The organism is Streptomyces monticola, from assembly GCF_042665355.1.
In the GTDB taxonomy this organism is placed as follows: domain Bacteria; phylum Actinomycetota; class Actinomycetes; order Streptomycetales; family Streptomycetaceae; genus Streptomyces; species Streptomyces monticola.
The window spans coordinates 113,524-170,227 of record NZ_JBHTCF010000016.1; the positions used below are offsets into that span (position 1 = coordinate 113,524).

51 protein-coding genes and 1 pseudogene (2 of these 52 running past the window's edge) are annotated in these 56,704 nt (G+C 70.6%); 29 read left to right on the forward strand and 23 right to left on the reverse strand.

From position 1 onward, the window contains the following. Together ACFQVC_RS30625 and ACFQVC_RS30630 are read right to left on the reverse strand one after the other, a co-directional pair. Positions 1-1,709 carry the 5' portion of a phosphoribosyltransferase gene (locus tag ACFQVC_RS30625; RefSeq protein ID WP_381836659.1) on the reverse strand. The gene continues 1,042 nt to the left of window position 1, outside the view, so the window shows 1,709 of its 2,751 coding nt (coding positions 1-1,709); it begins with the start codon at positions 1,707-1,709; the stop codon falls past the left edge of the window. A 100-nt stretch (positions 1,710-1,809) separates the two neighbouring features. Then, positions 1,810-3,000, reverse strand: a complete 1,191-nt coding sequence (locus tag ACFQVC_RS30630) for an HpcH/HpaI aldolase/citrate lyase family protein (RefSeq protein WP_381836661.1) — start codon at positions 2,998-3,000, stop codon at positions 1,810-1,812. A 184-nt stretch (positions 3,001-3,184) separates the two neighbouring features. Here ACFQVC_RS30630 and ACFQVC_RS30635 point away from each other — a divergent pair, with 184 nt between their 5' ends. After that, entirely contained in the window at positions 3,185-4,030 is an 846-nt protein-coding gene (locus ACFQVC_RS30635) for a TerD family protein (RefSeq protein WP_381836663.1), read from the forward strand. A gap of 27 nt (positions 4,031-4,057) precedes the next feature. Here the strand turns inward: ACFQVC_RS30635 and ACFQVC_RS30640 are convergent, their stop codons facing one another. From ACFQVC_RS30640 to ACFQVC_RS30665, 6 genes are all read right to left on the reverse strand, one after another. Continuing rightward, on the reverse strand, positions 4,058-4,804 hold the full coding sequence (locus ACFQVC_RS30640) for a TerD family protein (RefSeq protein WP_381836665.1): 747 nt from the start codon (positions 4,802-4,804) through the stop codon (positions 4,058-4,060). A gap of 116 nt (positions 4,805-4,920) precedes the next feature. Then, positions 4,921-6,072 (reverse strand): DUF475 domain-containing protein, encoded by a 1,152-nt coding sequence (locus ACFQVC_RS30645; RefSeq protein WP_381836667.1) that lies wholly within the window; start codon positions 6,070-6,072, stop codon positions 4,921-4,923. 74 nt (positions 6,073-6,146) lie between these two features. Next, entirely contained in the window at positions 6,147-6,722 is a 576-nt protein-coding gene (locus tag ACFQVC_RS30650) for a TerD family protein (RefSeq protein ID WP_381836669.1), read from the reverse strand. A 96-nt stretch (positions 6,723-6,818) separates the two neighbouring features. Continuing rightward, the gene (locus ACFQVC_RS30655; RefSeq protein ID WP_381836671.1) at positions 6,819-7,394 is read right to left on the reverse strand and encodes a TerD family protein; all 576 of its coding nucleotides are present in this window, start codon (positions 7,392-7,394) and stop codon (positions 6,819-6,821) included. Between the two features lie 154 nt (positions 7,395-7,548). After that, a complete protein-coding gene (locus ACFQVC_RS30660) occupies positions 7,549-8,016 on the reverse strand; it encodes a peroxiredoxin (RefSeq protein WP_381836673.1) in 468 nt (155 codons plus the stop codon). Between the two features lie 112 nt (positions 8,017-8,128). After that, on the reverse strand, positions 8,129-8,560 hold the full coding sequence (locus tag ACFQVC_RS30665) for a DUF3052 domain-containing protein (protein WP_381836675.1): 432 nt from the start codon (positions 8,558-8,560) through the stop codon (positions 8,129-8,131). A 536-nt stretch (positions 8,561-9,096) separates the two neighbouring features. On the opposite strand from ACFQVC_RS30665, the gene aceE reads away from it, so the two are divergent. After that, complete coding sequence (aceE, locus tag ACFQVC_RS30670; RefSeq protein ID WP_381836677.1) at positions 9,097-11,829, forward strand: pyruvate dehydrogenase (acetyl-transferring), homodimeric type; 2,733 nt, start codon at positions 9,097-9,099, stop codon at positions 11,827-11,829. A gap of 103 nt (positions 11,830-11,932) precedes the next feature. Next, positions 11,933-12,733, forward strand: a complete 801-nt coding sequence (locus ACFQVC_RS30675; RefSeq protein ID WP_381836679.1) for a potassium channel family protein — start codon at positions 11,933-11,935, stop codon at positions 12,731-12,733. Here ACFQVC_RS30675 and ACFQVC_RS30680 read toward each other — a convergent pair. From ACFQVC_RS30680 to ACFQVC_RS30690, 3 genes are all read right to left on the reverse strand, one after another. After that, positions 12,730-13,041 (reverse strand): small hydrophobic protein, encoded by a 312-nt coding sequence (locus ACFQVC_RS30680; protein WP_381836681.1) that lies wholly within the window; start codon positions 13,039-13,041, stop codon positions 12,730-12,732. The genes ACFQVC_RS30675 and ACFQVC_RS30680 overlap by 4 nt on opposite strands. Before the next feature lie 240 nt (positions 13,042-13,281). Next, positions 13,282-13,674: a peptidase inhibitor family I36 protein gene (locus tag ACFQVC_RS30685; RefSeq protein WP_381836683.1), complete on the reverse strand. Its 393-nt coding sequence runs from the start codon at positions 13,672-13,674 to the stop codon at positions 13,282-13,284. Positions 13,675-13,854: 180 nt separating this feature from the next. Beyond that, complete coding sequence (locus tag ACFQVC_RS30690; protein ID WP_381836685.1) at positions 13,855-15,474, reverse strand: MFS transporter; 1,620 nt, start codon at positions 15,472-15,474, stop codon at positions 13,855-13,857. 127 nt (positions 15,475-15,601) lie between these two features. On the opposite strand from ACFQVC_RS30690, the gene ACFQVC_RS30695 reads away from it, so the two are divergent. The 7 genes from ACFQVC_RS30695 (at position 15,602) to ACFQVC_RS30725 (ending at position 23,612) form a co-directional block, all read left to right on the forward strand. Beyond that, positions 15,602-16,342, forward strand: coding sequence for a TetR/AcrR family transcriptional regulator (locus ACFQVC_RS30695; RefSeq protein ID WP_381836687.1), 741 nt, complete (start codon positions 15,602-15,604; stop codon positions 16,340-16,342). Between the two features lie 151 nt (positions 16,343-16,493). Beyond that, a complete protein-coding gene (locus tag ACFQVC_RS30700; protein ID WP_381836689.1) occupies positions 16,494-17,705 on the forward strand; it encodes an alpha/beta hydrolase in 1,212 nt (403 codons plus the stop codon). 77 nt (positions 17,706-17,782) lie between these two features. Next, a complete protein-coding gene (locus ACFQVC_RS30705; RefSeq protein ID WP_381836839.1) occupies positions 17,783-18,652 on the forward strand; it encodes a DUF4429 domain-containing protein in 870 nt (289 codons plus the stop codon). 244 nt (positions 18,653-18,896) lie between these two features. Further along, entirely contained in the window at positions 18,897-20,204 is a 1,308-nt protein-coding gene (locus ACFQVC_RS30710) for a sensor histidine kinase (RefSeq protein WP_381836841.1), read from the forward strand. Further along, positions 20,201-20,881 carry a response regulator gene (locus tag ACFQVC_RS30715; protein WP_381836691.1) on the forward strand — a complete coding sequence of 227 codons (681 nt, stop codon included), beginning with the start codon at positions 20,201-20,203 and terminating at the stop codon, positions 20,879-20,881. The genes ACFQVC_RS30710 and ACFQVC_RS30715 overlap by 4 nt, the downstream gene beginning before the upstream one ends. 139 nt (positions 20,882-21,020) lie before the next feature. After that, on the forward strand, positions 21,021-22,181 hold the full coding sequence (locus ACFQVC_RS30720) for an alpha/beta hydrolase (protein ID WP_381836693.1): 1,161 nt from the start codon (positions 21,021-21,023) through the stop codon (positions 22,179-22,181). A 72-nt stretch (positions 22,182-22,253) separates the two neighbouring features. Then, positions 22,254-23,612, forward strand: a complete 1,359-nt coding sequence (locus tag ACFQVC_RS30725) for an acyltransferase family protein (RefSeq protein WP_381836695.1) — start codon at positions 22,254-22,256, stop codon at positions 23,610-23,612. A 157-nt stretch (positions 23,613-23,769) separates the two neighbouring features. On the opposite strand, the gene ACFQVC_RS30730 is transcribed toward ACFQVC_RS30725, so the two are convergent. Beyond that, the gene (locus tag ACFQVC_RS30730; protein ID WP_381836697.1) at positions 23,770-24,786 is read right to left on the reverse strand and encodes an aldo/keto reductase; all 1,017 of its coding nucleotides are present in this window, start codon (positions 24,784-24,786) and stop codon (positions 23,770-23,772) included. Positions 24,787-24,792: 6 nt separating this feature from the next. Next, positions 24,793-25,335, reverse strand: a complete 543-nt coding sequence (locus ACFQVC_RS30735) for a MerR family transcriptional regulator (protein WP_381836699.1) — start codon at positions 25,333-25,335, stop codon at positions 24,793-24,795. Positions 25,336-25,446: 111 nt separating this feature from the next. Between ACFQVC_RS30735 and ACFQVC_RS30740 the strand changes: the two genes are divergently transcribed. Together ACFQVC_RS30740 and ACFQVC_RS30745 are read left to right on the forward strand one after the other, a co-directional pair. Next, positions 25,447-25,914 carry a GNAT family N-acetyltransferase gene (locus ACFQVC_RS30740; protein WP_381836701.1) on the forward strand — a complete coding sequence of 156 codons (468 nt, stop codon included), beginning with the start codon at positions 25,447-25,449 and terminating at the stop codon, positions 25,912-25,914. 10 nt (positions 25,915-25,924) lie between these two features. Beyond that, complete coding sequence (locus ACFQVC_RS30745; protein WP_381836703.1) at positions 25,925-26,740, forward strand: serine hydrolase domain-containing protein; 816 nt, start codon at positions 25,925-25,927, stop codon at positions 26,738-26,740. Position 26,741: 1 nt separating this feature from the next. Here the strand turns inward: ACFQVC_RS30745 and ACFQVC_RS30750 are convergent, their stop codons facing one another. Next, a complete protein-coding gene (locus ACFQVC_RS30750; RefSeq protein WP_381836705.1) occupies positions 26,742-27,419 on the reverse strand; it encodes a pirin family protein in 678 nt (225 codons plus the stop codon). 57 nt (positions 27,420-27,476) lie between these two features. Between ACFQVC_RS30750 and fasR the strand changes: the two genes are divergently transcribed. The 5 genes from fasR (at position 27,477) to fabF (ending at position 32,386) form a co-directional block, all read left to right on the forward strand. After that, positions 27,477-28,685, forward strand: a complete 1,209-nt coding sequence (gene fasR, locus ACFQVC_RS30755; RefSeq protein ID WP_381836707.1) for a fatty acid biosynthesis transcriptional regulator FasR — start codon at positions 27,477-27,479, stop codon at positions 28,683-28,685. A gap of 89 nt (positions 28,686-28,774) precedes the next feature. Then, entirely contained in the window at positions 28,775-29,689 is a 915-nt protein-coding gene (locus ACFQVC_RS30760; RefSeq protein ID WP_381836843.1) for an ACP S-malonyltransferase, read from the forward strand. 17 nt (positions 29,690-29,706) lie between these two features. After that, positions 29,707-30,738 (forward strand): ketoacyl-ACP synthase III, encoded by a 1,032-nt coding sequence (locus ACFQVC_RS30765; RefSeq protein ID WP_381836709.1) that lies wholly within the window; start codon positions 29,707-29,709, stop codon positions 30,736-30,738. A gap of 63 nt (positions 30,739-30,801) precedes the next feature. After that, positions 30,802-31,050 carry an acyl carrier protein gene (locus ACFQVC_RS30770; protein ID WP_381836711.1) on the forward strand — a complete coding sequence of 83 codons (249 nt, stop codon included), beginning with the start codon at positions 30,802-30,804 and terminating at the stop codon, positions 31,048-31,050. Positions 31,051-31,123: 73 nt separating this feature from the next. Next, positions 31,124-32,386 (forward strand): beta-ketoacyl-ACP synthase II, encoded by a 1,263-nt coding sequence (gene fabF, locus ACFQVC_RS30775; RefSeq protein ID WP_381836713.1) that lies wholly within the window; start codon positions 31,124-31,126, stop codon positions 32,384-32,386. 114 nt (positions 32,387-32,500) lie between these two features. Here fabF and ACFQVC_RS30780 read toward each other — a convergent pair whose 3' ends face one another. Next, positions 32,501-32,995: a DUF3145 domain-containing protein gene (locus ACFQVC_RS30780; RefSeq protein WP_381836715.1), complete on the reverse strand. Its 495-nt coding sequence runs from the start codon at positions 32,993-32,995 to the stop codon at positions 32,501-32,503. Between the two features lie 274 nt (positions 32,996-33,269). Between ACFQVC_RS30780 and ACFQVC_RS30785 the strand changes: the two genes are divergently transcribed. Next, entirely contained in the window at positions 33,270-34,196 is a 927-nt protein-coding gene (locus ACFQVC_RS30785; protein WP_381836717.1) for an SGNH/GDSL hydrolase family protein, read from the forward strand. A gap of 132 nt (positions 34,197-34,328) precedes the next feature. Here the strand turns inward: ACFQVC_RS30785 and ACFQVC_RS30790 are convergent, their stop codons facing one another. After that, entirely contained in the window at positions 34,329-36,788 is a 2,460-nt protein-coding gene (locus tag ACFQVC_RS30790; RefSeq protein ID WP_381836719.1) for a glycoside hydrolase family 3 protein, read from the reverse strand. A 141-nt stretch (positions 36,789-36,929) separates the two neighbouring features. Between ACFQVC_RS30790 and ACFQVC_RS30795 the strand changes: the two genes are divergently transcribed. Continuing rightward, positions 36,930-37,499, forward strand: a complete 570-nt coding sequence (locus ACFQVC_RS30795; protein WP_381836721.1) for a TetR/AcrR family transcriptional regulator — start codon at positions 36,930-36,932, stop codon at positions 37,497-37,499. A gap of 69 nt (positions 37,500-37,568) precedes the next feature. On the opposite strand, the gene ACFQVC_RS30800 is transcribed toward ACFQVC_RS30795, so the two are convergent. Further along, on the reverse strand, positions 37,569-38,012 hold the full coding sequence (locus tag ACFQVC_RS30800) for a RidA family protein (RefSeq protein WP_381836723.1): 444 nt from the start codon (positions 38,010-38,012) through the stop codon (positions 37,569-37,571). On the opposite strand from ACFQVC_RS30800, the pseudogene ACFQVC_RS30805 reads away from it, so the two are divergent. The 3 genes and pseudogenes from ACFQVC_RS30805 to ACFQVC_RS30815 form a co-directional block, all read left to right on the forward strand. Then, positions 37,993-38,124, forward strand: a pseudogene (locus ACFQVC_RS30805) (LysR substrate-binding domain-containing protein); the annotation flags it as partial. The gene ACFQVC_RS30800 and the pseudogene ACFQVC_RS30805 sit on opposite strands and share 20 nt — an antisense overlap. Positions 38,125-38,179: 55 nt before the next feature. Continuing rightward, on the forward strand, positions 38,180-38,581 hold the full coding sequence (locus tag ACFQVC_RS30810) for a LysR substrate-binding domain-containing protein (RefSeq protein ID WP_381836725.1): 402 nt from the start codon (positions 38,180-38,182) through the stop codon (positions 38,579-38,581). A 47-nt stretch (positions 38,582-38,628) separates the two neighbouring features. After that, positions 38,629-39,873, forward strand: a complete 1,245-nt coding sequence (locus ACFQVC_RS30815; RefSeq protein WP_381836727.1) for a pyroglutamyl-peptidase I — start codon at positions 38,629-38,631, stop codon at positions 39,871-39,873. Here the strand turns inward: ACFQVC_RS30815 and ACFQVC_RS30820 are convergent. Further along, entirely contained in the window at positions 39,870-40,742 is an 873-nt protein-coding gene (locus tag ACFQVC_RS30820) for an EI24 domain-containing protein (RefSeq protein WP_381836845.1), read from the reverse strand. The two genes, ACFQVC_RS30815 and ACFQVC_RS30820, sit on opposite strands and share 4 nt — an antisense overlap. Before the next feature lie 202 nt (positions 40,743-40,944). On the opposite strand from ACFQVC_RS30820, the gene ACFQVC_RS30825 reads away from it, so the two are divergent. Then, positions 40,945-43,434: a M14 family zinc carboxypeptidase gene (locus tag ACFQVC_RS30825; protein WP_381836847.1), complete on the forward strand. Its 2,490-nt coding sequence runs from the start codon at positions 40,945-40,947 to the stop codon at positions 43,432-43,434. Between the two features lie 125 nt (positions 43,435-43,559). On the opposite strand, the gene ACFQVC_RS30830 is transcribed toward ACFQVC_RS30825, so the two are convergent. Both ACFQVC_RS30830 and ACFQVC_RS30835 read right to left on the reverse strand, forming a co-directional pair. Continuing rightward, complete coding sequence (locus ACFQVC_RS30830; RefSeq protein WP_381836729.1) at positions 43,560-43,985, reverse strand: organic hydroperoxide resistance protein; 426 nt, start codon at positions 43,983-43,985, stop codon at positions 43,560-43,562. A 70-nt stretch (positions 43,986-44,055) separates the two neighbouring features. Further along, positions 44,056-45,075, reverse strand: a complete 1,020-nt coding sequence (locus ACFQVC_RS30835) for an NADP-dependent oxidoreductase (RefSeq protein ID WP_381836731.1) — start codon at positions 45,073-45,075, stop codon at positions 44,056-44,058. 112 nt (positions 45,076-45,187) lie between these two features. On the opposite strand from ACFQVC_RS30835, the gene ACFQVC_RS30840 reads away from it, so the two are divergent. After that, complete coding sequence (locus ACFQVC_RS30840; RefSeq protein ID WP_381836733.1) at positions 45,188-45,628, forward strand: MarR family winged helix-turn-helix transcriptional regulator; 441 nt, start codon at positions 45,188-45,190, stop codon at positions 45,626-45,628. Positions 45,629-45,662: 34 nt separating this feature from the next. On the opposite strand, the gene ACFQVC_RS30845 is transcribed toward ACFQVC_RS30840, so the two are convergent. The 3 genes from ACFQVC_RS30845 to ACFQVC_RS30855 all read right to left on the reverse strand — a co-directional run bounded on the left by ACFQVC_RS30845 (position 45,663) and on the right by ACFQVC_RS30855 (position 47,790). Beyond that, positions 45,663-46,328, reverse strand: coding sequence for an SCO2400 family protein (locus tag ACFQVC_RS30845; protein ID WP_417851990.1), 666 nt, complete (start codon positions 46,326-46,328; stop codon positions 45,663-45,665). Positions 46,329-46,429: 101 nt separating this feature from the next. Continuing rightward, positions 46,430-47,632, reverse strand: coding sequence for a PucR-like N-terminal domain-containing protein (locus tag ACFQVC_RS30850; RefSeq protein ID WP_381836737.1), 1,203 nt, complete (start codon positions 47,630-47,632; stop codon positions 46,430-46,432). Between the two features lie 5 nt (positions 47,633-47,637). Beyond that, positions 47,638-47,790, reverse strand: coding sequence for a hypothetical protein (locus ACFQVC_RS30855; RefSeq protein ID WP_381836739.1), 153 nt, complete (start codon positions 47,788-47,790; stop codon positions 47,638-47,640). A 248-nt stretch (positions 47,791-48,038) separates the two neighbouring features. Here ACFQVC_RS30855 and pgfA point away from each other — a divergent pair, with 248 nt between their 5' ends. The 5 genes from pgfA to ACFQVC_RS30880 all read left to right on the forward strand — a co-directional run. Continuing rightward, positions 48,039-48,998: a cell envelope lipid trafficking protein PgfA gene (pgfA, locus tag ACFQVC_RS30860; RefSeq protein WP_381836741.1), complete on the forward strand. Its 960-nt coding sequence runs from the start codon at positions 48,039-48,041 to the stop codon at positions 48,996-48,998. A 338-nt stretch (positions 48,999-49,336) separates the two neighbouring features. Then, positions 49,337-50,488 carry a glycosyltransferase family 4 protein gene (locus ACFQVC_RS30865; protein WP_381836743.1) on the forward strand — a complete coding sequence of 384 codons (1,152 nt, stop codon included), beginning with the start codon at positions 49,337-49,339 and terminating at the stop codon, positions 50,486-50,488. 171 nt (positions 50,489-50,659) lie between these two features. After that, positions 50,660-51,331, forward strand: coding sequence for a class I SAM-dependent methyltransferase (locus ACFQVC_RS30870; RefSeq protein WP_381836745.1), 672 nt, complete (start codon positions 50,660-50,662; stop codon positions 51,329-51,331). Next, complete coding sequence (locus ACFQVC_RS30875) at positions 51,328-55,740, forward strand: alpha-(1->3)-arabinofuranosyltransferase domain-containing protein (RefSeq protein WP_381836849.1); 4,413 nt, start codon at positions 51,328-51,330, stop codon at positions 55,738-55,740. The genes ACFQVC_RS30870 and ACFQVC_RS30875 overlap by 4 nt, the downstream gene beginning before the upstream one ends. Then, a protein-coding gene (locus ACFQVC_RS30880) for a condensation protein (RefSeq protein ID WP_381836747.1) crosses the window boundary here: on the forward strand, positions 55,737-56,704 show its 5' portion. The gene runs 340 nt beyond the window's last position; 968 of the gene's 1,308 nt are visible here — the first part of the coding sequence; its start codon is at positions 55,737-55,739; its stop codon lies beyond the right edge, outside the window. Before ACFQVC_RS30875 ends, ACFQVC_RS30880 begins: the two co-directional genes overlap by 4 nt.

Here is a 56,704-nt window from a genome sequence, read left to right on the forward strand (position 1 = left end):
TGGATCGCCTCCTCGCGCTCCTCCGTCGGAGCCTCGAGGCGGACCTCCGAAAGGTCCTGGAGCAGCCAGCCCACCTCGTCCGACGCGTAGGAGGAGAAGGAGGGGCCACGGAGGGGCTCGGGCAGCATGCGGGACCTTTCGGGCCTTTCGGGGGCGCCCTGCGCAGGGATGTCCTGCGACGGGACGGTGCCCGGAGAGGGGACGCCGGGCGAGGGGACGTACGACGGGACCACGGCGAGCAGCACACGCCCGGCGTGGGCGGTCAGCTGTTCCAACAACCCGCCGGGGGCGTGCAGTTCGGGGGTGTCCGCGGTGGAGTCGACGACCAGAACGACCGCGTCGAAGCCACCGCCCGCGACGTTGTACGCATACCGGGTGCCCGGGCCGTCGGCGGGAGCGTCGTGCGCGGGGAAGGCGAGACGGGTCCGGATGGCGTACCCGGGGTCGTCCACGGCGAGCACGGGCGACCGTGTGGTCGTCGAGTACGCCACGTCGACGCCCCGCTCCTCCAGCACACCGGCGAGCCGCAGCGGGGCGTACATCAGCTCCTCGAAGCCGAGCACCAGGACACGGCCGGCGCCGACTGCAGCTGCGTCACCGACCGCTGCGTCACCGACCGCTGCGTCACCGACCGCTGCCGCGCCGTCGGCCTCAGCGCCGCCGAGGGCCTCGGCCAGGCGAGCGCCCATGCCCGGCAGCGCACCTTCGAGGACGTCGCGGTGGGCGGCGGTGAAGCCATGCCGTCCGCCGTCGGGCAGCCCCGCGGGCCAGCCGAGTTCGACCCGCGTCACCGCACCGTCGCGGAGCGGCCCGGAGCGCGGCGCGGGCAGAACGGCAGCGCCTCCTCCGCTCCGCGCACCCCCCTCTCCGTGCCGCGCAGTCTCCTCCCCGCGCCGCACAGCTTCCTCTCCGTGCCGCGCAGTCTCCTCCCCGCGCCGCACAGCCTCCTCCCCGCGCCGCACAGTCTCCTCCCCGCGCCGCACAGCCTCCTCCCCGCGCCGCACAGCCTCCTCCTCGTACCGCGCGACGAGCGCCTGCCCCTTCTCCAGGACGCCCTCCGGCAGCCGCACTGTCCCGGACGCCGAGGTCACCAGATCGACCCGGGCGCCGATCTCGTGGGCGAAGTCGTCGAGGCGGCCCCGGTCCTCCGGCGAGCGCATGTCGACCAGGGCGACGATGACGTACCGCTGCCGCGGATAGCGCTCGTGCAGGGCCCTGATGGTGTTCAGGACGGTGTTGCCGGTGGAGAACTCGTCGTCGACCAGGACGAGGGGGCCGTCACCGGCGAGCAGCTCCGGGTCCTCGGGAAGCAGCAGATGCGAGGTCGCGTGCGAGTGGGATTCCTCGAAGCCGCCCGCGCGCTCCACACCCGCCACGGGCCGCCGGGTGGAGTGCAGATACGGCGCGAGCGCGAGGCCGTCGGCGACGGAATGCCCGAGTCCGGTGGCCGTCTCCGCATAGCCGAGTACCACGGAGCGCTGTGCCGACTCGTCCCCGAGCAGGGCGCGGACCCGCTCCCCGAGTTCGTACCCGCTGCGCCGCACCACCGAAGGGAGTTGGGGGACGTGCTTGCCGAGGACGTTGGACACGAGCAGATGTGCCCGCTTCGGGTTGCGGCGCAGCGCAAGCCCCAGGAGTCCCGTCAGCTTCTCGTCGCCGACCAGCTCGACCCCGAGCCGCTCGGCGACCCATGTACCCGACCACACCACGTTGTTCGCATCCCTACCACGTGCTCGCCTGCGGCTTCTCGCCCACGGCTTCTCGTCCACGACTTCTTCCCGTTCGTCCCCGGCCTCCGCCGCCTCCGCCTCATGTACCGCCGGGAAGGCCCGCGGTGAGCAGCTCCACGAAGCCGACGTCCGCGTTGGCGACGCCGAAGGCCTGGGCGCGCTGCAGTGTGCGTTCGGCCCAGGCGCGGTGCGGCTTCACCTCGTTCATTTTGTTCGTGTACGCCGAGCGCAGCACACCGCCGCCGCCCCGCTCGGGCCGCAGGATGTCCTGGGCGTCGCTGAACTCCTCGTGGCTGACCACCGAAAGGGCGTGCACGGGCATGACGTGGGAGGGGTGGATACAGGTCTTGCCGAGCAGGCCGTTGGCCCGGTCGAGGCCGATCTCACGCAGCAGCCCGTCCATGTCGTGCTCGATGAGGGCCGTGCGCAGCTCCTCGGCGCGGCCGAGGAAGGGGCTGGCCCGCAGCTGCGGCTTGAACATCCGCTCCTGGACCCGGAAGTACTCCCACACGGGCCCGGTCACCGTGAACCCGGTGCCGTCGGCCCGGCCGAGGACATTGACCACATCCGCGATGACGGAGGCGACGATCTGCACGTCGTACGCGGTCATGTCGGGCTGCCGGCGCAGTCCGTACGCCGAGCAGAAGTCGGTGACGCCGAGGCGCAGGGCGAGCACCCGGTCGCGGTATTTGTCGACGGTGCGGGCGATGCCGGACAGCGTCTCCACCCGGGTCTCCAGATGGAGCAGCTCGGGCGATTCGAGGACGGGCATGGCGAAGAGCCTGCGCCCGCTGCTCGCCGCCGCCGCCGTGAGTGCCTCCAGGAAGGGCACCCCCCGCTCCTCGGTGAACTTCGGCAGTACGAATCCGGACAGCAGCGCGGCCGCGGGCCCGAGGCGGTGTACGAGATCGGGGATCTGGGCCGGCTCACGGACCCGGATGAAGAGCAGCGGGAGCCGCGAGGCCTCGTCGGCACCGCCGCGCCCGGCACGCTCGGCGAGACCGGCGAACTGCCTGATCAGGTTCTGCTCGCCACCGGCGACCTCCGCGTCGTCGATCGAGTCCTCCAGGCAGAGCACCATCGAGACCACTCCGCGCCCGGCCTGCTTGACGATGTCGTCGGCGAGGTGGGGCCGGGTGGCGGGGCTGTACAGCGTGGCGCCCAGAGCCGCCGAGAGAAGAGAGGCGGGTGAGTCCACGGTGAACTCCTGTGGCTGGCTGTGGAACAGCCGGTTCCGGATCTCAGGCGCGATGTGCCCGAAATGACGCATGAGACTCCCCCGTGGCAGACAAGTGACCGACTTAATGTGGCCGGTAATAGTACGTAGAGGAGCATGTCAAGGGTTCCCTGCTCCCATGAAATTCAGGTAACCCTCGCATGACTCCCCCAACAGCTCGCCGGCCCGGCGGCCCCCCGCGTTGTCCGCGCAGGAGCCGGGAAGGCAGGATTACGGCATGACGCACGCGATGCTGAAGGGGTCGAACGTCCCGCTCGAAGCCATGGCCGTACGCGCCGTGCTGCGCTGGACCCCGGGGCCGGCAGGCTCGGGGTCCCCGGACATCGACGCCTCGGCACTGCTGCTCTCCGCCGAGGGCCGGGTCCGTTCCGACGAGGACTTCGTCTTCTACAACCAGCCGCGCCACCCGTCCGGCAAGGTCTGGCGCCTCGGCAAGAAGCGCGTCGCCGACGGCCTCAGCGACACGATCCAGGCGGACCTCGCGGGGATGCCCGCCGAGGTGGACCGGATACTCATCGCGGCCTCGGCGGACGACGTCCCCTTCGAGCACGTACGCGGCCTGCGCATTTCGCTGTACGACGCGACAGCGGCCGAGAGCGATCCGTACGCGTACTTCGATGTGAAGCCGGAGACGGGTGCCGAGACGGCGTTGATCTGCGGCGAGCTGTACCGGCGCGGGGACGCCTGGAAGTTCCGGGCCCTGGGCGAGGGCTACTCGAACGGTCTGGTGGGCCTGGCGACGGACTTCGGTATCTCGGTGGACGAGTCGGAGGCGCAGCAGCCGCACCCCGCGGCCGCGCAGCAGCCGGAGCCCGCACAGCCGCACCTGCCCCCGCCCCCCTCCGCACCCGCACCCGCACCCGCACCCGCGTACGGCTATCCGCAGCCGCCCGTGCCGCAGCCCACACAGCCTCCGATGCAGCCCGCCTACGGCTACCCGCAGCCGGCCTCGCCCGCGCCCGCGTACGGCTATCCCCAGCCGGTCACCGCGCCGGTTCCGGTCGGTGGCCCGGACCCCGACTTCAGGCTGCCGCCGCAGGGCCCGCAGTTCGTGGGGCGCTGACCCGGCCCCGCGCCACCCTGCACCCCGCTACTTTCCGCCCACCTTCGCCTTGTAGCCCCGGCCCCACTGCAGCCCCCAGCCGTACAGCCGGTCCAGCTCCGCCTGGAAGCCGTAGACGAACTTCACCTCGCGGTGCACCACCAGCTCGCCCTTGACGTTCTCGATGGAGATCACCGCGCAGGAGCGGGCCTGCGGGGCGCGCTCGTCGAGGTCGATCTCGATCCGCGGCCCATTGCTCGGATAGAGCGTGACCTTGGCATGGGTGCGGTCGAACGCCGGTGTCTGGTCATAGATGTAGACGAACACCAGGAGCCGCTTGATGGACTCGCGGTGATCGAGATTGACGTAGATCGTCTCGCCCGAGGGTGAGCCGAAGCGGTCGTCGCCGCTGAGCTTCACGAACGGCGGTCCGTTGAGGTCGCCGAAGAAGCTGCCGAGCGGCTGGACGACACCTTTCGCTCCGTCCACCAGCTCGTAGAGGCAGCCGATGTCCAGGTCGACGTTGACGACACCCTGTGTGTGCGCCTGCACCACATCCGGCTGGAACATCTTGAGCGGGTGCCGCAGCAGCCTGCCGCCCTTTTTCGACCTGCCCTCGATATCCGAAGTGCGCATCCGCCAGGAGAGATTGACGCGCAGATTGCCGGTGGCCGCCCCCTGCTTGGTGAGGGAGACCGACGGTCGGCGCTTGGTGAGCTCGATGGCGTTGGTCGCCGCGCTGCCCGATTCGTACTGCGCTTCGCGACCTCGCCAGAGCCCTTCCCAGAAGGACATCCCGCCCCCAACTCTCGTACTCCACAGACTGATCACGGACAGAGGAAGCGGGGCGGCCGGAGGCTCAGCACCTCGTGACCGCCCCGCTTCAGAGCGTTCCCTCAACGGGCTCCGGGTCACACCCCGGACGAGACCTCAGTCTTCTCGTCCGAGGTCGGGCCTTTTCCCCCTTCGGCCGCGGCGAGCGCCTTGTTACGGCGCACCGAGGACCAGAAGGACCAGCCGATCAGGATGACTCCGAGCGAACCGGTGATGAGTTCGTGGATCTCGTACTGGATGGTGACGAGGAGGACCGCGGCGAGGGCGCCGATCGCGTAGTGCGCGCCGTGCTCCAGGTAGACGTAGTCGTCGAGGGTGCCCTGGCGGACCAGGTAGACGGTGAGCGACCTGACGTACATGGCGCCGATACCGAGGCCGAGCGCCATCAGGACGATGTCGTTGGTGACGGCGAAGGCGCCGATCACGCCGTCGAAGGAGAAGGACGCGTCCAGGACCTCGAGGTAGAGGAACATGAAGAACGCGGCCTTGCCGGCGAGACGGACGGCCGAGACGGGCTTGCCGCTCTTCTTGGCGGCTTCCTCCTCCTCGTGCTCGCGCTCCTCCTCTTCCTCCAGCTTGTTCTCGAAGTAGCTGGAGAGACCGCCGACGATCAGATACGTGATCAGACCCGCGACACCGGAGATCAGTACCGTCTGTGCCTTGTCGACATGGGCGCCGCCGTGCTGGTGGGCGTTGGTCGCGAAGGTCATTGCGGTGACGAGCAGCACGATGAGCGCGATGCAGACCGACAGCATGTCGACCTTGCCGAGCTTGGCGAGGGGGCGCTCGAGCCAGCCGAGCCACTTGATGTCACGGTCCTCGAAGATGAAGTCGAGGAAGATCATCAACAGGAACATACCGCCGAAGGCGGCGATCGACGGGTGGGCGTCGGTGACCAGCTGCTGGTACTGGTCCTTGTCGGTCATCGCCAGATCGACGGCCTCGATGGGGCCGATCTTGGCGCTGATGGCCACGATGACGACGGGGAAGACAAGGCGCATGCCGAAAACGGCGATCAGGATGCCGATGGTGAGGAAGATCTTCTGCCAGAAGGCATTCATCTTCTTCAGGATTCCGGCGTTGACCACCGCGTTGTCGAAGGACAGCGAGATCTCGAGGATGGACAGGATCGCCACGATCCCGAACGCCTGCCACCCCCCGATGAACACCGCTGCGACCAGGCCGAGCGCGGTGACCGCGAACGACCAGCCGAAGGTTTTCAGTACCACTGGCTACCCAATCGTTGTGTACGGGGCTCCCCCGTGCCGAGCGAGTACGGGGCTCCCCCGAGCCGCGCGCGGCTTTACGAAACGTTGACCCCGAAGTCTAGAGCGATGCCGCGGAGGCCCGACGCGTACCCCTGGCCCACAGCCCGGAACTTCCATTCGTCGCCGTACCGGTAAACCTCGCCGAAGATCATCGCGGTCTCCGTGGAGGCGTCCTCGGACAAGTCGTAGCGAGCGAGCTCCACGCCGTCGGCCTGGTTGACGACCCGGATGAAGGCGTTGCTGACCTGTCCGAAGGTCTGTCCCCGATTATCCGCCTCATGAATGGAGACGGGAAAGACGATCTTGTCCACATTGGCCGGAACCTTCGACAGGTCCACGAGGAGGGACTCGTCGTCGCCCTCGCCCTCACCGGTGAGGTTGTCACCGGTGTGCTCCACGGAGCCGTCGGGGCTCTTGAGCTGGTTGTAGAAGACGAACCACTCGTCGCCGAGCACCCGCCCGGAATTGCAGAGCAGCGCGCTCGCGTCGAGGTCGAAGGGGGCTCCGGTGGTGGAGCGCGCGTCCCAGCCGAGCCCGACCAGCACCTGTGTGAGGTTGGGTGCGGCTTTGGAGAGGGAGACATTGCCTCCCTTGGCGAGCGTGACGCCCATGGTCGTGGTCCTCCCCGAGGTGGTGATGCAGTGGTGTCGAGCACGACCGGCGCCGCACGAGGGGTGCGGCGCCGGACGAGGTGTGTGCGTAAGGGCTCAGACGTTCACGCCGAAGTCCTGCGCGATGCCGCGCAGGCCCGAGGCGTAGCCCTGGCCGATGGCACGGAACTTCCACTCCGCGCCGTGGCGGTAGAGCTCGCCGAAGACCATGGCGGTCTCGGTCGAGGCGTCCTCGGAGAGGTCGTAACGGGCGATCTCGGTGCCGCCGTCCTGGTTCACGACGCGGATGAACGCGTTGCGCACCTGGCCGAAGGACTGCTGGCGGTTCTCCGCGTCGTAGATGGAGACGGGGAACACGATCTTGGCGATCTCGGCCGGGACGCCGGCGAGGTTCACCTTGATCTGCTCGTCGTCGCCCTCGCCCTCACCGGTGGTGTTGTCACCGGTGTGCTCCACGGAGCCGTCGGGGCTCTTGAGGTTGTTGAAGAAGACGAAGTTGGCGTCACTGCTGACCTTGCCGTCCTCCTTCGTCAGGATGGCGCTTGCGTCCAGGTCGAAGTCCGTACCGGTGGTGGTGCGGATGTCCCAGCCGAGGCCGACCGTGATCGCGGTCAGGCCAGGGGCCTCCTTGGTCAGCGAGACGTTGCCGCCCTTGCTGAGGCTGACTCCCACGAGTCCTCCCAATAGTGTCTAGGGGCAGCGCCCCCGTCGTGCGTTGGCATCAGATCAACGACTGGATCCTAGTGACCGGTTCCCGCCGCAAACAGGCTTTTCGCCCCGGGATCGCGTCGTCGTCGGAAGATTCGGCCGGTGTGGTGCGGGCGCGTCAGAGCGTGCCGAGCGCCTGGACGTACTCGTTCAGGTCACGCGCGTCGGGCAGGGCGTTGACGACGGTCCAGCGGACCACGCCCTCCTTGTCGATGATGAAGGTGCCGCGCACCGCGCAGCCCTTCTCCTCGTCGAAGACGCCATAGGCACGCGAGGCCTCGCCGTGCGGCCAGAAGTCGGAGAGCAGCGGGTATTCGAGGCCCTCCTGCTCGGCGAATACGCGCAGGGTGAACGGCGAGTCGTTCGACACGGCGAGCAGCTGGACGTCGTCGTTCACGAACTTCGGGAGCTCGTCGCGCAGGGCGCAGAGCTCACCGGTGCAGACACCGGTGAAGGCGAACGGGTAGAAGAGCAGCACCACGTTCTTCTCGCCGCGGAAGTCCGAGAGCCGCACGGTCTCGCCGTGCTGGTTCTTCAGCTCGATGTCCGGGGCCTTGGTGCCGGTCTCAATCCCAGCGAGCGCCATGAGTACGCATCCCTTCGTAGGGCTGTTCAGGTGGTGCCCAGCCTACGGACACGGCGAAAGCCCCCGCCGACCGCTGTCGGCAGGGGCCCTCTTCAGTGCCTTGAGATGCGGCTCAGCGCTTCTTGGCCGCCGCCTTCGGGGTCACGAGACGGCTGCCGCTCCAGTCCTTGCCGACGCTGACGCTCTTGGAAGCCGACAGGCCGGCGGTCGTCGCCGCCTCGCTGATCTCGCTCGGCTCGACGTAGCCGTCACGGCCGGTCTTCGGCGTCAGCAGAAGGATGTGGCCGCCTTCTTCCATGTACGCGATGGCATCCACCAGCGCATCAGTCAGGTCCCCGTCGTCCTCGCGGAACCAGAGCACCACGGCATCGGCCACGTCGTCGTACTCCTCGTCGACGAGCTCGGTACCAGTAGTCGCTTCGATGGCCTCACGGAGCTCCTGGTCGACGTCGTCGTCGTAGCCGATCTCCTGGACCACCTGGTCGGTCTCGAAACCGAGCCTTACGGCAAGGTTCGTCTCCGCGTGGTCCGCGGTCGCGCTCACGGATTGCCTCCTGATCATGTTTGGAAGTTGTTCTCAGCCACGCGCGTACGCGAGGCATTGGCCGTAGTCCACACGTGCGGGGCGGATCGCGCAAGTACCCGGCCGTCGAGACCGCCGAAACGGTGACGTTCCTGGCCCTGTCGCCGCCACCCAATGCCCGCTTTGCCGGGCATCGGTGATTCATCCCACACCCTTCTGGCCGGATTTGTCGCGCCTGCGGTCCACTCGGCCGCCTCAGGACTCATTCGAGTCCGTCGAGCGGACTTGCGGAACGTGTAGAGGACTTCCGTCCGCCATTCATGGTCGAACGTCCTCAGGGAACACTCAAGCGGTGTGGGCGTATCGTTGCGATTTGGGCCGAACCCGCCATCGGGCCGCCGTAGGACGGCTTGGTTACCTCTCGGTACAGATGACGATTCCGCCCCCGAGGTAGACGATGGGGACGGCGCGAACGACGGCTCGAAATACCGGTGCAAACCGGTGCAGCGCCCGTGCAGACCCTGCAGACCAAGCCAGACCGACAGCGAAGGAACAGCGTGGCTTCCGGATCCGATCGCAACCCGATCATCATTGGCGGCCTTCCCAGCCAGGTCCCGGACTTTGATCCCGAAGAGACTCAGGAATGGCTCGACTCGCTGGATGCGGCGGTCGACGAGCGGGGCCGTGAGCGGGCCCGTTACCTGATGCTCCGGCTGATCGAGCGGGCCCGCGAGAAGCGCGTCGCCGTGCCCGAGATGCGCAGCACGGACTACGTCAACACGATCGCCACCAAGGACGAGCCGTTCTTCCCGGGCAACGAGGAGATCGAGCGCAAGGTCCTCAACGCCACCCGCTGGAACGCGGCGGTCATGGTCTCAAGGGCCCAGCGTCCCGGTATCGGCGTGGGCGGCCACATCGCCACCTTCGCCTCCTCGGCCTCCCTCTACGACGTGGGCTTCAACCACTTCTTCCGGGGCAAGGACGAAGGCGACGGCGGCGACCAGATCTTCTTCCAGGGACATGCGTCGCCGGGCATCTACGCCCGCGCGTTCCTCCTGGACCGGCTGAACGAACAGCAGCTGGACGCCTTCCGGCAGGAGAAGTCCAAGGCGCCCCACGGCCTGTCCAGCTACCCGCACCCGCGGCTCATGCCGGACTTCTGGGAGTTCCCGACCGTGTCCATGGGCCTCGGCCCGCTCGGCGCGATCTACCAGGCCCGGATGAACCGCTACATGGAGGCGCGCGGTATCGCCGACACCTCCAAGTCGCATGTGTGGGCCTACCTCGGCGACGGCGAGATGGACGAGCCCGAGTCGCTCGGCCAGCTCTCGCTCGCGGCCCGCGAAGGCCTGGACAACCTGACCTTCGTCGTCAACTGCAACTTGCAGCGCCTCGACGGCCCGGTGCGCGGCAACGGCAAGATCATCCAGGAGCTGGAGTCGCAGTTCCGCGGTGCCGGCTGGAATGTCATCAAGCTGATCTGGGACCGCAGTTGGGACCCGCTGCTCGCGCAGGACCGCGACGGCGTGCTCGTCAACAAGATGAACACGACCCCCGACGGCCAGTTCCAGACGTACGCCACCGAGACCGGCGCGTACATCCGTGAGCACTTCTTCGGCGACGACCACCGGCTGCGCGCCATGGCCGAGGGCATGACCGACGACCAGCTCCTTCACCTGGGCCGCGGCGGCCACGACCACAAGAAGGTCTACGCGGCGTACAAGTCCGCTCTTGAGCACAAGGGCCAGCCGACGGTGATCCTCGCGCAGACCGTCAAGGGCTGGACGCTCGGTCCCAATTTCGAGGGACGCAACGCGACCCACCAGATGAAGAAGCTGACGGTCGACGACCTGAAGCACTTCCGCGACCGGCTGCACATCCCGATCGCCGACAAGGACCTCGAGGACGGTCTGCCGCCCTACTACCACCCGGGCCGCGACTCCGAAGAGATCCAGTACATGCACGACCGCCGCAAGGGCCTGGCCGGCTATGTGCCGACCCGGGTCGTGCGGGCCAGGCCGCTGCAGCTGCCGGACGACAAGGCGTACGCCACCGCGCGCAAGGGCTCGGGGCAGCAGTCGATCGCCACCACGATGGCGTTCGTCCGCATCCTCAAGGACCTGATGCGGGACAAGGAGATCGGCAAGCGTTTCGTGCCGATCGCGCCGGACGAGTACCGCACCTTCGGTATGGACGCGTTCTTCCCGAGCGCCAAGATCTACAACCCGCTGGGCCAGCAGTACGAGTCGGTGGACCGCCAGCTGCTGCTCGCCTACAAGGAGTCGCCGACCGGTCAGATGCTGCACGACGGCATCACCGAGGCCGGCTGCACCGCGTCTCTGATCGCCGCGGGCTCGGCGTACGCGACGCACGGCGAACCGCTGATCCCGGTCTACGTCTTCTACTCGATGTTCGGTTTCCAGCGCACCGGCGACCAGTTCTGGCAGATGGCCGACCAGCTCGCCCGGGGCTTTGTCCTGGGTGCGACCGCCGGACGTACGACCCTGACCGGTGAGGGTCTGCAGCACGCGGACGGCCACTCTCAGCTGCTCGCCTCGACCAACCCGGCCTGTGTCGCCTACGACCCGGCGTTCGGCTTCGAGATCGCGCATATCGTCAAGGACGGTCTGCGCCGGATGTACGGCCCGGACAGCGAGGACGTCTTCTACTACCTCACCGTCTACAACGAGCCGATCCAGCACCCGGCGGAGCCCGAGGGCGCCGACATCGAGGGCATCCTCAAGGGCATCCACCTCTTCAAGCGCGGCGAGTCGGGTGCGATCCCGGCGCAGATCATGGCGTCCGGTGTCGCGGTGCCGTGGGCCCTCGAGGCCCAGCAGATCCTCGCCCAGGAGTGGAACGTGAAGGCCGATGTCTGGTCGGCGACGTCCTGGAACGAGCTGCGGCGCGACGCCGTCGAGGTCGAGCGGCACAATCTGCTCCACCCCGAGGAGGAGCAGCGCACGCCGTATGTGACGCAGAAGCTCAGCGGCGCCGAAGGACCGTTCGTGGCCGTGTCCGACTGGATGCGGGCGGTTCCCGACCAGATCTCGCGCTGGGTGCCGGGGCGCTACAACTCCCTTGGCGCGGACGGCTTCGGCTTCGCCGACACGCGTGGTGCGGCCCGCCGCTTCTTCCACATCGACGCGCAGTCGATCGTCCTCGGTGTGCTCACGGAGCTCGCCCAGGAGGGCAAGATCGACCGCTCGGTCCTGAAGCAGGCGGTCGACCGGTACCAGCTGCTCGATGTCGCGGCCGCCGACCCGGGCGCGGCGGGCGGCGACGCGTAGTCATCGGGTCTGCACTCATCCGGGCTGTACTCATCCGGTCCGAGTGAAGGGCGGCGGGGCCTGCTGGTCCCGCCGCCCTTACGCGTTCTTTACGATGCGTCGCATGAAGGAACAACCGGCGCAGATCCGATGGGAGCACCACACCCAGCGGCCGTTGCTCGCCCTCGCGGTGATCTTCGCGGCCGCCTACGCGGTGCCGATCGTGCTGCCCGCCGCGGACCCCGCGTTGAAGCGTGCGTGCACGACCGTGGAGTGGGTGGTGTGGGGTGCGTTCGCCATCGACTACTTCGTACGCCTGGTCCTCTCCGAGAACAAGAAGCGGTTCGTACGCCACCACTGGCTCGACCTGTGCGCCGTGGTGCTGCCGCTGCTGAGGCCGCTGCAACTGCTGCGGGTGGTCGCCACCTTGATGCTGGTCGGACGGCGGGCCCGGATGGCCTCACAGATCAGGCTGACCACCTATGTCGCCGGTGCGGTGACGGGGCTGCTGATGTTCGGCTCCCTCGCCGTGCTCGCCGTGGAGCGCGAGTCGCCCGACGGCAACATCAAGACGGCCGGGGACGCCTTGTGGTGGTCGTTCACCACGATGACGACCGTCGGCTACGGCGATCACTCCCCGACCACCGGGCTCGGCCGGGTGCTCGCGGTCGGCCTGATGCTGTCCGGGATCGCGCTGCTCGGTGTGGTCACCGCGAATATCGCCGCCTGGTTCATCGCGCGCTTCGAGCAGGACGATGTGGAGGAGCGGCGCCAGACCGCGGCCATCGAGGCGCTGACGGAGGAGGTCAAGTCCCTGCGGGCGCAGGTGACGGCCCTCTCGTCGGCCGTGCCCGGGGCTCAGGCCGGGCCCACGTCCGTGGGGGTGCCGCGGGCTGCGGCGCCCCCACGTGACGGGGCCGTTTAGAGCATCCCGCCGCCCGGTGCGGCGGTGCCCGCGATCCAGAGGACCGCGAGGACCGTGTCGATCGCTCCGAGCACGACCGCGATCAGGGCCGGCACCGGCCGGGCGCCGTTCCAGCGGCGCCCCATGGCCAGCCAGCCGCAGATCACAGCGATCGGGCCGAGAACGATGCCCAGGACGAAGAACCCGGCGATCGCACAGATGACTCCGACGATCCCGAGCGTCGCGCGATCCGGCCCGCTCCGCAGACCTGCTCGGCCGCGTGAACGGGGGTGCCTGCGCGTGGTGGTGCGTCCGAAGCTCGCCATCATCACTCCCTGAGCCTCGACTCGGGTCCTGGGGACCGGGCTCAGCGACCGAGTACCCGGGGGTGCGGGGATCAGTCAGGGAGTTACGGGATCGGCGGGGCGGTCCGCGAGTGACGAAGTGGACTGCCCCGCCCCGGAGTGACGGGACCGGCCGCCCCGCCTCGGAGTGACGGGGCCAGCCGCCCCGCCCCGGAGTGACGGGGCCAGCCGCCCCGCGCCGGAGTGACGGGAGCGGCGGCACCGCTACCGCTCCCAGATCTTGAACGCCCGCACCCGGTACGGGGAACGTGGTGCCCAGGTCCCCGTGCCCGGGTACGTCGCGAACTCGCCGGTCTCCTCGCACTCCGCGGACTGGTAGGTCGTCACGGGCCGTCCGGTGCGGTTGGCGAGAGCCTGTGCGCTGCCCCCCTCCGGCAGCGCCACACAGCTTTCCACCGCCGTCCCCGACAGCTCGTACGTCTCCCGCTCGCCCGCGAAGTCGGGGCCCTGCCACAGACACAGCTCCCCCGGACCGCAGTCGGCGAGTGTCGGCGGTGACGCCCCCACCGTCTGTACGGCGCCCGCCGTCTGTGCGGACACAAGGACCAGGGCGGCCAGGGCGGTGGCGAGGGCGGGCAGACAGACGGTGTTTCGCATGATCGTGAACCCCCGTGTCGTACGGATCAGTTGATCGCACTCTGACCGCTCCGCCCGGCGCGGCGGAAGGGGTTCGGGGCCGCGTACACCCTGATAGGGGAAAGCCCCGCCGGAGGAGCTCCGGCGGGGCTTTCGGGTGCCGAGGTGCCGCGCGCGACGCGGCCGCCAAGGGTGAAACCGCTAGATGTGCGCCGCGCCCTGGCCCGCCTCCGCGTTGGCACCGCGCTTGGTCAGCAGGGCCACCAGGACCGCGAACGCGGCCACGCCGGCGGCCGTCAGGCTCGCCAGGCCCATGCCGGACATGAAGGTGTCGTGCGCGACGTCGGTGATCTTCGCGGCGATCCCCTCCGGGGTGCCGGGCGGCACGGGTGCCGTACCGCTCTGCACCGCTTCGGCGGCCTGGTCGAGCTGCTCGGGCTTGAGCGGCGGAAGGCCCGCCTCGGTCCAGTTGCTGCCCAGGTCGCTGTCGACCTTCGAGGCCATGATCGCGCCGAGCACCGCCGTACCGAGGCTGCCGCCGATCTGCATCGCGGCCTGCTGCAGTCCGCCCGCGACGCCGGAGAGCTCCAACGGCGCGTTGCCGACGATGACTTCGGTGGCGCCCACCATGACCGGTGCGAGGCCGAGGCCGAGCAGGGCGAACCAGATGGACATGGTCAGGCTGCCGGTGTCGGTCTCCAGAGTCGACATGCCGTACATGGCGAGGGCGGTGAAGATCATGCCGCCGGCCAGCGGGATACGCGGGCCCGCCTTGGTGATCAGGGCGCCCGCGAGCGGCGAGCCGACGATCATCATGCCGGTCAGCGGGAGCAGGTGCAGACCACTGTCCACGGGGCTCATGCCGTGCACGTTCTGGAGGTAGAACGTGACGAAGAACAGGCCGCCCATGAAGGCGATGGCCATGAGGACCATCAGGACCGTACCGGCGGCCAGCGGCACGGAGCGGAACAGCTTCAGCGGGATCAGCGGCTCCGCGACCTTGGTCTCCCAGAACGCGAAGAGCGCGAAACAGAGCACCGAGACGCCGATGAAGCCCCAGGTCTTGCCGTCGCCCCAGCCCCACTCCGGGGCCTTGATGAGCGCCCAGACGAGGCAGAACATGGCCGCGGAGAGCAGCGCGATACCGAGGATGTCGAAGGACTTCGGCGCGTTCTCGGCGCGGTGGTCCCTGAGGATCACCAGCCCCAGGAGCAGGGCGATGACGCCGACGGGGACGTTGATGAAGAAGACGGACTGCCAGCTGACGTGCTCCACGAGCACGCCGCCGAGGATCGGGCCGCCCGCGGTCGAGGCGCCGATGACCATGCCCCAGATACCGATGGCCATGTTCAGCTTCTCGGCGGGGAAGGTGGCGCGCAGCAGGCCGAGCGCGGCCGGCATGAGGAGCGCGCCGAACAGGCCCTGCAGGACACGGAAGGTGACCACGAGCGTCACGCTGTCGGAGAAGCCGATGGCGGCCGAGGCCGCGGCGAAACCGGTGACTCCGATGAGGAAGGTCTGGCGGTGGCCGAAGCGGTCACCGAGCTTGCCCGCGGTGATCAGGGTCACGGCGAGGGCGAGGAAGTATCCGTTGGTGATCCACTGGATCTGCTGCCAGGTGGCGCCGAGGTCCGACTTGATCACCGGGTTGGCGATAGCGACGATCGTGCCGTCGAGGGCAACCATCATCACGCCGATCGCCACAGCGAAGAGCGTTAGCCAGGGGTGCCCACGCAGCCCCTTGGCTGCGACCGGAGCGGGCGAGCCCCCCGGCTGCTCCGGTGCTTTGTCCGCCGTGTCGACGGTGGTCTGACTAGTCATGCGTTCGAGGCTAGTGACAGTCGCTGACAGTTGACAAACCATTTCACAAGTCGGTAACTGTCATGTTGCTCACAGGTATGGTGAGCTGCACAAAAGCTGCAAAAACCGGTGGAAAGAGGGCCATGGAGTGACTTCGCCCCCAGCCGACCTCAAGCCGCAGACGAGCGAACTCAAGGAACGCCTCGGCCTGCGCGAGCGGAAGAAGCAGCGCACCCGGGACGCCCTGCTGCGCGCCGCGCTCGAACTCTTCACGACGAAGGGCTACGAGCAGACGACCGTCGACGAGATCGTCGAGGCCGTCGATGTCTCACAGCGCACCTTCTTCCGCTATTTCGCGGGCAAGGAAGAGACCGTGTTCGCGGTCCAGGACATGGTCGAGGCCCGGTTCGTGGAGACGCTGCGCGCCCGCCCGCCGCACGAGGCGCCCTTCGAGGCCCTGCGCCGCTCCGTCCTCGACGCCTGGGACGCCCTCGGGCAGTCCATCGAGGAGGTCGTCCCGGTCGAGCTCCATATGCGCACCTACCGCATGATCGAGTCCACGCCCGCCCTGGTCGCCGTCCATCTGCGCCGCTCCATCGAGATGGAGGAGGAGATCGCGAGGATCATCGCGGAGCGGGAGGGGCTCGACATCGACGCCGACCCGCGGCCGCGGGTGGCGGTGGCCGCCTTCAGCGGCGTGATGCGGGTGACCGGTCAGCTGTGGGGCGCGGGCGAGGAGCTGAGCGTGGCGTCGATGCGGGCGGTCACCGAGTCCCATCTCGATCACCTGGTGCCCTCCCTCGCGATGGACTGGCGACGGACGGGCGCGACAAAGGGGGCGGAACGGGACGAAGGGGATGACGGGGCAGACCGGGACGAACTGATGTAGCGGTGAGTGAACTGGCGTGCCCGCAAGGCGAATGCGGAGCGTAGTCGAGCGGTACCCTATGCGCCCGATTTAACCCAATCACCCACCGTGAAACGTGATGTGCCCCACGCACTTCACGGTAGGGACGGCAGTTCTCCTAGGGTGTCTCGCAGTGACTTCCTTCGATACCTCCCCCACGCTGAACGTCTGGCGCGCACTGCTCGCGCTCGCGGTCGTGTTCGTCATGCTGGCGACCACGGGCTGGAGCGCCGCGCGTCACCACCGCGGTGCGTCGACCCCGCTCGAGCTGGCCCTCGCGGCCTGGGAGCGCGGCGGTATCGACGGCCACAAGCTGCCCGACCCGGACGGCTCGTCCGGCCGGATCGCGCACTTCTTCGGCACCCTGACCGCGGCACAGAAGACCCGGCTCGTGCACCGCTATCCGCTCGCCGTCGGCAATATGGCGGGTGCCCCGGTGCAACTGCGGTATGCCGCCAACCGCATCGCCATCGACCAGGCGCGGGCCGTGGAGCGCGAGCGCATGCACGACAAACGGCTCTCCGATTCGGGGCGCTATGAAGCGGGCCGCCGTATGCACCGCTTCGAGTCGCTCATGCAGCCCGAGCGGCAGATCCTCGCCTTCGACCCGATGGGCCCCGGCCGGGTGGCCGAAGTGCTCGGCAACCTGGACCGCGCCCAGCGGGTGTCCGTGATCGTGCCCGGCGTCGACACCAATCTGCTGACGTACCAGAAGACCTTCGGCAAGTTCACGGCACCGCGCGGCATGGCCAACGCGCTCTACAACCAGCAGCGCGAGGACAGCCCGCGCGGCCGTACCGCGGTCATCGCCTGGGCCGACTACACGGCGCCCGTCGGCGTCGGCATGGACGCGGCCACCGCCAAGCGCGCGGAGGACGGCTCCGGCCGGCTCAACTCCCTGGTGCGGGCGCTGCCCGGTGCCTCGTCCGTCGCCCTGTACTGCCACAGCTACGGCTCCGTGGTGTGCGGAGTCGCCGCCCGTGAACTGCCGTCGCGCGTCACCGACATCGCCGTCGCCGGCAGCCCCGGTATGCGCGCCGAGACCGTCGACGGGCTCGGCACCACGGCCCGGGTCTGGGCGACTCGGGACGCCGACGACTGGATCCAGGACATCCCGCACATGGAGGTCGGCGGCCTCGGCCACGGCGCCGACCCGGTCTCCGGTGCCTTCGGTGCGCGGGTGATGTCGGCGGAGGGCGCCATCGGCCACACCGGCTACTTTCAGCCGGGCACCGAGAGCCTGCGGAACTTCGCCCGCATCGGCCTCGGGCAGTACGACTCGGTGAGTTGCGCGGGCGGCGGCGACGCGTGCCGGAACACATCTTCCGGTTCCGTCCCGGCCTGACGCGCGTAGAAATCCGCTCCACTACGTGAAGAGCCGGATTGCTTCGAGGGGGGACTAAGACGCGCGTGCCGCATACGATGAGCCGCATGGGTGATGTACTGGCCGGATTTCATGCCGCCTGGGAGTTCGACTCGGACTCCGTGCTCATCCGCTTCGAACGGGGGATCAGAACACCGAAGCTGTTCCAGACGCTCGGTGAACGACGCATCCCCTACGAGGCGTTGGCGGCGGTGGACCTCAGTCCCGGCAAGCGGGGGACCGTGGTGCTGCATGCCGCGCCGAGACCCGGGGCGGATCCGCTCATGGAGGCGGCGGCGGGCCAGCTCAAGGACGGCAGCGACCCCTATCGCCTGGTGCTGCCCGCCGAGCGCGAGACGCTCGCCGAGTACTACAGGGACGAACTGCGTCCGCTCCTCGGCCCCGCGGAGCCCGCGGACGACTTCCTGGTGGCCGTGCCCGAAGGGCCCCTTCAGTTCAAGGCGTACGACGGCAAGGCGTCCTTCGACGGGAAGTCGGTGGCGTACCGCTGGTTCTGGACGGGCGCCTCGTCGGCGAAGTGGAAGGCCGGCGACCAGACCTACCAGGTGACCGACCTCGAAGGCGTCGAATGGCGCTCCCCCGAGGTCTTCGACGGCTATCTGCGCCTGCTGCGCCGGGCGCCGGGCGTACCGCAGCCCCCGCAGGCCGACCAGGACCCGGCCGCGGTGGTGTTCGGCCTCGGCTACGGACCGGTGCACGAGTCGCTGCCCTTCGCCGCGGCGGTGCTCTGCGCCGTCCGCACCAGCGGGCCCGCCGCGCCGGCTCTCGTGGAGCACCGGCCCGCCGGCCGCCGCGACCCCGCCGATATCGCGGACCGCATCCGGCACCTCGGTGAGCTGCACCAGGCGGGGCTCCTGACGGACGCGGAGTTCACATCGAAGAAGGCCGAGCTGCTGGCAGAGCTCTAGGTTCGGCGAGGGCCGGGGCCGGGTTTTCCAGGCACCCCGGCCCCCCCCGCTCCTCAAACGCCGGAGGGGCTGTCTTTCCCGGAGGGGCTGTCTTTGCCTCTCATACCCCGGTATCACCCCTGCCTGCAGACCTGGGTATGACGCGGCGGCCACCGTTCCTGCCTACGCTGATCAGGCCATGAAGACCTCATCCCGGCTCAAGCGCCGAGTGCGCTCACTGCGGCCCACGCGCCCCGCCACCTCCATGTCGCTGGGCGACGCCGACCGCTTCGGCGCCGTACGCGAAGGGCTGCGGGAGCTGGGGCTCGCACTCACCACGCCCGCCGAGCCGGGGGCCCCGCCGCTGGCCGGCGCCCGCAAGGCCTGGGTGCGCTACTCGCCGTATGTCGTCGTGCTCGCCTTCGTCGCCGCGCTCCTGCCGGTCACGGCCACCGTCCTGACCCAGGACTACGCCATCAACGGCGCGACCGCGGGCGCCCTCGCCACCGCGCAGACCGCGCCCCTGCTGTTCGCCCTGACCCGGCCGCTGCCCGCCTGGTGGGTGATCTTCACGGCGGATGTCGCGGGCGGTTTCGCGCTGTACGACGCCCCCGGCCTGGCCCACCGCAGCTGGCCGTGGACCCCCATGATGGTGGTCGGCTATCTGCTGCTCATGGTGCTGCTCGGCCTGCGCGAGTCCCGCCGCACGCTCATCGCGGTCTGGCTGGCGACCGGCGCCGCGGGGCTGCTCTTCGAGGTTCTCTCGCAGGACCGCAGCGACGGTATCCATCTGCTGCTCTTCGTCCTCTGCGGCATCACGCTCGTCGTCACCTACGCCCTGCGCGCCCGCAGCGACGCCCAGCGCCGGCTCGTCGTACAGGAGACCATCAGCGAGGCCGAGCGGGCCCAGCGCACCCTGCTCGAGGAACGGGCCAGGATCGCACGGGAGTTGCACGACGTGGTGGCTCACCACATGTCGGTGATCACCGTGCAGGCGGACTCGGCGCCGTACCGCATCCAGGACCTGCCGCCCGCGGCGCAGGAGGAGTTCGCCGCCATCGCCGGCAGCGCGCGGGAGTCGCTCGCCGAGATGCGGCGGCTGCTCGCGGTGCTGCGCAGCGAGGACACCCAGGGCGAGCGGGCCCCGCAGCCCGGCCTCGACAAGCTGCAGCAGCTGGTGGAGGCGACCGTGCGGGCCGGGGTGCCCGCCGAGCTGTCGCTCGCCGCCGAACTGGGCGACATCAGCCCGGCGGTCGACCTGTCCGCGTACCGCATCGTGCAGGAGGCGCTGTCCAATGTCGTACGGCACGCGCCCGGAGCACCGACGCGGGTGTCCGTCAGCGCGGACGGCACGGATCTGACGGTGCTCGTCGTCAACGGCCCGGCCGCCGAGCCGGTGGCGCCCCTGGAGCACAGCGGCACCGGGCACGGCCTGGTCGGGATGCGTGAGCGCGTACGGTTGACCGGCGGCTCGCTCGACGCGGGGCCGCTGCCCGACGGCGGATTCCGCGTCGCGGCCCGGCTTCCGCTGCGTACCAGTGACGTCAGCGACGTCCCGAAAGGCACTTCGTGACCATCCGCGTGATCATCGTCGACGACCAGGCCATGGTCAGGGCCGGCTTCGCCGCGCTGCTCGCCGCACAGAGCGACATCGACGTGGTGGGCGAGGCACCGGACGGCAAACAGGGCGTCGAGGTCAGCAGGTCCACCCATCCCGACGTGGTCCTGATGGATGTGCGGATGCCGGAGATGGACGGCCTCGCGGCGGCCCGGCTGCTCCTCGATCCGCCGCCGGGCGTGGTGCACCGGCCGAAGGTCCTGATGCTGACCACCTTCGACGTCGACGACTATGTGTACGAGGCGCTGCGGGCCGGGGCCTCCGGGTTTCTGCTCAAGGACGCACCGCCCGCCGATCTGATCGCGGCGGTACGGGTGGTGGCCTCCGGCGACGCGCTGCTCGCCCCGTCGGTGACGCGGCGCCTGATCGCGGACTTCGCCAAGCAGCGGCCCGCGCCCCGCAAGGGCCCCGCGCTGCGTCTGAACGGCCTCACTCCGCGCGAGACCGAGGTGCTGGAGCTGATCGCCCGCGGTCTGTCCAACCAGGAGATCGCCGACCGGCTCGTGCTCGCCGAGCAGACCGTGAAGACCCATATCGGCCGCGTGCTCGCCAAGCTCGACCTGCGCGACCGGGCGCAGATCGTGATCTTCGCGTACGAGTCGGGGCTCGTCGCGCCGGGCGACGCGGGCTGACGCTTCCCGCGGGCTTCTCGCCCACCCCCTACCCCAGTAGCACCCCACACTTGGCTCCCTGGTGTGACGTGCCGCCACAGAGCGTCTTCCTACCTTCCCTCCGTCAGCGAAACGGACGGCACAGGCAGGGAGACGGGCCATGGGGCTGCAGGCGAAGGCCGGCAAGGGACGACGCGGTGGACGTGTCAGGAGGACGCTCGTCGCGGCCGCTCTGACGGCATCGGTCGTGGCCGGCACCGCGGGCTGGGCGGTGGGCAGCGAACAGCAGGCCGTCACCGGGCCCGTGCCCGGCGTCAGTTCCTGGCGCGCCGACCGTGACCTGGGCCGGCAGCTGCCGGACCCGGTGACCGCTTCCCCCGCGCAGGTGGCCGCCTTCTTCGGCGCCCTGAGCCCCGCGCAGCAGCAGGCGCTCGCCGCCCGCCACCCGCTGGTCGTCGGCAACATGGACGGCGCCCCCGTCGCCCTGCGCTACGAGGCCAACGCCCGCGCCCTGAAAGAAGAGCAGGCCAAGCAGCGGGCCCGCGCCGAGGACCCCGCGCTCACCCCGACCGACCGCCAGGCGGCGAAGGAGCGGGCCGCGCGCTACGGCCAACTCCTCGCGGACGGGCGGCAGATCCTCGCCTTCGACCCGCGCGGCCGTGGCCAAGTGGCCGAGGTCTACGGCGACTTGGCGGCCGCCGGACATGTCTCCGTGGTCGTGCCGGGCTCCGACATCGACCTGAACACCTTCGACCGCACCACGGACCGGTACGGCACGCCGACCGGGATGGCCCGTTCCCTGTACGCCGCGACCGGGCACCGCACCGCAGTGATCGCCTGGGCCGGGTACACCACACCGGTCGGCCTCGGCCCCGACGCCGCCACCGGGCGGCTCGCGGAGGCCGGCGCCCCGCGTCTGGCCCGTTTCGTGCAGGGACTTGTCGCCTCCGGCGCCGCCGAGCCCGCCGTGTTCTGCCACAGCTACGGCTCGGTGGTGTGCGGCCTCGCCGCCGACCGGATGCCCGCCGCCGACCTGGTCGTGGCCGGCTCCCCCGGGATGCGCGCGGACAACGTGGCGGAGCTGCACACCAAGGCGCGGGTCTGGGCCGCCAAGGACGCGGGCGACTGGATCGACAACGTCCCCCACGTCGAGTTCCTCGGCCTCGGCCACGGCGCGGACCCGGCGGACCCCGGCTTCGGCGCCCGCGCCGTCCCGGCCGCACGGGCCGAAGGCCACACCGGCTACTTCGCCCCCGGCACGGATTCGCTGCGCGCCTTCGCCCGGATCGCGCTCGGGGACCCGGCCGCGGGCCAGGCCTGAGGGCCTCACCTGCCCCGCCCCTCCCCCACCCCTCTTCTTCCCTCAGCCGGCCTCCCTCCCGAAGGACACGTCATGGCCACCGCCGAACTCGTAGGACCAGCCAAGGAGTTGGCGCCCGCGCGCCCCCGGACTTCGCGCCCCCGCACCTCGCGCCCCCTGACTTCGCAGCCGCGCACGTCGGCGCCGCGCACCTCGCCCCTGCGCACCGCACGCCGCACGCTGCGCTCCACCGCGACGGCCATCGACGCCAAGACCCCCGCCCACCGCGACCGCGCCATCGACGGCCTGCGCGCCCTGGCGCTGCTCGCGGTTCCGGCCGGACACTGGCTGCTCGGCGGCTTCACCCTGGACTCCGGCGGCGCCCTGCACAACGCGAGCCCGCTCTCCGCCTTCGGCTTCTTCGCACCGCTGAGCTGGGTGCTGCAGATGCTGGGCATCTTCTTCCTGGTCGGCGGCTACGCCTCGGTGCTCTCCTACCGCAGGTCCCTGGAGCGCGGCCAGTCCAAGAGCGCCTGGCTGCGTGGCCGCGTCGCCCGGCTCGGACGGCCGGTGCTCGGCGTGACGGCGGTCTGGGCGGCGCTGATCCCGGTGCTCTACGCGCTCGGGGTGCCGGGCGACTCCCTGCGCACCGGTTCGACCCTGGTGATCCAGCCGCTGTGGTTCGTGGGTGTGTACACCGTCATCACCGCTCTCACGCCGTACTGCGTACGCGCCGCCGAACGCCTCGGTGCCTGGGCCGCGGCACCGCTGCTCGGCACGGTCGCCGTCGTCGACTTCCTGCGCTACGGCCCGTACGCGGACGTCATGCCGTCCTGGCTCAGCATGATCAACATCTTGCCCGGCTGGATGTTCGCCTATCAACTGGGCGTCAGCTGGGGCGAGAAGAGGCTCGGAAAGCGCGGCGCCTGGCTGCTCCTGATCGGCGGTACGGCCCTCTTCGCGGCCCTGCTCCTGGCCTTCCACTACCCGGCCTCGATGGTGGGCGTACCCGGTGAGGCCCGCACCAACTCGCACCCGCCGTCGCTGCTCGTCCTCGCGCTCGCGGCGGCACAGAGCGGCGCGGCGATCCTGCTGCGCGACCGGATCGGCCGGATGCTTCGCAGGCCCGCGCTGTGGGCGCCGGTCGTGGTGATCAACCTGTCGGCGATGACGATCCTGTGCTGGCACCAGACGGCGATGTTCGCGACGGCGGCGACGGGTTCGTTCTTCGGCGAGATCGCGGGCCTGACGACGGCTCCCGACACCCTGTCCTGGATCGCCGTCCGGCTGCTCTGGCTGCCCGTGTTCGCGGCTGTGCTGATCGGTATCGCCCGGTACGCGCGGCGGTTCGAGGCGCCGTGGCAGACGGGTACGCGGGCGGCCAGGGCCCGGCGGGCCGCGGCGGGCCTGCTCGCGGCGGGGTTCGCGGTGTTCGCCCTCGGCCTGGCGTAGGCCTGCCCCGGAAGACACAACCGCCGGGCGGGGGTGGCGAGTCGCCACCCCCGCCCGGCGGTTCGGGGTGTGCCCTCTCGGGCCGGCCCTTCAGGGTGCTCTCATCCGGGCCGGCCCTTCAGGGTGCTCTCACCCGGGCCCGCCCTTCAGGACGTCTTCACTCGCGGCCCGCCGACGCGAACGACATGTCCGCGTACCGGCCGCCCGCGACCTGCCCGGCGATCGGCTCCAGGAGCTCCAACTCGCTCTCGGTGAGCACCAGGTGGGTGGCGCCGGTGTTCTCCTCGATGCGGCTGCGCTTGCGCGTCCCCGGGATCGGCACCACGGCGAGACCGTGCACCTGCGCCCGCTGCTGCACCCAGGCGAGGGCGACCTGTCCGAGGCTCACGCCGCGGGACTCGGCAAGGGCGCGCACCGGTTCGAGGAGCGCGGCGTTCGCGGCGGCGTTGTCGCCGGTGAAACGGGGCATGTGACGGCGGTTGTCGCCCTCGGTGAGCTCGCTCGCGGCGTTGGTGAACGACCCGGTCAGGAAGCCACGGCCGAGCGGCGAGTACGGCACGAAGGCGGTGCCGAGGCGGGCGGCCGTCGGCACGACCGCCGCCTCCACGTCCCGGCTGAAGATCGACCACTCGGACTGCACGGCCGTGATCGGGTGCACGGCGTGCGCGGCCTCCAGCTCGGGCCCCGTGACCTCGCTCAGGCCGAGGTGCTTGACCTTGCCCTCGGCCACCAGCTCGGCCATGACGCCGACGGTCTCCTCGATGGGGACGTTCACATCGCGCCGGTGCATGTAGTAGAGGTCGATGACATCGACGCCGAGGCGGCTGAGGCTGCCCTCGATGCACTTGCGGATGTACGCGGGGTCGTTGTTGATACCGCGCTTCGCCGGGTCGTCCGGGTCGAGGACGATGCCGAACTTGGTGGCGAGCACCAGCTCGTCACGGTGCTCCTGGATGAACGGCGCGATGAACTTCTCGTTCTCGCCCGCGCCGTACATGTCGGCGGTGTCGTACAGCGTGACGCCCAGTTCGAGGGCGCGCTCAAGGGTGGCCCGCGCCTCGTCGGCGTCCGTGGGCCCGTAGCCGAAGCTCATGCCCATGCAGCCGAGGCCCTGGACACCCACCTCCGGACCTTCCGCGCCCAACTGCACCTTCGCGATCTTTTCCGTGCTCATCAGGCTTCAGGCCCTCTCCGACGCCCGTCGGGCGTCCGCATACGTGTCGATCTTGTAGTCGAGGACGGACAGCGTGTCCTGGAGCTCCGCTATCCGCGCGATGACATCGCGCCGCGTCTGCTCCAGAAGCTGCTGCCGCTCCTCGAAGGTGTGCTTGCCCTGCCGCACCAGCTCGGCGTAGCGGACCATGTCCGCCACCGGCATACCGGTGAGACGCAGCTTGCCGACGAGGGAGAGCCAGTCCAGGTCCCGGTTGGTGAACCGGCGCTGGCCCGTGTTCGAGCGGTCGATGTGCGGCATCAGACCGATGCGCTCGTACCAGCGCAGGGTGTGCGCGGTCAGCCCGGTGTGCCCCGCGACCTCACTGATCGTGTAGCGATCCTGCCCGTCGGGGCGCGGATGCGGCCGCGGCGGAACCGAGGCACACGCAGCGGGCTTCTCGGAACCGGCTGTTTCGGGGCCGGCTTCGTCAGGGCCCAGCTTCTCGGGGCCTGCCTTTTCCGGGCTTGCCTTCTCGGGACTTACGGAAATGCTCTCCATCACCGCCATGACCACCACGCTAGAACCTTGGAGTGCACTCCAAGCAAGCGGTACCGGAGGAAGATCTCGGGAGCCGAAATCGGAGGGCGTCTTCCGGATCCGCTCGTTACCCTCCCGCGCATGACGCCCGCACGCCGCGCGACCCCCGAAGACGCCGAGGAACTGGTCCGGCTCCGCAAGATCATGCTCGATTCGCTGCAGCCGAGCGACGACATCGCCTGGCAGCCGCTGTCCGTACGCCGGCTGCGCGAGGTGCTCGCGGACCCGGACGGCGGCCTGATGGCCACGGTCGTCGACGACCCCACCGTCCCGGGCCGTCTCGCCGCCTGCGCGACCGGCGCGGTCGAGTACCGCCTCGGCTCCCCCGGCAACCCCGAGGGCCGCGGCGGCCATGTCTTCAACGTCTGCACCGATCCGGACATGCGCCGCCGCGGCTACTCACGGGCCTGCATGGAGGCGCTGCTCGGCTGGTTCAAGGAGCGCGGCGTCCGCAAGCTCGACCTGCACGCGTCGGCGGAGGGCGAGCCGCTCTACGCCTCGCTCGGCTTCACCAGGACCCCCCAGCCGGCGATGCGGCTGAGGCTTTAGGCTCGTACGCATGCAGAGCCTGGCGCTGATCGAGAACTGGCCGGTCCCCACCGCGGCCGCCGCCGTCGTCCGAGCGGACGGCACCGTCGCCGGGGCCCACGGCCCCACGGCGCAGCGCTTTCCGCTCGCCTCGGTGACCAAGCCGATCGCCGCGTACGCCGCCCTGGTCGCGTACGAGGAAGGTGCCGTCGAGCTGGACGAGCCGGCCGGCCCCGAGGGTGCCACGGTGCGTCATCTGCTCGCGCACACCAGCGGTCTGGCCTTCGACGAGCACCGCGCGATGGCCGCCCCCGGTACCCGCCGCCTGTACTCGAACGCGGGCTTCGAGGTGCTCGGCGACCACATCGCGAAGGCCGCGGACATGCCGTTCGCGGAGTACGCGCGCCAGGCCGTGCTCGAACCGCTCGGCATGACGGGTACGACGCTCGACGGCTCGCCCGCCAAGGACGGGGTGTCGACGGTCGACGATCTCGTGCGGTTCGCCGCCGAGGTGCAGGCGCCGCGGCTGCTCGATCCGCGGACGGTGTCGGAGGCGATGTCCGTGGTGCACCCCGGACTGACCGGCATCCTGCCGGGGTACGGGCATCAGAAGCCCAACGACTGGGGCCTCGGCTTCGAGATCCGTGACTCCAAGTCGCCGCACTGGACGGGGAGTTCGTCCTCGCCGCGGACGTTCGGGCACTTCGGCCAGTCGGGCACGTTCCTGTGGGTGGACCCGGACGCGGGGGCTGCGTGTGTGGCCCTGACGGACCGGGCCTTCGGGCCCTGGGCGATCGAGGCGTGGCCCGCGTTCACCGACGCGGTGCTGGCCGAGCTGCGCGGCTGACTCAGCCGGACGGGCCGGGGTCCGGAGGGTTCATCTCCCACAGCAGCAGCTCCGCCGTCGAGGCCGCCGTCAGCTCCAGGCCCTCCTCCGCGCTGATGCGCGCCGAGTCCCCGGTCGTCAACTCGACGTCTCCCAGGCGCACTTCCCCTCGCACCACGTGGACGTATACGAAGGGCGCGTCCGGGACCGCCGTCCGCTCACCAGGGCCCAGGCGGCGTACGTGCAGCATCGCCCCCGCCGCCGGGACCGCGTAGGGCGTGGAGTCCGCGATGCCGTGGACGACTTCGTAGGACGGGTCGCCGCCGGGTTCCAGGGGGGCGAGCCACATCTGCACGAAGGTCAGCGGGTCCTGGCCCGCGTTGCGTTCCACGTGCCGTACGCCGCCGCCCGCGCTGAGCCGCTGCACGTCACCGGGGCGTACGACGGACTCGTGGCCGGTCGAGTCGCGGTGGGTGAGCTCACCCTGGACGACCCAGGTGACGATCTCGGTGTGGCTGTGCGGGTGCTCGTCGAAGCCCGCGCCGGGGGCGAGCCGCTCCTCGTTGCAGGCGATGATCGCGCCGAAGCGCAGATTGCCGGGGTCGTAGTGCGGGCCGAAGGAGAAGGCGTGCCTCGACTCGATTCCGGCCGCTGCGTCGCCGCCGCGGTAGCGCTCGTCGGCGCGCCGTACGTCCATCACGTGTCCACCGTAGACCCGGCACTCCGCCGCACCGCCCGGATAAGGCAGTCTTGTCCCGTGCCCGAACCCGAAACCGAATCCACGCAGCCGCCCGCGCCGAAGCCCGCGCACCCGCACTCCGCGACCCTGAAGCGCCTGGAGCAGTCCTCCGGCAGCCTCGCCGCGCAAGCGATCGCGCGGATGGACGAGACGCTGCCCTGGTACCGGGCGATGCCGCCGGAGAACCGGTCCTGGATCGGCCTGGTCGCGCAGGCCGGTATCGCCGCGTTCACCGAGTGGTTCCGGCACCCCGACGCCCCGCAGGCGATCTCCACCGATGTCTTCGGCACCGCGCCGCGCGAGCTGACCCGGGCGATCACGCTGCGCCAGACCGTGGAGATGGTGCGCACCACGATCGAGGTGATGGAGTCCGCGATCGACGAGGTCGCGGCCCCCGGCGACGAGTCGGTGCTGCGCGAGGCGCTGCTCGTGTACGCCCGTGAGATCGCCTTCGCCACGGCCCAGGTGTACGCGCAGGCCGCCGAGGCCCGGGGCGCGTGGGACGCCCGGCTCGAGTCGCTCGTGGTGAACGCGGTGCTCTCCGGGGAGGCCGACGAGGGCGCCGTGTCCCGGGCCGCCGCCCTCGGCTGGAACTCCCCCGAGCATGTGTGCGTGGTGCTGGGCACCGCACCCGACGGGGACAGCGAGCTGACCGTGGAGGCCATCCGGCGCGCGTCCCGGCACGCGAAACTGCAGGTCCTGACCGGTGTGCTCGGGGACCGTCTGGTCGTCATCGCGGGCGGCAACGACAATCCCCTCGCCGTCGCGAAGGCACTGATCGGGCCGTACGCCGCCGGGCCCGTGGTCGCCGGGCCGATCGTGCCCGACCTGCTCGCGGCCACCAGGTCCGCCCAGGCCGCGGCCGCCGGGCTCAAGGCCTGCTCGGCCTGGCAGGACGCCCCGCGCCCGGTTCTCGCGGACGATCTGCTGCCGGAGCGCGCCATGGCCGGAGACCCGGCTGCCAGGGACCAGCTGGTGGAGGAGATCTACAGACCGCTCGAAGAGGCGGGGTCCGCGCTCCTGGAAACCCTGAGCGTCTATCTCGAGCAGGCGAGTAGCCTCGAAGGTGCCGCGCGGATGTTGTTCGTCCACCCCAACACCGTCCGCTACCGGCTGCGACGTGTGACAGACGTCACCGGCTGGTCGCCTTCGGATGTCCGCTCCGCTTTCACGCTGCGTATCGCGCTGATCCTGGGGCGTCTGGCCGACGGAGATCCGCAGTCCTAGACTTTTGTCGGGGGCCCACAATTCCCCTGACTGTTCTTCGTCCCTGTCCCCACGGGCGGTGCGTACCGTCCACAAGAGAGAGTGTGAGAGTGCTCGTACTCGTCGCTCCCGGCCAAGGCGCTCAGACGCCCGGCTTCCTGACTCCCTGGCTCGACCTCCCCGGTGCCGCCGACCGGCTTGCCGCCTGGTCGGACGCCATCGGGCTCGACCTTGCCCACTACGGCACCCAGGCCGACGCCGACGCGATCCGTGACACCGCGGTCGCGCAGCCGCTGCTCGTGGCCGCCGGTCTGCTCTCCGCGACGGCCCTGGGCGAGGTCACGCCGGGCGCGGTCGCCGGACACAGCGTCGGCGAGATCACCGCCGCCGCCTTCGCGGGTGTCCTGGACGACACCGCGGCCCTCCAGCTGGTCCGCAAGCGCGGCCTGGCCATGGCGGAGGCCGCGGCCATCACCGAGACCGGGATGTCGGCGCTGCTCGGCGGCGAGCCCGCCACCGTGCTCCCGCACCTGGAGAAGCTGGGTCTGACCCCGGCGAATGTGAACGGCGCGGGCCAGATCGTGGCCGCGGGCACGATGGAGCAGCTGGCCGCCCTGGCCGACGACAAGCCCGAAGGCACCCGCCGCGTGGTGCTGCTCAAGGTCGCCGGCGCCTTCCACACCGAACACATGGCCCCCGCGGTCACCACCCTCGAAGCGGCGGCCACGGAGCTCTCCCCGGCCGACCCGAAGGTGGCCTATGTCTCGAACCGGGACGGCAAGGCCGTGGCCACGGGCGCCGAGATCATCTCGCGCCTGGTCGGCCAGGTCGCCAACCCGGTCCGCTGGGACCTGTGCATGGAGACCTTCAAGGAGCTCGGCGCGACCGCGCTCATCGAGGTGTGCCCCGGCGGCACCCTCACCGGTCTGGCCAAGCGCGCGCTGCCGGGGGTCAAGACCCTGGCCCTGAAGACCCCCGACGACCTCGACGCTGCTCGCGAGCTCATCGCAGAGCACGCTGCCTGAGAAGGAGCCTGGAGAGCATGTCGAAGATCAAGCCCAGTAAGGGCGCCCCGTATGCGCGCATCCTCGGCGTCGGCGGCTACCGTCCGACCCGGGTCGTGCCCAACGAGGTGATCCTCGAGAAGATCGACTCCTCCGACGAGTGGATCCGCTCCCGCTCCGGTATCGCCACGCGGCACTGGGCGAGCGACGAGGAGACCGTGGCCGCGATGTCGATCGAGGCCTCGGGCAAGGCCATCGCCGACGCCGGCATCACGGCCGACAAGATCGGCGCGGTGGTCGTCTCGACCGTCTCGCACTTCAAGCAGACCCCGGCCGTGGCGACGGAGATCGCCGACAAGCTCGGCACCGACAAGGCCGCCGCCTTCGACATCTCCGCGGGCTGCGCCGGCTTCGGCTACGGCATCACGCTCGCCAAGGGCATGGTGATAGAAGGCTCGGCCGAGTATGTCCTCGTCATCGGCGTGGAGCGGCTGAGTGATCTGACCGACCTGGAGGACCGCGCGACGGCCTTCCTGTTCGGTGACGGCGCGGGCGCGGTCGTGGTCGGCCCGTCCCAGGAGCCGGCGATCGGCCCGACGGTCTGGGGCTCGGAGGGCGACAAGTCCGAGACCATCAAGCAGACCGTCTCGTGGGACCGCTTCCGCATCGGCGATGTGGAGCAACTGCCGCTCGACAGCGAGGGCAACGTCAAGTTCCCTGCGATCACGCAGGAGGGCCAGGCGGTGTTCCGCTGGGCCGTGTTCGAGATGGCGAAGGTCGCCCAGCAGGCGCTGGACGCGGCCGGAATCACCGCGGACGACCTGGACGTCTTCATTCCGCACCAGGCCAACATGCGGATCATCGACTCGATGGTGAAGACTTTGAAGTTGCCGGAGCACGTCACGGTCGCCCGTGATGTGGAGACCACCGGCAACACCTCGGCCGCCTCGATTCCGCTCGCGATGGAGCGGCTTCTGGCGACCGGCGAGGCGAAGAGCGGCGACACTGCGCTCGTCATCGGCTTCGGGGCGGGTCTCGTGTACGCCGCCACGGTCGTTACCCTCCCCTAGGCACCGTCCGGATCTTCCGGCCGAAGCCGTCAAACCACCTGATACATACGAAGGAGCGCCATCATGGCCGACACCCAGGAAGAGATCGTTGCCGGTCTCGCCGAGATCGTGAACGAGATCGCCGGTATCCCCGCCGAGGACGTCCAGCTGGACAAGTCCTTCACCGACGACCTGGACGTCGACTCGCTGTCCATGGTCGAGGTCGTCGTCGCCGCCGAAGAGCGCTTCGACGTGAAGATCCCCGACGAGGACGTCAAGAACCTCAAGACCGTCGGCGACGCCGCCGACTACATCGCGAAGCACCAGAGCTGAGCTCGGCTGCTCGTGTAACGCCACCCGGCGGTGGCGCCGTTGTATCCCTCGTATACGTGGAGAAAGAATCCCTGTGAACTCGACCAATCGCACCGTGGTCGTCACCGGTATCGGCGCAACCACACCGCTGGGTGGCGACGCGGCCTCAACCTGGGAGGGTCTCATTGCGGGACGCTCCGGAGTCAAGCCCCTCGAGGGTGAGCGCTTCGCCGAACTTCCGGTCCGTATCGCCGCCCCCGCGGCCGTCGACCCCGGTGAGGTGCTGCCGCGCCCGCTGGCCCGGCGTCTGGACCGCTCGGCGCAGTTCGCGCTGATCGCGGCCAAGGAGGCCTGGGCCGACGCCGGTTACACCGGCAAGGCGGGCGAGGACGGGCAGATCGTGCCCGAGCGCCTCGGCTCCGTCATCGCCTCCGGCATCGGCGGCGTGACGACCCTGCTCGACCAGTACGACGTGCTGAAGGAGAAGGGCGTACGCCGTGTCTCCCCGCACACCGTGCCGATGCTGATGCCCAACGGCCCGTCCGCGAACGTGGGTCTGGAGGTGAACGCCCAGGCGGGCGTGCACACCCCGGTCTCCGCCTGCGCGTCCGGCGCCGAAGCCATCGGCTACGCGGTGGAGATGATCCGCACCGGCCGTGCCGACGTGGTCGTCGCGGGCGGCACCGAGGCGGCCATCCACCCGCTGCCCATCGCGGCCTTCGCCAACATGATGGCGATGTCCAAGAACAACGACGAGCCCGAGAAGGCCTCGCGCCCCTACGACAAGGCCCGGGACGGCTTCGTCCTCGGCGAGGGCGCCGGCGTCGTGATCCTGGAGTCCGAGGAGCACGCCAAGGCGCGCGGCGCCAAGGTGTACTGCGAGGTGCTCGGCCAGGGCCTGTCCGCCGACAGCCACCACATCGCGCAGCCCGAGCCGACCGGCCGCGGTATCGCCGCCGCGCTGCAGAACCTCCTGGACAACACGGACCTCAAGCCGGCCGAGGTCGTCCACCTCAACGCGCACGCGACGTCCACGCCGCAGGGCGACGTCGCCGAGATCAAGGCGCTGCGCAAGACGCTCGGTGACGACCTCGACCATGTCGCGGTCTCCAGCACCAAGTCGATGACCGGCCACCTCCTGGGCGGCGCCGGCGGTATCGAGACCGTCGCGACGGTCCTCGCCCTGCACCACCGCACGGCCCCGCCGACCATCAACGTCGACGACCTCGACCCGGATGTGGACGCGGACATCGTGCGCGACGAGCCCCGCGCGCTGCCCGAGGGCACGATCGCCGCGATCAACAACTCGTTCGGTTTCGGCGGCCACAACGTGGTTCTGGCGTTCCGCACGGTCTGACCGTCAAGACGAGTTGGCCCCCGCCCGGGAGTCCGGGCGGGGGCCAACTCGTCTGCGTGTCCCGGGGGCTCCGCCCCCGGCCCCCCGGCTCCTCGATCGCCGGAGGGGCTTTCTTCACACCACCTGGTGCAGCCACCTGACCGGTGCGCCGTCGCCCGCGTACCGGAAGGGCTCCAACTCGTCGTCCCAGGGCTTGCCGAGAAGCTTCGCGAGTTCGGCCTCCAGGTCGCTCTCGCCACGCTGTGAGCGGGCCAGGGCGGCGCGCAGCCGGTCCTCGGGGATCAGGATGTCGCCGTGCATTCCGGTGACGGCGTGAAAGATGCCGAGTTCGGGCGTGGCGCTGTAACGCTCGCCCTCCGCGGTGGGGCAGGGCTCGGCGGTGACCTCGAAGCGCAGCATCTGCCAGCCGCGCAGCGCGGACGCCAGCTTGGACGCGGCACCCGTCTCGGCCTGCCAGGAGAACTCTGATCTCCAGGTGCCGGGGGCGGCGGGCTGCCGGATCCAGTCGAGGTTCACGCGCCCGCCGAGTACGCCCGCCACTGCCCATTCGATGTGCGGGCACAGCGCGCGTGGAGCGGAGTGCACGTACAGAACTCCACGTGTCGTCACCGGACCTCCAGTGTGGGTCGAGGGTCGCCTTCCCCAGCGGCCTCGCGCCCGTACCGAGCAATGCTGCCCGAAGTTTGGCCAATGCCGACCAATCCGGACAGATCTGACGTGATGTAATTTACCGGAACCGAGACAGCGGCGTGTCCCTGGGTCGGCTGGGGCAAAGCTACCGTGCGGCAGCGGCCCGAGTGTGACGTACCGTCGGTCCGAAGGTCCGGAAACGGTAAGCATTCACCCGGCAGGACGCCCTTGCCGTCATAGAGGGGACGCGAAGATGCGGGAGATCGGTTTCAGCCGTCGGCCTCGCCGCGGCGCCGCCCTCGTCGCCGCGACGGGGGCACTGCTCGCCGCGGCGCTCGTCGGCTGTGACGCGACCGGGGGCGCGACGCCCGCCCCCAAGGGGACGTCCGCGAGCGGCAGCCCGGCTCCGAGCCCGACGCCCGCGTGGGACGCGAGCCCGCGTTCCCTCGCCGCGGTCGGCGACTCCATCACCCGTGGCTTCGACGCCTGCTCGGTGCTCTCGGACTGCCCCGAGGTGTCCTGGGCGACCGGCACCGACCCCTCGGTGCACTCGCTCGCGGTGCGGCTGCTCGGCAGGGACGCCGCGGCGTCGCACAGCTGGAACTACGCCCGGACCGGGGCCAGGATGGCCGATCTGCCGGAGCAGATGGAGCGCGCGGCCGCCAAGTCCCCGCAGCTGGTGACGGTCATGGTGGGGGGCAACGACGCCTGCAGGGGTGCGCTGCGCGCGATGACGCCGGTGTCGGAGTTCCGCCGTGACTTCGAGGACGCCATGCGGACCCTGCGCAAGGAGGAGCCGAAGGCGCAGGTGTACGTGGCCAGCGTGCCGGACCTGAAGCGCCTGTGGTCCGAGGGGCGGGGCAACGCGATGGCCAAGCAGGTGTGGAAGCTCGGCATCTGCCCCACGATGCTGGGCGATCCGGACGCCCTGGGGACCAAGTCGGTCAAGCGCAGGGACGCGGTGTACGAGCGGGTGCTGGCGTACAACGACGTGCTGAAGGATGTGTGCTCGCGGGACCGGTACTGCCGTTACGACGGTGGCGCGGTGTTCGACTACCGCTTCGGTACGGGGCAGTTGAGCCAGTGGGACTACTTCCATCCGAGCAAGGACGGGCAGTCGCGGCTTGCGGAGATCGCGTTTCGCGCGGTGACGGCTGAGCGGGGTGCCCCGGCGGGGTGAGTTCCCTGGGCGTGACGGTCGCCGCACCGTCGCCTGGGGGCACCGTGAATCGCCCTTCGGGCTCGTCCTCAAACGCCGGACGGGCTGGTTCAAGGGCTGACTGATCCAGCCCGCCCGATGTTTGAAGGGGCGTCAGATCGTGAGGGCCGCCGTCAGGCGGGTGTCGGTGATCGAGCGTGATGCCTGGAGCTCGTACGTTCCGCCGACGTGGGTCCAGGAGCCCGCCGGCTCGTCCCAGATCTCGAAGGCGCGGGGCGGCAGTTCGATACGGACCTCGACGCTCTCGCCGGGGGCCGCCTCGACGCCGGTGAAGCCGGCGAGCCAACGGGCGGGGCGCCCGGCGGTGTCCGCGGCCGGGGCCACGTAGAGCTGGACCACTTCGCGGCCGTGGCGGGTGCCGGTGTTGCGGACGCGGACCGTGGCGGCGGTGGGGGTGACTTCCAGGGACTCGTACTCCCAGTCGGTGTAGCCGAGGCCGTGGCCGAAGGGGTACGAGGGGGTCGCTCCGGACTTCTCCCAGGCCCGGTAGCCGATGAAGAGGCCTTCCGTGTACGGGAGTTCACCGTCGGACGGGGTGACTTCGGTGACCGGCGCGGCGTCCAGGGTGCCCCAGGTGGTGGGGAGGCGGCCGCCGGGCTCCGCGGCGCCGAGCAGGACGTCGGCGAGTGCGGCTCCGCCCTCCTGGCCGGGGAACCAGCTGAGCAGCACGGCCGCCACGTCGTCCCGCCACGGAAGCTCCACCGGGGAGCCGGAGTTGACGACCACCACGGTGTTCGGGTTGGCGGCGGCGACGGCGCGGACCAGGTCGTCCTGGCGGCCGGGGAGCGCGAGGTCACGGCGGTCGAAGCCCTCGGACTCGACGAGTTCGGTCGTGGCGACCACGACCACGGCGGTGTCCGCGGCGCGTGCCGCCTCGACGGCCTCGGCGATCAGCTCGTCGGCGTCACGCTGGGGTTCACGGTGCGCGAGCGTGAAGCTGATGCCCTCGATCGGCGAATTCTCCAGGTGCGCGACCTCGTGGTAGAGGCTGACCTCGATGGTGCGGTCCGCTTCGAGTTCGACCCGGGCGGCCTCGGACGGCAGGCTGAAGAAGGTGTCGAAGGGGTCGGAGTCCGGGCCGACGGTGTAGGTCGTGTCGGAGAGTTCGCGGCCGTCGAGGCTGAGCCGGAAGCGGCCGTAGCCACGGGTGCCGAAGGTGTGCTCGCCGCTGACGCGCGGCGTGAACGTGCCGATGAGCTCGACGCTGTGCACGGCGGCGGCCGGGACGCCCTGCGGCAGGTCGGCGCCGAACCACTGGATGTGCCCGCTGGGGGCGTTGACCGTGCCGAGCTCGCTGCCGTCGGCGGCGCGGCAGACGGCACGCAGGGTGAACCCGCCGTCGGCGGCGGTGAGTTCACTGTTGGGGTCGGCCCCGACGCAGTAGCTGAGCGCCCCCTCGGGCAGGGCGGCGGTGAGCCCGTCGAGGGGCGCGACGACCCGCTCGGGGAAGACGGTGGCGGAGCCGCCGCCGAGGACCCGGGCATCGCGGGCGGCGGTGCCGATGAGGGCGACGGTCCGGTCGGCCTTCAGGGGCAGGACCGGCTCTCCGTCGCGTGCTTCGTTGCGTACGAGGACGAAGGCGCGGCGGGCGATCTCGCGGGCCAGGGCCTGCCCGTCGACGGTCTCGGGGAGCTCGCCGACCACGGGCTCGGCGCCGTCCAGGATGCCGACGCGGGCGGCGAGCCGCAGGACGTTGCGTACGGCCTCGTCGACCGTGGACTCCTCCACCTCACCGGCCCGGACGGCGGCGGCGAGCGCCGGTCCGTACACGGTGCGCGGGCCCGGCATGGCGACATCCAGGCCGCCTTCGATGGCGCCCTTCGTGGAGCGGGCGGCCATCCAGTCGGAGACGTTGTAGCCGTCGAAGCCCCATTCGCCGCGCAGCACTTCGTTCACGAGGTAGCGGTGCTCGGTCATCGTGGTGCCGTTGACCTTGTTGTAGGCGGTCATGATGCCCCAGGGGTGGGCGTTCTTGACGATCGCCTCGAAGGGGGCGAGGTAGAGCTCGCGCAGCGGGCGCGGGGCGACCTTGTTGTCCACCGTGAAGCGGTCGGTCTCGGCGTCGTTGGCGACGAAGTGCTTGACGGTGGTGCCGACGCCGCCGTCCTGCACGCCTCGGACGTATCCGGTGCCGATCTCGCCGGTGAGATACGGGTCCTCGGAGTAGGCCTCGAAGTGCCGGCCGCCGCGCGGCGAGCGGTGCAGATTGACGGTGGGCGCGAGCAGCACGTGCACGCCCTTGCGGCGGGCCTCCTGCGCGAGGACGCGGCCGGCGCGGCGGGCGAGCGCCGGGTCCCAGGTGGCGGCGAGCGCGGTCGGGGACGGCAGCGCGATCGAGGGGTCGTCGGCGGTCCAGCGCACTCCGCGCACCCCGATCGGGCCGTCGGACATGACGAGGGACTTGAGCCCGATCTCGGGGAGCTCCGGCAGCGTCCACATGTCCTGGCCGGCGAGCAGCCGCGCCTTGGCGTCCAGGTCGAGCTTGCCGAGCGCCGCCTCGACCGCAATCTCGCGGTCGCGGTCGGCCTGGGTGGTGGGTGCGGACGGGGCCATGGCCGTACCTCCTCGTTGAAGTGCCTAGGTTCCCTCCATCCTGCCTCGGTAATCTGTAGGTCGGTAGGTTTCGTTATCTTGGCGTTACATTTAGATGGCGTACGGTCCATCCGGCAAGGGACCAAAGGAAAGGGCGAAGGCATGGTGGCCAGGGCCAGAAGCGAGGAGCGGCGAGCGGAGATTCTGCGCGCGGCCCTGGAAGTGATCGCCGAGCGCGGCTACCGGGGCGCGTCGCTCGGGGCCGTGGCCGAGCGGGTCGGCCTCACCCAGCAGGGACTGCTGCACTACTTCCCCACCAAGGAGGCCCTGCTCGTCGCCGTACTGGAGGAGCGCGACCAGTGGGACGCCGTACCGGCCCGCACCTGGCGCCTCGATCTGCTCACCTCGCTCGTCGAGTACAACGCCATGCGGCCCGGCATCGTGCAGACCTTCTCGGCCCTGCTCGGCGAGAGCGTCACCGAGTCACATCCGGCACGGGAGTACTTCACGGCGCGCTATGCCGCGGTGCGGCCGTCGATGGCGACGGTGCTGCGCGCCGAGTACGGCGACCGCCTGCCGAGCGGCCTGACCCCCGAACAGGCCGCTCCGCTCCTGGTGGCGGTGATGGACGGGCTGCAGTACCAGTGGCTGCTCGACCCGGAGGCGGTGGACATGGCGACGGCGTTCCGGAACTTCCTGACACTGCTCGAAGGGCCATCGGCCACCGGCTGAGGGGCACGACCGCGACCGGCCGGGTGCCGCGACCGGCAGGGCACCGCGACCGGCCGGGTACCGCGACCACTATCCGCCGAGTACCGCGACCACCTCGACCTCGATGAGGGCCTCGGGCCGGAAGGGCCGTGACACCTCGACGGTGGTGCTGGTGGGCGGAATCCCGGTGAGGAACTCCCGGCGCACGGCGGCGTATTGGGGCAGCTGCGCGATGTCCGTGAGGTAGCTGCGGATATGGACGATGTCATCGGGTGTCGCGCCGTGCGCCGCCAGGAGCGCGACGACCGTCTCCATGACGTCACGGCTCTGGGCCGTGAGGTCCACGCCCTCGGCGATCTGGCCCGAGAGCTGCAACAGCGCGCCGCCGCCCGGCAGTTCGACGCGGGCGACCTGGGAGTACGGGCCGGGGGGGGCGAAGGCGCGTCGGCGGGGTTGCCGAGGGTGAACCGCATGGCACGTCCTGTCAGGGTCCCCGACGGCGGACGCGGCGCTGCTGCCGTGGGCCGTCGCCACGTTCCGGCGGCGCCACCCCGGGGTCGCCCTCAGCCGTGAAGAGGGGCTCACGGCACGGCAGTTGGAACGTCTGGATGCCGGGGATGTGGATCTGGCGGTGGTGTCCACGACGGCCGGCGACCCCCTGGAGGCGTACGAACTCCGCCATCTGATCGACGAGTCGATGTATGTCGCCGTGCCCCCCCGGTCACCGGCTCGCACGGCGCCGCCGGGTACGGATCGCGGAACTCGCGGACGAGGACCGGATCTCCGGCAGTCCCCGCACCGAGCGCAGCCTGCTGCACCCGGCGGTACGGGACGGCTTCCGGCCCCGGGTCGCGCAGGTCGCCGCCGAGTGGATCGCCAAACAGGGCTGTGTCGCCGCGGGCCTCGGAGTGGCACTCGTGCCCGAGCTGGCGGCCGCCTCGATGCGCCCCGACATCAGGCTCCTCGCCCTGCACCCGCAGGACTGCCCCGAACGCGCGGTGTACGCGGCGAGCCTGCGGGGGCGGACACTGTCTCCCGCAGCGGAGGCCTTTGTGGACGCACCGCGGGAGGCGGTGGACCACCTGCGGCGGAAGGGGAGTTGAGCGATACTTCCGGGCACCGGCCGGTGGCTTTCTACGGAAGGACTTCTGTGACTGTGATACGCGCTCGGCTCGGCGCCGCCGTGCTCACCCTCTGCGCCTCGCTCACCCTCGGCGCCGCGCCCGCGCCCGCCCCGGGCACCGGGGCCACGGTCGAGGAGCAGCGCCTCGACAAGGCCGCACCGCAAGAGATCCTGCGGCGCGGCGGCTTCGACGACGTCGGCCCCGCGTTCGCCCGTGCCCTGGCCGCCGCGGACTCCTACGCGCAGGCGGAGCGTGTCGCCGTACGCCACGGAAAGCGGCTGTGGCAGCGGGCGGTGGACCGGGTGCAGGGGCAGGGCCCGGTGCCGGACGGGCAGCTGAGCCGGGACGACGACCGGCCGCTGTACTGGGCGCGGCTCGCGATGACCCGTGAACTGCGGGCCTGGGAGGGCGGGTTGAGGCTGTCGAAGGAGCGGCGCGAACGGCTCCTGCGGGAGCTGGAGCGGACCTCGCGCGGACAGGACGACATCCGCTATCCCCAGGGCCGCGGCAAGGTGCGGCGGGTGCTGCTCACCGGCTTCGACCCGTTCACCCTCGACCGCGACATCCGGATCAGCAATCCGTCCGGGGCGACGGCACTGGCCCTGGACGGCACATACATCCGCACGGCGGACGGCGGCCGTGCCCGCGTCGAGACGGCCGTCTTCCCGGTGCGCTGGCAGGACTTCGCCGACGGCGTGGTGGAGCGGGCGCTGCGTCCGTGGCTGCCGCGCGTCGACACGTTCACCACGGTCAGCCAGGGCCGGGTGGGGCGCTTCGACGTCGAGCGGTTCAACGGCGCCTGGCGGGGCGGCTTCCCGGACAACGTGAACGTGTCGCGCACGGAGACGGTGCCGGTGGCCGCTCCGGCCTCACAGCCCCAGTGGACCCGGACTTCCCTGCCGTACAAGGAGATCGTAGCCGCTGACACGGGCCGCTTCCCGGTGTACGACAACACGTCGGTGACGGAGATCCCGGCGGGCGGCAAGGAGCCGGTGACGCGCGCCGACGGTCCGACGGAGGGCTCGACGGCCCGTGCGGGCGGCGGCGGCAATTACCTGTCGAACGAGATCGCGTACCGGGCGACGCTGCTACGGGACCGCCTCGGGCTCCGCGACCTTCCCGGCGGCCATGTGCACACGCCGGTCCTGCAGTTCGGCGCGGGCAACACCGACCCGGCGACGGGCACGGTCACGGACCCGGAGTTCGTGCGCAACCGCCTCGGCATCGTGGCGCAGGTGCGGTCGATCGTGGGGGTCGCCGCGGCCCACTAGGAGGACGGCGGGGGCGGCGGCGCGTACGGCTGCTGGTAGGGGTTCGGCTGTGCGGGCCCCGCGTACGGATTCACCTGCGGTTGAGGGTGCGGCTGAGACCGAGGGTGCGCCTGCGGCTCCGGCTCGTTCTCCCGGCGCAGGTCCCGCACCATCAGCGTCGCCCCCGCCACCGCGCCCGGCATCAGGAACACCGCCACGAACGGGATCAGGAAGCACACGGCCAGGGGCACTCCGAAGCCCCAGATCTGCATGCGGTGGGCGCGCAGCAGGGCGAGTTGCTCGCGTACCTCGACGCGGCGGCGCTGCAGGGCGACCGAGGTGAGTTCCTGTGCCAGGAAGAATCCGGTCACGCAGAAGCCGATCGCCGGGACCACGGTCTGGCCGAGGACCGGGATGAACCCGAGGGCGAACAGGAGCACCGCCCACAGCATCGCGCGCACGAGGATGCGCAGGCTGTCCCTGGCCGAGATCCACAGCTCACGGCCGAGCGAGAGGCCCGACTCGGGCGCGGTGCCGTCCGGTGACTCGGACTTGTCGACCTGCTCCGAGAGGGACTCGTAGAAGGGCTGGCCGACGAGAAGCGTCACGGCGGTGAAGGTGATCACTGCGAGGAACAGGCCGAGGGCGAAGAGCAGCACCGTGAGGAAGCCGCGGAACAGCCCGAGCCACGGGGAGTTCCAGTCGTCCGCGAACGGTGTCGCCCAGGCGATGAAGTCATCGGCACCGAAGCCGAGGCCCACGAGCGCGGCGGCGTACAGGACGAGGGTGATCAGGCCCGGGATGAGCCCGAAGCCGAGCCAGCGGCCGTGGCCCGCGACCCACCGCTGTCCCTTGGTGAGATAGCCGAAACCTGTTCCTAGATCACGCATGGCCATGCCGCACACCCTATCCGGCGGCCCCGGGGACGTTCACGGCGTGGGGCTACGGTGCTGTTACGAGGTGCAAAACAAGCTTGTTGCGGGCGAGTTGGATCCGGTAGACCTCGCGTACTGATCTTTGGGCTTCCTGGAGGTACGTGTGGGCATACCGAGACCCGTCCTGATCACCCTGGCCGCGGCGACGGGCGTGGTCATGCTCGCGCCGGTCGGCGCGAGCGCGGCGCCCGTGGCCGACACCCCGGGGCCCGTCCGTGAGCGCGGCGCCGAGGACGGCGGGCGCGCCGCCAAGTCCCCGCTCCCCGCGGCCGAACGGGCCCTGAAGGAGCAGATACCCGGCCTGTCGGACCGTACCGGCGGCTACCCGCGCGAGCAGGTGCTGCCCACCGAGCCGACGAACCCCGGCGACAAGTCCATCAAGCTGGGTCTGACGCCGTACCACTCCATAGCCCCGAAGCTGAACGCCCTGCAGAAGCTGGGCGAGCGCGTGAGCGTCGAGGTCGCCGGGCGGTCCGCGAACGGGCACCCCCTGTATCTCGTCACCGTCACCTCGCCCGAGTCCGCGCGAAAGGCACGCGCACAGGAGCGGATGCGGGAGCTGATCGAGCGGGCGCCCGCCGAGGCCGCGAAGGACCCGGCGGTGAAGTCCTCGTACAAGACACCGGTGTTCATCAACAACAACATCCACGGCAACGAGTGGGAGGGCACCGACGCCGCCCTCGAACTCATCGAGGACCTCGCGGAGTCGAAGAGCACGAAGACCCGCGAGCTGCTCGACCACTCGCGGCTCTACTTCAACATCACCGCGAACCCGGACGGCCGGATCGCGGGCACCCGCGCCAACGGCAACGGCTTCGATCTGAACCGGGACTTCGTCACCGGCTCGCAGCCCGAGGGCCGCGTGATGCGGCAGATCGCCATCGACAAGCAGCCCGCCGTCATGATCGATCTGCACGGCTATGTCAACGGCACCCTGATCGAGCCGACCACTCCCCCGCACGGCGAGAACTACGAGTACGACCTCTTCCTGAAGAACACCTACGCCAACGCGCTCGGCATGGAGGCCGCCGTCAACGGCCTCGGCTACACGGAGGCGAAGGACGGCGTGAAGCCGGCCGTCATCCCCTTCCGGGACGAGAAGGAGGGCTGGGACGACTGGCCGCCCATCTTCACCCCGCAGTACATGCCGTTCCACGGCGCGGTCGCCTCGCACACCATCGAGTTCCCGATGGCGGTGAACAACGAGGAGTACGACGAGCAGCCGGCCGCCGAGCTGCGCCGCAGGTCCGCGATCAATGTGGACATCGCGGGCGCGGCCATGCGCGCGACGCTCGACTTCGCGCGCGAGAAGCGCGGTCCGCTGATCGCCGACCAGATCGAGACGTTCCGGCGGGCCGCCGCGGGTGAGAAGCAGATCCCGGTCTCGGAGGAGACGGTTCCGGGGGTGCCGGGGATCGGTCCGGAGGATGTCTACACGACCGACTTCCCGCGCGCGTACGTCATTCCGTGGGGCGGCGGGCAGCGTTCGCAGACCGCGGCGGTGCGGCTCGTACGGCATCTCCTGGCCAATGACGTGCGCGTGGAGCGTGCGAGCGCCGCGTTCCGGGTGGGCGGCAAGACCTATCCCAAGGGGTCGTACGTCGTCGATCTGCACCAGTCGAAGCGGGCCATGGCCAATGTGATGCTCGCGGACGGCCGGGACATCAGCGACAAGGTGTCGACCATGTACGACATCTCGGGGTGGAGCCTCGGCCTGCTGTGGGGCGCGAGCGTGCGGGCGGTGCCGGAGGGCGTCGCGTTCGACGTGCCGCGCCGTCCCGTGAGCAATGCCGCGTCGGCCGGGTACGTCGCCCCGCGCGGCGATCTGCGGCTGCGGCTCGACGACCCGCAGGAGATCGCGGCCGTCAACTCCCTTCTGAAGACCGGGGTTCCGGTACGCCGGGCCGCGGACGGCAGTGCGCTCGTGCCCGCCTCCGCGCGCGCCGAGGCACGGCGGGCGGCCGCCCGGTACGGGGTGTCCTTCGACGCCACGAAGGCCAGGAGCGTCGGGGCGCTGCACCGCACCCCGGTCGCGGCGGCCGTGACACCGGGTGAGCTGTTCGCGCTGCGCGAGATGAACTTCGACGTGGTGCCCGTGTCGACGGCCTCGCTCAACAAGGGCTTCGACTGGAAGAAGGTCCGGGCCCTGTATGTCTCCGCCGGCCTGGAGTACGGCAAGCTCGACGCCGGGGCACGGTCCGCCCTGATGGGCTTCCTCGCGGATGGCGGTGACGTCGTCGGGCGCGGCGGGAGCGGGGCCGCCTTCAACACCGCGGCGAAGCTGCTCACCGCGAAGGCCGTGGCCGGCAACGGCGACGCCAACGGTGTGGTGCGGGTGCGCAACGCGGGCGGCCCGGTCACCGGCGGCGCCCCGGAGCACAGCTTCGTCTACGCGCCGATGTGGTTCACGGGCCTCGGCTCGAAGGTGCGGGTCGAGCAGTCGTACGCCACCGGGAATCCGCTGGTCTCCGGGCACTGGCGCCCGGACGGGAACGGCAAGGGCGGCCCGAAGGACGCGGCCGGCAAGGCGTCCGTGGTCAGTGGCCGCGCGGGTGCGGCCCGGGTGGTGCTCTTCGGCACGGAGCCGCTGTTCCGCGACCACCCGAAGGGGATGTTCCCGCAGGTGGGGCGGGCACTGCTCGGGTAGTTCCCGCTGACGCCCGACGGCTCGAACCACTGAGGGCCGCTCCACTGAGGGCCACACGGCGCAGGGCCACACGGCTGAGGGCCGCACCTCGACAAGGTGCGGCCCTCGGTCGTACACGGGGTGTGTCAGGCAACCGTGAGGGTGACCTCGATGTTGCCGCGGGTGGCCTTGGAGTACGGGCACACCTGGTGGGCCTTCTCGACCAGGGACTTGGCGGTGGCCGCGTCCACGGTCGGGATGGTGGCCTTGATGGCGACGATGATGCCGAAGCCCTCGTCGTTCTGGCCGATGCCGACCTCGGCGGTCACGGTCGAGCCCGTGATGTCGGCCTTCTCGTTGCGGGCGACGACGCCGAGCGCACCCTGGAAGCACGCCGCGTAACCGGCGGCGAAGAGCTGCTCGGGGTTGGTGCCGGCGCCGGAGCCGCCCATCTCCTTCGGCGGGTTCACGACGACGTCGAGCTGACCGTCGTCGGTGGCGACGCGGCCGTCGCGGCCGTTCTCGGCGGTGGCGACGGCGGTGTACTTCACGTCGGACTGCTGGATGCCCATAAGTAGCTTTCCTCCATAGTTGCGCCGCCCGGGCTCGCGCCCACGACCCGAAGCGGTCACTGATCAGACCTTAACGGGTCGGGTTGACGACCATCTTTCCGGTGTTGTCACCCCGGAGTACGCCGAGGAACGCGTCCACGCCGTTCTCGACACCGTCGACGAAGGTCTCGCGGTACTTGAGCTCACCGGAGGCGATCCAGGAAGCGACATCCTGGACGAACTGGGGCTGAAGCGCCTGATGGTCGCTGACGAGCATGCCCTGCAGCCGCAGCCGCTTGCCGATGATCATCGTCATGTTGCGCGGGCCCGGGGTGGGCTCGGTGTCGTTGTAGCCGGCGATCATGCCGCAGATGGTGACGCGGCCGTGCAGGTTGAGCCGGCTGATGGCCGCTTCGAGGTGGTCGCCGCCGACGTTGTCGAAGTAGACGTCGATGCCGTCGGGCGCGGCTTCCTTGAGCTGCTCGGCGACCGGGCCCTTCTTGTAGTTGAAGGCCGCGTCGAAGCCGTACTCCTCGACCAGGAGCTTGACCTTGTCGTCGGAGCCCGCCGAGCCGATCACGCGCGACGCCCCCTTGATCCGGGCGATCTGGCCGACCTGGCTGCCCACGGCACCGGCGGCACCGGAGACGAAGACCGCGTCGCCCGGCTTGAACGAGGCCACCTCGAGCAGGCCCGCGTACGCCGTCAGACCGGGCATGCCGAGCACGCCCAGATACGCGGAGAGCGGGGCGAGCGAGCCGTCGACCTTGGTGGCGTGCTTCGCCGGTACGTCGGCGTAGTCGCGCCAGCCCAGGCCGTGCAGGACCGTGTCTCCGACCGCGAAGGCCGGGTCGTTCGAGGCGATGACCTCACCGACGGCGCCGCCGTCCATCGGCTTGTCCAGCTGGAACGGCGGCACGTACGACTTCACGTCGTTCATCCGGCCGCGCATGTACGGGTCCACCGAGAAGTGCAGGTTCTTGACGAGGATGCGGCCCTCCGCGGGGGCATCGACGGGCACCTCTCGCAGCGCGAAGTCCTCGGGCTTGGGCCAGCCGTGCGGGCGGGCGACGAGGTGCCATACGCGGCTCGTGGAAGGGAGTGACGACATGGGGGTGCGGCCTCCTGATTGATGCTGTGCGGTCGCCCAAATTACTTCAGGACGTGAAACAACCATGCTCCTGGATATTTCATGTTGTCAAGTAAATGGGTACCCTGAGGGCATGGCCACTTCGCGCACGCCCCGTATCGATCCGCTGACCCTTGAGGTCGTCGAGCTCATCGGCACCGTCGTGACGCGCTACTACGACGAGTACGAGCAGGCGGCGGGCAAGCACACCCTCACGGGCGCCCAGGCGCGGGTACTGGGTCTGCTCTCCATCGAGCCGATGCCCATGCGCCGGATCGCGCAGAAGCTGAAGTGCGAGCCGTCGAACGTGACGGGCATCGTGGACCGCCTCGAAGCGCGCGGCCTGGTGGAGCGGCGGCCCGATCCGGCCGACCGCCGCGTGAAGCTGGCCGCGCCGACGGAGCTGGGGGCCCGCACCGCGCGTGAGCTACGGGACGGCCTCGACGATTTCGCGCGCGAGCCGTTGGGGGAACTGTCCCGGGACGAGCGGGTGGCGCTGCGGGACCTGCTGCGCAGGATGCTCGGGGCGGGCTAGGTCTCTTCCCGCCCTGCCGTCACGAACAGCTGAGCTACGTGCACCACCACAAGAAGCGCGTGCACGTCTCCGACGGGGTCGGTTGCGGGTCCGACGGCTCCGGCGGGGGTGTCGTCGCGGGCTGCGACGGGGGCCGCTCCGAAGTGGGCGGGGGTGAACTGGCGTCCTCTTCGGGGGACTTGGTGGGCCGGTCCGACGGCTTCTTGGTCTTGGACCCGGGCGACTTGGACGGGGTGGCCGTCGACGTGCCGGGGGCGGGGCTCGTCGATGTGCGGTTGCTGCGATTGGCGCGGCCCTTGTCCGAGGCGCTCTGCGAAGGCTCCCCCGCGTCCCCGGTGTCCTGCGTGTCCCCGGCGCCCGGCGTCGTGGTGGGCTGCGACGGTGCGGCGTGGTTCTGCGGCGGGGTCTCGCCGCCCAGCTGGGCCACCGCGATACCACCCGCGGCGATCATGAATCCGGCGCCGAGCACCAGCGCCCTGGTGCGGCGCCGCTGGGTGCGGCGGCGCCGGGAGCGGCCCACGGTCCGGCGGGAGCGGCGTGGCTCGCGGGCACCGTCGTCGTGCACCTCGTCGGTGCCCGCCGCCGCGTCGGCCGCGGCCATCTCTTCCGCGTACCTGCGGCAGGCCTCGGCGGGGGTACCGCAGCCGGGGCACGCGAGGGCGCCGTTGAGGTGCCTGCGGCAGGGGTGGCAGTAGTCCATAAGTTCGGGAGGCTAGGGCCGCCGCCGTAACGGGTGAGGCAGGTGGTGTGAAAGTTGTGTGCCGGTAGGGGGTACCGGTGCATGGAACGGTGACGGGCGGTTCAGCCGCCGACCGCGCCCCTGAGCCGCTGGGCCCGCAGGACCAGTTCCAGTTCGAAGCGGCGGTCCGGGTCGTCCACCTCGTCTCCCCACAACTCCCTTATCTGGCGCAGCCGGTAGCGGACCGTCTGCGGGTGGACGCCGAGGCGGGCCGCGACCTCCGGGGCACCGCCCCTGGTTTCCAGCCAGGCGAGCAGGGTTTCGGCGAGGCGGCGGCCGTGGGCCGGGCCGCAGTGGGTGAGGGGGGCGAGACAGCGCCGGGCCAGATCGTCGATCAGCTCCTCCGGCTGGAGCAGGACGAGGGCCTCGGTGTGCTCCGTACAGAACAGCACTTCGCCCGCGGGCAGCAGCCCACGCTCCATGAGCCGGACCGCGGCCTCCGCCCAGCGCAGCGACTTCGCGGCGTCGGCGAGCGGCACGGGCGGGCCGATGGCACCCGACCAGCCCGTCATGGCACGGCGCAGCAGTTCGGGCCGGCCGGCCGCGTCGGGTTCGGGCACGACCATGCGGGGCTGCTCGGTCTCCATGTCGAGCAGCACGCCCTGGCCGACCGCGGGGGCCACGGCCTCGCGCGCGGGACGCAGAAGCACGCCGACGGCGACCCTGGCCGGCAGCGTCCAGCCGACCCGGGCCGCGCGCTCGGCGAGCGCCTCGGCGGGGTCCGTGCGGTGCTCGGCGAGCATCAGCTCCATCAACTTGCGCTGCAGGCGCAGACGTTCACCGGCCTGCCGGGCGGCGGCCTCGGCGTAGCCGCGTACGGACTGGTCCACGAGGCCGTCCAGATACTCGAAGCCCGCCTCGGCGAGCTCGTACATGGCGGGCGGGGGAATCTCCACCTGCTGTCCGATCTCGGCGAGGCGGCGCCAGGCGAGGCGGACGCCGAGCCGGTAGATGGCCTGCAGCGAGTCCAGGCTGCGGCCGTGCAGCCCCTCGCCGCGGCCGAACTCCTGGAACACCTCGGGCGGTGCGCACGGACGGTCCTCGCTCTGGGCGAGCTTGTTGACGAAGCCTTCGAGGGCTCGCCTGATGCCGATCAGGGCCATCGGCTCACCGGAGTCGTCGAGGACCAGGGGCAGATGGGGGTATTCGCGGCGGATCTCGCGCAGGATGTCATCGGCGAGCTGCGGCACCTCGTCCCCGGCGAGTGCGGCGAAGTGCTTCACCTTCAGCCGCGGCACGTCTCGCCAGGCGGAGCGTGCGCTCATCGTCGTCAACGTCCCTGCTGCGCCTGCTCGTAGCTGATCAGCGGGGTGTTGGGCTGTTCCGGCGTGGCGTTCAGAAGGGCCACGATGCCGAGGGCGGCGCCCACGGCCAGGGCGGCGGCGAGGGCCGCGGTGAGCGCGGCGGCGAACATTCGGTGCATGGCAGGGTCAGCCTCTCTGTCGGCGAACGCCCACCCAGGTCATGCCCCCTGCCGGTTCCCCGTCCGGCAATTGCCCAGTGTCGAGGGTCCATTGACAGTGCGTCAAGGGTGCGCCTACGGTTCCCGGCCCAGACCCGCACGTGCACTTCCTCCGCACCGCCCACGCTGATTTCTCCGCACTTCCCCAGCCGTTCCTCCGCCGCTCCGCGCGCCGCGCGAGCCGCCTCGAAACCCTCTGGAGTGCTCGGATGCGCCGTACGGCTTCGCCACTGTCGCTGATCCTGCTCGGTGTCGGCGTCTTCCTGCTCGTCCTCGCCCCGATGCTCGCGTGGTACGTCGAACCGCGCGCGAAACGGACCCCGGTCGATGTCGACCAGGTGACCGTCTTCAAGGGCAAGGGCGCCTATTTCGACACCGAGAAGGTCAAGACGGTGCCGCAGGCGAATCTCACCGTCACCCGCCAGGTGCGCGGCGATGTCGCCGACAGCACCAAGGAACACGCCGTGTGGGACGTGTCCACCTCGGTCGACCCGGACAAGTCGCTTCCGGCCGCCGACCCGCACGACTCGCTGCAGTGGACCATGGAGCGCTGGGTCACCGACCGCGCGACCAACCGGCCCGTGCACTGCTGCGACGAGGAGCCCTACTTCGAGGGCGAGGCGTATCTGAAGTTCCCCTTCGACGTGGAGAAACGCAGCTACCGCTGGTGGGACAACACCCTTGGCGCGACCGTGCCGTTGAAGTTCAGCGGCATGAAGAAGATCCAGGGCTACGAGGGGCTGCGCTTCACCGCCACCGTGAAGGCCACCAAGACCGGCACCCGGCAGGTGCCGGGGCGCCTCGTGGACGCCGAGGCGGACCAGGTCCTGGCCGAGGAGTGGTACGCCAACCACGGCATCGAGCTGGTCGCCGACCAGCGCACGGGCCGGATCATCTACGCGCAGATCGGGCCGCGCAAGACATTGCGCAAGCCGGGCGGGGACGAGGACGCGGTGGTGCTGCTCGACAGCAAGAAGATCGCGTTCACCGAGAAGACCCAGAAGGCGCAGGTCGCGCTTGCCGACGACGACAGCGGCCGGCTGAAGCTGGTCGGCGAGACCCTGCCGGTCGGCACCGCGGGTCTGGGTCTGGTGCTCGCGGCCGTGGGGGCGTTCCTCGTCGTACGGGGCCGGGAACGGCCGGTGCCGCAACAGCCGGAATCCGACTAGCGTCGGCCGACTCCCACCAACTAAGCAGGAACCCCGCACGATGTGATGAGACGTCAGCTGGTAATGCCGCCAAATTTGTCACCCAGGTGAGTAGCCGCATCGAACGGTGCGGCGAAAACTGTCCACCCCCACCGAATGAGCACGGCCGCTCCACAGAAGAGCAAGAAGAGGCAAGAAGAGCAAGAAGAGCAAGAAGAGCAAGAAGAGCAAGAAGAGCAAGAACCGTAAGCCCCGCACGTTCCGCCCGCACCAGCGCACGTCCCCGCACAAGCCCCACCCGCACGGCCCCCGGTCACCCCCCACGTAAGTTCCGCACCCCGAGACGAGTTGGAGCACGGATGCCCCAGCACGTACCTCCCTCGCTGCGCGCCCTGGAACCCGAGGAGGCCCTGTCCCATGCCCTGCCCGGCGCACTCCCCCCACACCCGCGCCGTATCGTCTTCCTCTCCCGCCGTGACCTCGGCAACCCCGCCGCGGGCGGCTCCGAGCTTCTGGTCGACCAGCTCGCCGGCGGGCTGACGAAACGCGGCCACCAGGTCACGCTGCTCTGCGGAGGCCCGGCCGCGTACCGCGACTACCGGGTCGTCTCGGCGGGCGGCGACCTCGGCCACTACCTGAAGGCGCGCTCCGCCTTCGCCCGCCAGGTCGGCGACTGCGATCTGCTCGTCGAGGTCTGCAACGGCATGCCGTATCTGGCGCCGCTGTGGCACACAGGGCCCACCGTGTGCCTGGTCAACCATGTCCACACCGAGCTGTGGGGGATGCGTTATCCCGGGCCCGCCGCCCGGCTCGGCAGACGCCTTGAGCACTGGGCGCTGTCCGGGGCCCAGCGCGGCAACCTCCTGGTCGCCGTCTCCCCCTCGACCGCCGACGCGCTGCGCGCCCTCGGTGTCCCCGGGGACCGGATACGGGTCGTGCACAACGGCGTCGAGGATCCGGGTCCGCTCGAACCACGCTCCGAGGAGCCGCTGTTCCTGGCGATGGGCCGGCTCGTCGAGTACAAGCGGATCGATCTGCTGCTCCGCCTGTGGGAGCGGGTCAGGCCCGTCACCGGCGGGCGGCTCGTGATCGTGGGCGATGGGCCCGAGAGGGGCCGGCTCGAGCAACTGGCCGGTCCCTCCGTGCAGTTCACGGGCCATGTCTCCGAAGCCGAGAAGCACCGTCTGCTCTGCGCCTCGTGGCTGCTCCTCCATCCCTCCGCCGTCGAGGGATGGGGCCTGGTCGTCACCGAGGCCGCCACCCGCTCGACCCCGGCGATCGGCTTCGACGTACCGGGACTTCGCGACTCGGTCGAGGACGGTGTCACGGGCGTACTCGCGCGCGGGGAGTCGTCGTTCGCCGCGGCCTGGTGCACGTTGGCGCTGTCCGCCGAGCGCCGGGAGGCCATGGGCAAGGCGGCTGCGAGCCGGGCGGCGGACTATCGCTGGTCGAATACGGTCAGCCGGTTCCGGGCGGTGGCGGCGGAAGCTGTCGCTGCGCGGCGGGGGTGAGGGTTGATGTCTCCGCGTTCCAGGCGCACCGTCACGGGGGCTCCGCCCCCGGGGCCCCCGAATCGCCCTTCGGGCTCGTCCTCAAACGCCGGACGGGCTGAAAACAACAACGCCCCACCGGCATTCAGGGATCCCTCCCTGCGGCGGTCGCTCACCCTCTTCCGGGCCTTCATGCGCGAGCAGTCCGATCCCGGGTACTGCTACTCGCTCCTCGCCCGCGACGCCGCCGACCAGGTGGAGAAGCATGTGCCGCTGCAGGGCCGTACCGTCGTCGACATCGGGGGCGGGTCCGGGTACTTCACCGAGGAGTTCCGGCGGCGCGGGGCGCAGAGCTATCTTTTCGAGCCGGACACACGGGAGTTGGGCAAGCAGCCGCCGGACGGCACGGTCGTCGCCGACGGATATCTGCTGCCGCTCGCGGACGGCGTCGCGGATGTGGCGTTCTCCTCGAACGTCCTGGAGCACGTCGACGACCCGGCGACCTTTCTCAGCGAGATGGTGCGGATCACCCGGCCCGGTGGCCTGATCTATGTCTCGTTCACCAACTGGTACTCGCCCTGGGGCGGCCACGAGTGGGCACCCTGGCACTACTTGGGCGCGGACCGCGCCGTGGCCCGCTATCGGCGGCGTACCGGAAGAGCAGCCAAGCACACCCTCGGCGAGAACCTCTTCGCCATCCATATCGGGCCCACGCTCAGACAGGTGCGGGCCCGCGACGACGTGAGCGTCGTGTCGGCCAGATCGCGGTACTGGCCGTTCCTCGCGGAAACCGTGGCCAAGGTGCCGGGCCTTCGTGAGTTCGCCACCTGGAACCTCCTCCTCATTCTCCGGCGGTGTCCATGACCAGCACGGTCCAGACTCCACAGCTGCCTCCTCAGGCGCCTGTTCCGACCGCGGGCCCCCCGTCGGATCCGCCCGACGGACCGCGGTCCAAGCGGTGGCTGTTCGGCTTCTGGGCCGTGGTGTTCGTCCTCTTCATCGCGGCCGCGCCCGGCCGGATGACGTTCGAGACCAAGCTCGGTGTGAGCACCGACCCGTGGAAGTTCCTCGGTGACCTCGGTGAGCTCTGGCACGACCGGGCGGGCTTCGGCGGGATCTTCGACCAGTACATCGGCTACGTGTTCCCGTCGCTGCCGTTCTACGGGCTCGCCGATCTGGTGCAGCTCCCGGTGTGGCTGGCGGAGCGGCTGTGGATGTCGCTCATCGTCGCGACCGCGTTCTGGGGTGCGCTGCGGCTCGCCGAGCGGCTCGGCATCGGCGAATCAATAGGAGCGGCGCGAAGCGCCTCGTTGAGGGGCGGTGGCCGGGCGACGGGCGGGACGTCACGGCTCATCGGTGCGGTGGCGTTCGCGCTGTGGCCGACGTACACGATCGTCGTCGGCTCGACCTCCGCGGCCGCGCTGCCGGGCGCCGTACTGCCGTGGGTGCTGCTGCCGCTCGCCGACGACCGGCTGAGCGCACGGGCGGCGGCGCTCAGGTCAGCCGTCATCATTCCGTTCATGGGCGGTGTGAACGCCGCCTCGACTCTCGCCTCGCTGCTGCCCGTCGGGCTCTATCTGCTGTCGCGGCCCGGTGGCCCGCGCAAGCGGAAACTGATCCTCTGGTGGGTGCCGGGCGTCATCCTGGCCACCGCCTGGTGGGTCATCCCCCTGCTGCTGCTCGGTATCCACGGCGAGAACTTCCTGCCGTACGTCGAGTCCTCACAGACCACCACCGGCACCATGTCGGCCACCGAGACCCTGCGCGGCGCCGGCAACTGGGTGGCGTATCTGAACTTCGGCGAAGCCTGGCTGCCGGCCGGCTGGACGGTCGCCACGGCCTGGCTGGCGATCATCTCCTCGGCCTTCGCCGCCGCCCTCGGCCTCGCCGGGCTCGCGCGCCGCGATCTGCCCGAGCGGCGCTGGCTGGTGCTCACCGTGGTGTCCGTCGTCCTCGTCACGCTCGCCGGATACGGCGGTGCGTTCGGTGCGCCCTTCCACGGCGTGATGCAGGACTGGCTGAACGGCTGGCTGGTGCCGTTCCGCAACGTCTACAAGTTCCAGACCGGTCTGGCCCTCGCGCTCGCCTTCGGCCTGATGCATCTGGTCGGCATCGCGGCGGTGGCCCGGCACGCCCGGCCGGTGCGCGGACGCCGCCACGCACCCCTGATCGCCGCGGTCCTGGTCCTGCCCGGCCTGGCCTTCCCCTATCTCAACGGCTCGATCCTGCAGCCCGGTTCCTTCAAGGAGCTGCCCCAGCACTGGGAGGCCACGGCGAGCTGGCTGAAGAAGTACTCGCCCGACTCGCGCGCCCTGGTCGTACCGGCCACCGCCCACGGCATCTACAGCTGGGGCTCCCCCATCGACCAGCCCCTCGATGTGCTCGCCGACTCCCGCTGGGCGCAGCGCGACTATGTGCCGTTCGGTACGCCGGGCAACCGGCGCGCCATGGACGCCGTCGAGCAGGCCCTGCTGACCGGCGGCGAAATACCCGGTCTGCAGGACTACTTGAGCCGCGCGGGCCTGCATTACGTCGTCGTACGCAACGACCTCGACCCCGACCAGCTGGGCTATGTGCCGACCGCGACCGTGAAGCGCACCCTTGAGGCCTCCGGCTACAAGAGGGTGACCGGTTTCGGCCCGCAGACCACCGGCGGCCGGATCGCCGACGACACCCCGATCCAGGTCGAGGGCCTGTACCCGAGGACCCGGGCCGTGGAGATCTACGAGCCCGGCGAGAACGCACAGCGCCCCGGGCAGGCCGGTATCAAGGCGGTCTCCGACACGGCCGTCGTCAGCGGCGGCCCCGAGTCGCTGCTGCCGCTCTCCGCCGACCCGTCGATGCGCGACCGGCCCGCCGTGCTCACCGGTGACCACCACCCGGGGCTCGGCCGGGCCCCGCTGCAGGCGGTCGGTGACGGTCTGCGCCGCGCCGACACCCGCTTCGGCCTGGTCAACTCCAATACGTCGTACACGTACACGGCCGACGAACGGAACCACAGCGACAGCCTCCAGGACCCGGGCAAGAAGCCGAAACAGATCCTGCCCACGAAGGGAATCAGCCATCAGACGACCGCCGTCCTGCGCGGCGCGAAGTCGGTGACGGCGTCCTCGTCGGGCAACTGGCTGTTCCATCTGCCGCAGTACGACCCGGTGAACGCCTTCGACGGCAACGGCGACACCGCCTGGGCCGAAGGCAGCGCGGCCTCGCCGAACGGCGAGTGGCTGCGGGCCGAGTTCGACCGCAAGACCGATGTCCCGGCGCGTATCTCGGTGACGCCGCTGCCCCAGAACGGCGTACGCCCCGCGCCCACCCGGGTCCGCGTGGAGACCGAGCGCGGCAGCAAGGTGAGCCAGCTGCAGCCCAACGGGCAGCGCCAGCGCATCAGCGCACCCAGCGGGGACACCGACTGGCTGAAGGTGACCATCCTGGACACCCAGGGTGCGCGGCCCGGTCTGTCGGGCGCCGGTTTCTCGGAGATCTCCGTGCCGGACGTCCAGGTGACCCGGATGCTCAAGCTGCCGGCCGACGTGAAGAGCGCGGACGCCGCGGCCAGCCTGTACTCCCTGCACCGCAACCCCGACCCCGGCGGCCTCAACCCGGGGGGCACCGAGCCCGGACTGCACCGCCGCTTCGACGCCGCCGCCTCGGGCGAGTACGAGGTCAGGGCGAAGGCCGTCGCCGTACCCGGGCAGGAACTCGACGACCTGCTCTACAAGGTGGCGCCCGAGCAGGAGAAGCAGCTCAAGGCGAGCGCCGGCTCCACGGCGAAGATGGGCCCGAACATCTCGCCGCGCAACCTCACCGACGGCGATCTGACGACCGCGTGGATCGCGGGCGGCTCGGGCGACGACGCGGTGATCCATCTGCGGTGGCCGGACAAGCAGCCCGTCGACGAGATCGTCCTCGCCGCCGCGGGCGGCCTGTCGACCAAGCCCACCAAGGTCGAGATCAGCTCCCCCGACGGCGCGACCATCGCGGGCGTGGACGAGAACGGCATCGCCCGCTTCGACGCGATCACCACCGACCGGCTCGACATCACGGTCACCGACACGGCGCCGCTCACCCTGCACAACCCGGTCGCCGACGAGAAGCTGCAGCTGCCCGTGGGTCTCACCGAGGTGTACGTACCGGCCCTTGAGGAGTACCGCACCGAGCAGCCCGACCCCGACCGCACCTTCGAACTCGCCTGCGGCGAGGGCCCGGTGCTCTCCGTCGACGGCACCTTCCACGCCACGAGCGCCAAGGGCACCGTCGCCGACCTCACCCAGCGCAGGCCCGTCGACGTCGAGCTGTGCGCCGGCGACGAGGAGGACGGCACGGTCGACCTGGAGACCGGCACCCACCGCGTGGAGGCCGGTGACGCGGGCCCGCTGGCCGTGACCGACGTCTCCCTGACGAACGGCACGGTGACCCAACCCTCCGGCGCAGAGCGGGAGTTGTCCGTACGCGACTGGGAGGGCGACCGGCGGTCACTGACCGTGGGCTCCGGCGAGGCCTCGTATCTGACGACGTACGAGAACGCCAACGACGGCTGGAAGGCGACCCTGGACGGCAGGGAGCTGACCTCCGTGCGGCTCGACGGCTGGCAGCAGGGCTGGCTGGTCCCGAAGGGCGCGGGCGGCACGCTTGAGCTGGAATACGAGCCCGCGCGGACGTACGAGGGCGGGATCATCGGCGGCGGCATCGCGGTGCTGCTGCTCCTCGGACTCGTGCTCTACCGGCGCGGCGAGCCGAGCGACGACGGGCCCACACCGGCGCCGCCGGGTCCGGGCCCGGTGCTCGGGACGGTCGTGCTCACCCTGGTGGGCGTGGTCATCGCGGGTCCGTTCGCGCTCCTGGTGCCCGCGCTCGCCCTGCTCGCCTGGCGGCGGCACGAACTGCTCGTGCCGATCGCGTTCCTCGCGATGGCGGGGGCGGGTGTCGCCGCCGCGCTCGGCGCCGGATCGACGGTGACCGCGGACGAGGGCGCCTTCTCGCCCGCGGCCCAACTCCTCGCCCTGATCGCCCTGTTCGCGGCGCTCGTGACGGTGCGGGAACGTGGCGTGCGGGAGCCTGTCGAGGAGACGCCCGCCGCGCCTACGCTGTCGCCGTTGCCCCAGCGGCAGCGCGAGGGCGACCCCGAGACCCCGGCGATGGGTACGCCCACGTCAGGACCGACCGTCTCGGCCCGCGGACCCGCGTCCGCGCAGGCCGATCCGCCCACGACACCGCTGCCCGTGCGCAAGCCCAGACTCCGGGCGACACCGCCCGAGGGCGGGGAGGGACGATGACCGCCCTTGACCATCCCGTGCCGCAGCACGACGCGGACCGGCAGCCGCCACGGCGCGTGCCCTTCCCCGTGGTCGACGAGATCGCCCGGCACTGCCTCCAGGAGGCGGAGCCGGAGACCGTCCACATCGAGGTGCATCTGCCGGGCCGCGTGGACGGTGAGCGGCTCACCCGTGCCTTCACCGAGGCGCTGAAACGCCATCCGCGCATCCTCATGCGGGAGGCCCACGGCCCCTGGTACCGGCGGCGCTACGAGTGGGAGCTGACCGCGGGGCCCGATGTGCCGGTGGTCTCCTTCCCCGAGCCGGGCGCGGACGCCCTGAAGCGGGCGCGGGCCCGCGCCCTGTGCGACGCGCCGCCCCTCGACGCGTCACCGCCCATCCGCCTCGAAGTGGTGCGCGACCCCGAACACCCCGAGGGCTGCGTGCTGTTCCTCGTCATCAACCACACGGCCCTGGACGGCCCGGCCTGTCTGCGGGTGCTCGCCACCGCCGCCGAGCTCTACGGCGGCCGTGACAACTCCCCCGCCGCGCCGCCGGTGCGCACCGGAGAGGCGCCCGTCGAGCCCGTGGACATGCCCGGCGGTCTCGCGCCGCCCGCACATGTCGCCGCGGGCAGCCCCGAGCCATCGCCGGGCAACGGCATGCTGATCGCCGAACTGCCGGTGCCCAAGCGCCCCAAGGGCTCGCCGTACACCGTCAACGACCAGCTGATGGTGGCCACCGCGCTGATGATCGCGCACTGGAACCGTGAGCACGGCAGGGCACCGCGGGGCATGCGGATCACCATGCCCGTGGACGACCGGCCGCGGGACGCGAGCATGCCCATCGGAAACGGCACCCGGCTCGTCGAAGTGCCGTTCGCCGCCGAGGAATTGGCGGAGGACCGGATCCGTGAACTGCTGCGGGTCACCTCCCTGCGCACGCGCGCGCTCAAGGCCCTCGACCGGCCGCAGCTCGGCCACGG

Excerpts from the sequence above, each read along its gene's own strand:
- ACFQVC_RS30875 (WP_381836849.1), top strand. The coding sequence starts at position 51,328 with ATGACCAGCACGGTCCAGACTCCACAGCTGCCTCCTCAGGCGCCTGTT.
- ACFQVC_RS30870 (WP_381836745.1), top strand. The coding sequence starts at position 50,660 with ATGCGCGAGCAGTCCGATCCCGGGTACTGCTACTCGCTCCTCGCCCGC.
- ACFQVC_RS30710 (WP_381836841.1), top strand. The coding sequence starts at position 18,897 with ATGTCGCTGGGCGACGCCGACCGCTTCGGCGCCGTACGCGAAGGGCTG.
- ACFQVC_RS30705 (WP_381836839.1), top strand. The coding sequence starts at position 17,783 with ATGAGCCGCATGGGTGATGTACTGGCCGGATTTCATGCCGCCTGGGAG.
- ACFQVC_RS30820 (WP_381836845.1), bottom strand. The coding sequence starts at position 40,742 with ATGCGTGATCTAGGAACAGGTTTCGGCTATCTCACCAAGGGACAGCGG.
- ACFQVC_RS30690 (WP_381836685.1), bottom strand. The coding sequence starts at position 15,474 with ATGACTAGTCAGACCACCGTCGACACGGCGGACAAAGCACCGGAGCAG.
- ACFQVC_RS30825 (WP_381836847.1), top strand. The coding sequence starts at position 40,945 with ATGCTCGCGCCGGTCGGCGCGAGCGCGGCGCCCGTGGCCGACACCCCG.
- ACFQVC_RS30810 (WP_381836725.1), top strand. The coding sequence starts at position 38,180 with ATGTCGCCGTGCCCCCCCGGTCACCGGCTCGCACGGCGCCGCCGGGTA.
- ACFQVC_RS30680 (WP_381836681.1), bottom strand. The coding sequence starts at position 13,041 with ATGATGGCGAGCTTCGGACGCACCACCACGCGCAGGCACCCCCGTTCA.
- ACFQVC_RS30640 (WP_381836665.1), bottom strand. The coding sequence starts at position 4,804 with ATGTCCTTCTGGGAAGGGCTCTGGCGAGGTCGCGAAGCGCAGTACGAA.
- ACFQVC_RS30675 (WP_381836679.1), top strand. The coding sequence starts at position 11,933 with ATGAAGGAACAACCGGCGCAGATCCGATGGGAGCACCACACCCAGCGG.
- ACFQVC_RS30735 (WP_381836699.1), bottom strand. The coding sequence starts at position 25,335 with ATGGCGGTGATGGAGAGCATTTCCGTAAGTCCCGAGAAGGCAAGCCCG.
- ACFQVC_RS30765 (WP_381836709.1), top strand. The coding sequence starts at position 29,707 with ATGTCGAAGATCAAGCCCAGTAAGGGCGCCCCGTATGCGCGCATCCTC.
- ACFQVC_RS30740 (WP_381836701.1), top strand. The coding sequence starts at position 25,447 with ATGACGCCCGCACGCCGCGCGACCCCCGAAGACGCCGAGGAACTGGTC.
- pgfA (WP_381836741.1), top strand. The coding sequence starts at position 48,039 with ATGCGCCGTACGGCTTCGCCACTGTCGCTGATCCTGCTCGGTGTCGGC.
- ACFQVC_RS30635 (WP_381836663.1), top strand. The coding sequence starts at position 3,185 with ATGACGCACGCGATGCTGAAGGGGTCGAACGTCCCGCTCGAAGCCATG.
- ACFQVC_RS30745 (WP_381836703.1), top strand. The coding sequence starts at position 25,925 with ATGCAGAGCCTGGCGCTGATCGAGAACTGGCCGGTCCCCACCGCGGCC.
- ACFQVC_RS30725 (WP_381836695.1), top strand. The coding sequence starts at position 22,254 with ATGGCCACCGCCGAACTCGTAGGACCAGCCAAGGAGTTGGCGCCCGCG.
- ACFQVC_RS30720 (WP_381836693.1), top strand. The coding sequence starts at position 21,021 with ATGGGGCTGCAGGCGAAGGCCGGCAAGGGACGACGCGGTGGACGTGTC.
- ACFQVC_RS30660 (WP_381836673.1), bottom strand. The coding sequence starts at position 8,016 with ATGGCGCTCGCTGGGATTGAGACCGGCACCAAGGCCCCGGACATCGAG.
- ACFQVC_RS30790 (WP_381836719.1), bottom strand. The coding sequence starts at position 36,788 with ATGGCCCCGTCCGCACCCACCACCCAGGCCGACCGCGACCGCGAGATT.
- ACFQVC_RS30730 (WP_381836697.1), bottom strand. The coding sequence starts at position 24,786 with ATGAGCACGGAAAAGATCGCGAAGGTGCAGTTGGGCGCGGAAGGTCCG.
- ACFQVC_RS30650 (WP_381836669.1), bottom strand. The coding sequence starts at position 6,722 with ATGGGCGTCACGCTCGCCAAGGGAGGCAATGTCTCCCTCTCCAAAGCC.
- ACFQVC_RS30685 (WP_381836683.1), bottom strand. The coding sequence starts at position 13,674 with ATGCGAAACACCGTCTGTCTGCCCGCCCTCGCCACCGCCCTGGCCGCC.
- ACFQVC_RS30795 (WP_381836721.1), top strand. The coding sequence starts at position 36,930 with ATGGTGGCCAGGGCCAGAAGCGAGGAGCGGCGAGCGGAGATTCTGCGC.
- ACFQVC_RS30830 (WP_381836729.1), bottom strand. The coding sequence starts at position 43,985 with ATGGGCATCCAGCAGTCCGACGTGAAGTACACCGCCGTCGCCACCGCC.
- ACFQVC_RS30630 (WP_381836661.1), bottom strand. The coding sequence starts at position 3,000 with ATGCGTCATTTCGGGCACATCGCGCCTGAGATCCGGAACCGGCTGTTC.
- ACFQVC_RS30770 (WP_381836711.1), top strand. The coding sequence starts at position 30,802 with ATGGCCGACACCCAGGAAGAGATCGTTGCCGGTCTCGCCGAGATCGTG.
- ACFQVC_RS30835 (WP_381836731.1), bottom strand. The coding sequence starts at position 45,075 with ATGTCGTCACTCCCTTCCACGAGCCGCGTATGGCACCTCGTCGCCCGC.
- ACFQVC_RS30865 (WP_381836743.1), top strand. The coding sequence starts at position 49,337 with ATGCCCCAGCACGTACCTCCCTCGCTGCGCGCCCTGGAACCCGAGGAG.
- ACFQVC_RS30785 (WP_381836717.1), top strand. The coding sequence starts at position 33,270 with ATGCGGGAGATCGGTTTCAGCCGTCGGCCTCGCCGCGGCGCCGCCCTC.
- ACFQVC_RS30855 (WP_381836739.1), bottom strand. The coding sequence starts at position 47,790 with ATGCACCGAATGTTCGCCGCCGCGCTCACCGCGGCCCTCGCCGCCGCC.
- ACFQVC_RS30845 (WP_417851990.1), bottom strand. The coding sequence starts at position 46,328 with ATGGACTACTGCCACCCCTGCCGCAGGCACCTCAACGGCGCCCTCGCG.
- ACFQVC_RS30840 (WP_381836733.1), top strand. The coding sequence starts at position 45,188 with ATGGCCACTTCGCGCACGCCCCGTATCGATCCGCTGACCCTTGAGGTC.
- ACFQVC_RS30850 (WP_381836737.1), bottom strand. The coding sequence starts at position 47,632 with ATGAGCGCACGCTCCGCCTGGCGAGACGTGCCGCGGCTGAAGGTGAAG.